Annotated in this window: 47 protein-coding genes (2 of these 47 cut by a window edge); 13 read left to right on the forward strand and 34 right to left on the reverse strand. The window is 74.1% G+C overall.

Annotated elements, in window-relative coordinates; all coding sequences use genetic code 11:
• Window positions 1-1,264: the 5' portion of a DUF4192 family protein gene (locus tag ACIRS1_RS26975; RefSeq protein WP_402844312.1), read on the reverse strand. The gene continues 332 nt to the left of window position 1, outside the view; 1,264 of the gene's 1,596 nt are visible here — the first part of the coding sequence; the start codon lies at window positions 1,262-1,264; its stop codon lies beyond the left edge, outside the window.
• Window positions 1,265-1,492: 228 nt separating this feature from the next.
• Here ACIRS1_RS26975 and ACIRS1_RS26980 point away from each other — a divergent pair, with 228 nt between their 5' ends.
• Both ACIRS1_RS26980 and ACIRS1_RS26985 read left to right on the forward strand, forming a co-directional pair.
• Complete coding sequence (locus ACIRS1_RS26980) at window positions 1,493-3,691, forward strand: RecQ family ATP-dependent DNA helicase (protein ID WP_402844315.1); 2,199 nt, start codon at window positions 1,493-1,495, stop codon at window positions 3,689-3,691.
• Window positions 3,692-4,049: 358 nt separating this feature from the next.
• Window positions 4,050-4,766 carry a hypothetical protein gene (locus tag ACIRS1_RS26985; protein ID WP_402844317.1) on the forward strand — a complete coding sequence of 239 codons (717 nt, stop codon included), beginning with the start codon at window positions 4,050-4,052 and terminating at the stop codon, window positions 4,764-4,766.
• A 261-nt stretch (window positions 4,767-5,027) separates the two neighbouring features.
• Here the strand turns inward: ACIRS1_RS26985 and ACIRS1_RS26990 are convergent, their stop codons facing one another.
• From ACIRS1_RS26990 to ACIRS1_RS27000, 3 genes are all read right to left on the reverse strand, one after another.
• A complete protein-coding gene (locus ACIRS1_RS26990; protein WP_402844319.1) occupies window positions 5,028-5,687 on the reverse strand; it encodes a hypothetical protein in 660 nt (219 codons plus the stop codon).
• A gap of 100 nt (window positions 5,688-5,787) precedes the next feature.
• Window positions 5,788-6,486: a ribonuclease HII gene (locus ACIRS1_RS26995; protein ID WP_402844322.1), complete on the reverse strand. Its 699-nt coding sequence runs from the start codon at window positions 6,484-6,486 to the stop codon at window positions 5,788-5,790.
• A gap of 265 nt (window positions 6,487-6,751) precedes the next feature.
• Window positions 6,752-7,303: a TetR/AcrR family transcriptional regulator gene (locus ACIRS1_RS27000; RefSeq protein ID WP_402844325.1), complete on the reverse strand. Its 552-nt coding sequence runs from the start codon at window positions 7,301-7,303 to the stop codon at window positions 6,752-6,754.
• Window positions 7,304-7,689: 386 nt separating this feature from the next.
• Here ACIRS1_RS27000 and ACIRS1_RS27005 point away from each other — a divergent pair, with 386 nt between their 5' ends.
• On the forward strand, window positions 7,690-9,237 hold the full coding sequence (locus ACIRS1_RS27005; protein WP_402844328.1) for an MFS transporter: 1,548 nt from the start codon (window positions 7,690-7,692) through the stop codon (window positions 9,235-9,237).
• A gap of 127 nt (window positions 9,238-9,364) precedes the next feature.
• Here ACIRS1_RS27005 and ACIRS1_RS27010 read toward each other — a convergent pair whose 3' ends face one another.
• The 14 genes from ACIRS1_RS27010 to nrdR all read right to left on the reverse strand — a co-directional run bounded on the left by ACIRS1_RS27010 (window position 9,365) and on the right by nrdR (window position 25,902).
• On the reverse strand, window positions 9,365-11,062 hold the full coding sequence (locus tag ACIRS1_RS27010) for a DUF4153 domain-containing protein (RefSeq protein WP_402844330.1): 1,698 nt from the start codon (window positions 11,060-11,062) through the stop codon (window positions 9,365-9,367).
• Window positions 11,063-11,226: 164 nt separating this feature from the next.
• The gene (locus ACIRS1_RS27015) at window positions 11,227-12,168 is read right to left on the reverse strand and encodes a carbohydrate ABC transporter permease (protein ID WP_360212300.1); all 942 of its coding nucleotides are present in this window, start codon (window positions 12,166-12,168) and stop codon (window positions 11,227-11,229) included.
• Window positions 12,165-13,187 carry a carbohydrate ABC transporter permease gene (locus tag ACIRS1_RS27020; protein ID WP_402844332.1) on the reverse strand — a complete coding sequence of 341 codons (1,023 nt, stop codon included), beginning with the start codon at window positions 13,185-13,187 and terminating at the stop codon, window positions 12,165-12,167. The genes ACIRS1_RS27015 and ACIRS1_RS27020 overlap by 4 nt, the downstream gene beginning before the upstream one ends.
• Window positions 13,188-13,442: 255 nt before the next feature.
• Window positions 13,443-14,831, reverse strand: coding sequence for an ABC transporter substrate-binding protein (locus ACIRS1_RS27025; protein WP_402844335.1), 1,389 nt, complete (start codon window positions 14,829-14,831; stop codon window positions 13,443-13,445).
• Window positions 14,832-15,100: 269 nt separating this feature from the next.
• Window positions 15,101-16,315, reverse strand: coding sequence for a cytochrome P450 (locus ACIRS1_RS27030; RefSeq protein ID WP_402844338.1), 1,215 nt, complete (start codon window positions 16,313-16,315; stop codon window positions 15,101-15,103).
• Window positions 16,316-16,357: 42 nt separating this feature from the next.
• Window positions 16,358-17,602, reverse strand: a complete 1,245-nt coding sequence (locus ACIRS1_RS27035) for a cytochrome P450 (protein WP_402844341.1) — start codon at window positions 17,600-17,602, stop codon at window positions 16,358-16,360.
• On the reverse strand, window positions 17,599-18,312 hold the full coding sequence (locus ACIRS1_RS27040) for a GTP-binding protein (RefSeq protein WP_402844438.1): 714 nt from the start codon (window positions 18,310-18,312) through the stop codon (window positions 17,599-17,601). Before ACIRS1_RS27040 ends, ACIRS1_RS27035 begins: the two co-directional genes overlap by 4 nt.
• Before the next feature lie 118 nt (window positions 18,313-18,430).
• On the reverse strand, window positions 18,431-18,799 hold the full coding sequence (locus ACIRS1_RS27045; protein WP_360212310.1) for a DUF742 domain-containing protein: 369 nt from the start codon (window positions 18,797-18,799) through the stop codon (window positions 18,431-18,433).
• Window positions 18,796-19,245: a roadblock/LC7 domain-containing protein gene (locus ACIRS1_RS27050; RefSeq protein ID WP_360212312.1), complete on the reverse strand. Its 450-nt coding sequence runs from the start codon at window positions 19,243-19,245 to the stop codon at window positions 18,796-18,798. Before ACIRS1_RS27050 ends, ACIRS1_RS27045 begins: the two co-directional genes overlap by 4 nt.
• On the reverse strand, window positions 19,245-21,089 hold the full coding sequence (locus ACIRS1_RS27055; protein ID WP_402844344.1) for an ATP-binding protein: 1,845 nt from the start codon (window positions 21,087-21,089) through the stop codon (window positions 19,245-19,247). Before ACIRS1_RS27055 ends, ACIRS1_RS27050 begins: the two co-directional genes overlap by 1 nt.
• A 259-nt stretch (window positions 21,090-21,348) precedes the next feature.
• Window positions 21,349-21,915, reverse strand: coding sequence for a Clp protease N-terminal domain-containing protein (locus ACIRS1_RS27060; RefSeq protein ID WP_402844347.1), 567 nt, complete (start codon window positions 21,913-21,915; stop codon window positions 21,349-21,351).
• Between the two features lie 3 nt (window positions 21,916-21,918).
• On the reverse strand, window positions 21,919-22,155 hold the full coding sequence (locus tag ACIRS1_RS27065; protein ID WP_402844349.1) for an RNA polymerase subunit sigma-70: 237 nt from the start codon (window positions 22,153-22,155) through the stop codon (window positions 21,919-21,921).
• 162 nt (window positions 22,156-22,317) lie between these two features.
• On the reverse strand, window positions 22,318-25,200 hold the full coding sequence (locus tag ACIRS1_RS27070) for a vitamin B12-dependent ribonucleotide reductase (protein WP_402844352.1): 2,883 nt from the start codon (window positions 25,198-25,200) through the stop codon (window positions 22,318-22,320).
• A 204-nt stretch (window positions 25,201-25,404) separates the two neighbouring features.
• Window positions 25,405-25,902, reverse strand: coding sequence for a transcriptional regulator NrdR (gene nrdR / locus ACIRS1_RS27075; RefSeq protein WP_360212319.1), 498 nt, complete (start codon window positions 25,900-25,902; stop codon window positions 25,405-25,407).
• Between the two features lie 562 nt (window positions 25,903-26,464).
• Here nrdR and lexA point away from each other — a divergent pair.
• Window positions 26,465-27,127: a transcriptional repressor LexA gene (gene lexA, locus ACIRS1_RS27080; protein ID WP_224281048.1), complete on the forward strand. Its 663-nt coding sequence runs from the start codon at window positions 26,465-26,467 to the stop codon at window positions 27,125-27,127.
• 188 nt (window positions 27,128-27,315) lie between these two features.
• Here lexA and ACIRS1_RS27085 read toward each other — a convergent pair whose 3' ends face one another.
• The 5 genes from ACIRS1_RS27085 to ACIRS1_RS27105 are packed head-to-tail and all read right to left on the reverse strand — an operon-like array spanning window position 27,316 to window position 35,274.
• Window positions 27,316-29,451, reverse strand: coding sequence for an ATP-dependent DNA helicase (locus ACIRS1_RS27085; protein WP_402844353.1), 2,136 nt, complete (start codon window positions 29,449-29,451; stop codon window positions 27,316-27,318).
• Window positions 29,452-29,463: 12 nt separating this feature from the next.
• Window positions 29,464-31,287, reverse strand: coding sequence for an IucA/IucC family protein (locus ACIRS1_RS27090; protein WP_402844355.1), 1,824 nt, complete (start codon window positions 31,285-31,287; stop codon window positions 29,464-29,466).
• A complete protein-coding gene (locus tag ACIRS1_RS27095) occupies window positions 31,265-32,671 on the reverse strand; it encodes a lysine N(6)-hydroxylase/L-ornithine N(5)-oxygenase family protein (protein WP_402844357.1) in 1,407 nt (468 codons plus the stop codon). Before ACIRS1_RS27095 ends, ACIRS1_RS27090 begins: the two co-directional genes overlap by 23 nt.
• 9 nt (window positions 32,672-32,680) lie before the next feature.
• Window positions 32,681-33,319, reverse strand: coding sequence for a GNAT family N-acetyltransferase (locus ACIRS1_RS27100; RefSeq protein ID WP_402844359.1), 639 nt, complete (start codon window positions 33,317-33,319; stop codon window positions 32,681-32,683).
• Window positions 33,316-35,274: an IucA/IucC family protein gene (locus tag ACIRS1_RS27105; RefSeq protein WP_402844362.1), complete on the reverse strand. Its 1,959-nt coding sequence runs from the start codon at window positions 35,272-35,274 to the stop codon at window positions 33,316-33,318. Before ACIRS1_RS27105 ends, ACIRS1_RS27100 begins: the two co-directional genes overlap by 4 nt.
• 360 nt (window positions 35,275-35,634) lie before the next feature.
• Between ACIRS1_RS27105 and ACIRS1_RS27110 the strand changes: the two genes are divergently transcribed.
• Complete coding sequence (locus ACIRS1_RS27110; protein ID WP_402844364.1) at window positions 35,635-36,807, forward strand: trypsin-like serine peptidase; 1,173 nt, start codon at window positions 35,635-35,637, stop codon at window positions 36,805-36,807.
• Window positions 36,808-36,848: 41 nt separating this feature from the next.
• Complete coding sequence (locus tag ACIRS1_RS27115; protein ID WP_402844367.1) at window positions 36,849-37,970, forward strand: trypsin-like serine peptidase; 1,122 nt, start codon at window positions 36,849-36,851, stop codon at window positions 37,968-37,970.
• Window positions 37,971-38,080: 110 nt separating this feature from the next.
• On the opposite strand, the gene hflX is transcribed toward ACIRS1_RS27115, so the two are convergent.
• The 5 genes from hflX to miaA all read right to left on the reverse strand — a co-directional run bounded on the left by hflX (window position 38,081) and on the right by miaA (window position 44,846).
• Window positions 38,081-39,583 (reverse strand): GTPase HflX, encoded by a 1,503-nt coding sequence (hflX, locus tag ACIRS1_RS27120; protein ID WP_402844369.1) that lies wholly within the window; start codon window positions 39,581-39,583, stop codon window positions 38,081-38,083.
• Between the two features lie 103 nt (window positions 39,584-39,686).
• Window positions 39,687-42,041 (reverse strand): RelA/SpoT family protein, encoded by a 2,355-nt coding sequence (locus ACIRS1_RS27125; RefSeq protein ID WP_402844372.1) that lies wholly within the window; start codon window positions 42,039-42,041, stop codon window positions 39,687-39,689.
• A gap of 174 nt (window positions 42,042-42,215) precedes the next feature.
• A complete protein-coding gene (dapF, locus tag ACIRS1_RS27130) occupies window positions 42,216-43,124 on the reverse strand; it encodes a diaminopimelate epimerase (RefSeq protein ID WP_402844375.1) in 909 nt (302 codons plus the stop codon).
• A gap of 43 nt (window positions 43,125-43,167) precedes the next feature.
• Window positions 43,168-43,677: a hypothetical protein gene (locus ACIRS1_RS27135; protein ID WP_360222217.1), complete on the reverse strand. Its 510-nt coding sequence runs from the start codon at window positions 43,675-43,677 to the stop codon at window positions 43,168-43,170.
• A gap of 227 nt (window positions 43,678-43,904) precedes the next feature.
• Window positions 43,905-44,846 carry a tRNA (adenosine(37)-N6)-dimethylallyltransferase MiaA gene (gene miaA, locus ACIRS1_RS27140; protein WP_387905697.1) on the reverse strand — a complete coding sequence of 314 codons (942 nt, stop codon included), beginning with the start codon at window positions 44,844-44,846 and terminating at the stop codon, window positions 43,905-43,907.
• Between the two features lie 167 nt (window positions 44,847-45,013).
• Between miaA and ACIRS1_RS27145 the strand changes: the two genes are divergently transcribed.
• The gene (locus ACIRS1_RS27145) at window positions 45,014-45,259 is read left to right on the forward strand and encodes an antitoxin (protein ID WP_387905695.1); all 246 of its coding nucleotides are present in this window, start codon (window positions 45,014-45,016) and stop codon (window positions 45,257-45,259) included.
• A 31-nt stretch (window positions 45,260-45,290) separates the two neighbouring features.
• On the opposite strand, the gene ACIRS1_RS27150 is transcribed toward ACIRS1_RS27145, so the two are convergent.
• A complete protein-coding gene (locus ACIRS1_RS27150) occupies window positions 45,291-45,989 on the reverse strand; it encodes a hypothetical protein (RefSeq protein WP_402844376.1) in 699 nt (232 codons plus the stop codon).
• Window positions 45,990-46,208: 219 nt separating this feature from the next.
• Window positions 46,209-47,708, reverse strand: coding sequence for a tRNA (N6-isopentenyl adenosine(37)-C2)-methylthiotransferase MiaB (miaB, locus tag ACIRS1_RS27155; protein WP_402844378.1), 1,500 nt, complete (start codon window positions 47,706-47,708; stop codon window positions 46,209-46,211).
• Between the two features lie 210 nt (window positions 47,709-47,918).
• On the opposite strand from miaB, the gene ACIRS1_RS27160 reads away from it, so the two are divergent.
• Window positions 47,919-48,938: a TAXI family TRAP transporter solute-binding subunit gene (locus ACIRS1_RS27160; protein WP_402844381.1), complete on the forward strand. Its 1,020-nt coding sequence runs from the start codon at window positions 47,919-47,921 to the stop codon at window positions 48,936-48,938.
• A 52-nt stretch (window positions 48,939-48,990) separates the two neighbouring features.
• On the opposite strand, the gene ACIRS1_RS27165 is transcribed toward ACIRS1_RS27160, so the two are convergent.
• On the reverse strand, window positions 48,991-50,424 hold the full coding sequence (locus ACIRS1_RS27165; RefSeq protein ID WP_360222199.1) for a HAMP domain-containing sensor histidine kinase: 1,434 nt from the start codon (window positions 50,422-50,424) through the stop codon (window positions 48,991-48,993).
• A gap of 6 nt (window positions 50,425-50,430) precedes the next feature.
• Window positions 50,431-51,189 (reverse strand): response regulator transcription factor, encoded by a 759-nt coding sequence (locus ACIRS1_RS27170; RefSeq protein ID WP_360222196.1) that lies wholly within the window; start codon window positions 51,187-51,189, stop codon window positions 50,431-50,433.
• Between the two features lie 371 nt (window positions 51,190-51,560).
• Here ACIRS1_RS27170 and ACIRS1_RS27175 point away from each other — a divergent pair, with 371 nt between their 5' ends.
• The 5 genes from ACIRS1_RS27175 to ACIRS1_RS27195 all read left to right on the forward strand — a co-directional run bounded on the left by ACIRS1_RS27175 (window position 51,561) and on the right by ACIRS1_RS27195 (window position 56,784).
• Window positions 51,561-52,334, forward strand: a complete 774-nt coding sequence (locus tag ACIRS1_RS27175) for an amino acid ABC transporter ATP-binding protein (RefSeq protein ID WP_402844385.1) — start codon at window positions 51,561-51,563, stop codon at window positions 52,332-52,334.
• A 119-nt stretch (window positions 52,335-52,453) separates the two neighbouring features.
• Window positions 52,454-53,353, forward strand: coding sequence for a glutamate ABC transporter substrate-binding protein (locus ACIRS1_RS27180; protein ID WP_402844387.1), 900 nt, complete (start codon window positions 52,454-52,456; stop codon window positions 53,351-53,353).
• A 67-nt stretch (window positions 53,354-53,420) separates the two neighbouring features.
• Window positions 53,421-54,071 carry an amino acid ABC transporter permease gene (locus tag ACIRS1_RS27185; protein ID WP_402844390.1) on the forward strand — a complete coding sequence of 217 codons (651 nt, stop codon included), beginning with the start codon at window positions 53,421-53,423 and terminating at the stop codon, window positions 54,069-54,071.
• Window positions 54,068-54,919, forward strand: a complete 852-nt coding sequence (locus ACIRS1_RS27190; RefSeq protein ID WP_402844393.1) for an amino acid ABC transporter permease — start codon at window positions 54,068-54,070, stop codon at window positions 54,917-54,919. The genes ACIRS1_RS27185 and ACIRS1_RS27190 overlap by 4 nt, the downstream gene beginning before the upstream one ends.
• A 122-nt stretch (window positions 54,920-55,041) precedes the next feature.
• Window positions 55,042-56,784 (forward strand): FAD-dependent monooxygenase, encoded by a 1,743-nt coding sequence (locus ACIRS1_RS27195; protein ID WP_402844396.1) that lies wholly within the window; start codon window positions 55,042-55,044, stop codon window positions 56,782-56,784.
• 19 nt (window positions 56,785-56,803) lie between these two features.
• Here ACIRS1_RS27195 and recX read toward each other — a convergent pair whose 3' ends face one another.
• Window positions 56,804-57,532: a recombination regulator RecX gene (gene recX, locus ACIRS1_RS27200; RefSeq protein ID WP_402844398.1), complete on the reverse strand. Its 729-nt coding sequence runs from the start codon at window positions 57,530-57,532 to the stop codon at window positions 56,804-56,806.
• 4 nt (window positions 57,533-57,536) lie between these two features.
• Window positions 57,537-57,671 carry the final stretch of a recombinase RecA gene (gene recA, locus ACIRS1_RS27205; RefSeq protein WP_402844401.1) on the reverse strand. 987 nt of this gene lie beyond the right edge of the window, so the window shows 135 of its 1,122 coding nt (coding positions 988-1,122); its start codon lies off the right edge, out of view; it ends in the stop codon at window positions 57,537-57,539.

Consider the following 57,671-nt stretch of genomic DNA (forward strand, 5'->3'; position numbering starts at 1 on the left):
CACCCGAGGGACCGGGCCGCCCGCCGGGCCCGCCGCCCGGTCCCGCGGCGGCCGGCGGCTCCCCGTCGAGGTCCGGATCCCGGGCGGGTGTCGGCACCGGCGCGGGGGTCCGCGCGGGCTCGCCGACCGGCGCCTGGGCGGGCCCGCCCGCCTCGCGCCGCCGCCGCTGCGCCTCGACGGCCGCGAGCAGGCCGTCGGGCACCATGCCGTCGTTCAGGGACTCGTACAGCAGCTCCGCCAGCAGGTAGGAGGGGTCGAGCCGGAGGACGTGGCCGAGCACCACGCGGGCCGTCGCGGTGTCCCCCGCGACCCAGGAGGCCCAGGCCAGCAGAGTCAGCGGGGCCACCGCGCAGCCCTCGTAGGGCGGCACCGCGCGCCGGGCCAGGAAGCGCCAGAGCCGCTCGGCGGGCGCCAGCTCGGCGGGGCGGCTGTACTCCACACCGCGGTCCCTGGTGCGCCGGTCGCGCAGGGCGACCAGCAGCCGGGCCGCCCGCTCCTCGTCGACCTCGCGGGCGCCGGCCGCGAACTCGGCGAAGACCTGGTCGAGCAGCTCGCCGCCCCGCTCCCGGGACGCGGCAGCGGCCGGACCCCGGCTCTCACCGGCCGCGGCGGCCCCCGCGCCGACCCGGGCGAGCGCCGCCCGCTGGGCCTCCGCGGCCGGCGGCCCGACCGGCGCCAGCCCGCCGATGATCGCCTTGCGGCTGCCGCGCGGGGCGAGTCCGGCGAAGGCCGCGGCGGCGGCCGCCGCGCCCGGGCCGGGCACCCGGTGGACCGGGTTGCCCGCCGGATCGCAGCAGCCCTCGCGGCGGCAGAGGAAGGACCACCAGCGGCCGTCGGAGACGCAGAGCGACTCCTTGACCGCCACTCCCCTGCGCGCGAAGGCCGCGCGCAGGGCGTCCGCCAAGGGACGCAGGCCCTCCACGGCCGGCGGGGCGTGCGCGGCGGTGGAGTCCCGGCAGAGGTAGAGGAGCACCTGGTGCGGGCGGTCCCCGTGGCGCTCGGAGAGGGCGAGCAGCAGCGCGGCCGTCTCGTCCGCGGCCGCCGGCCAGTGCTCGGGCGAATCCGGCACGTCCGCCCGGATCACGCCGCCCTGGCGCAGGCCGGGGCCCTGGAGACCGACCGCCACGATGCTGTCGTCGGGGTAGAACCCCAGGAGGTAGGGGAGCAGCTCGGCCATGTCGGCCGGGCCGCGCAGGGTGACCGGCCGGTGGCCGGAGGCCGGGCCGAGGGACAGGACGACGGGGTCGTTGTTCATGGCGTTCATGACCGGAAGGGTCGCGCAATCCGGAAGACCCGTCGGATCTTTCTCATTTCCTGTGGATAACTCCGCCCTCTTTTTTCGCTTCACTCATTCGGCGCACATCGGGGCCACTCCTGCGGGTGAAAGTCAGCGCCCGTTCAGCGGAAGAGCGGATGAAATACATCCCGGCTCCACCACCTCCGCCACCCCGGCATTCGCCCCTTGTCGGCGGCACGGGGTTACATGGACGCCATGCAGCAGCCCGAGAACCACACCACCGCCACCGCCGACGACCGCGCCGAGGTCCGGGCGCGGGCCGAGGCCGTCCTGCGCGAGCTCGCCGGGCCCGGGGCCGCCCTGCGCGAGGACCAGTGGACGGCCATCGAGGCCCTCGTGGTCGACCACCGGCGCGCCCTCGTCGTGCAGCGCACCGGCTGGGGGAAGTCCGCGGTCTACTTCATCGCCACCGCCCTGCTCCGGGCCCGCGGCGCGGGGCCCACCGTGATCGTCTCCCCGCTGCTCGCCCTGATGCGCAACCAGGTCGACTCGGCGGCCCGGGCCGGCATCCACGCCCGGACGATCAACTCCGCCAACACCGACGAGTGGGACGAGGTCCAGGCCGAGGTCTCCGCCGGGAAGGTCGACGTCCTGCTGGTCAGCCCCGAGCGGCTGAACAACCCCGACTTCCGCGACCAGGTGCTGCCCAAGCTCGCCGCCTCCACCGGGCTGCTGGTGGTCGACGAGGCCCACTGCATCTCGGACTGGGGCCACGACTTCCGCCCCGACTACCGCCGGCTGCGCACGATGCTCGCCGAGCTCCCGCCCGGCGTCCCCGTGCTGGCCACCACCGCCACCGCCAACGCCCGGGTCACCGCGGACGTCGCCGAGCAGCTCGGCACCGGCGGCACCGACGAGCGCGCCCTGGTGCTGCGCGGTCCGCTCGACCGGGAGAGCCTGACCCTCGGCGTCCTGGCCCTGCCCGACCCCGCGCACCGGCTGGCCTGGCTGGCCGACCACCTCGACCGGCTGCCCGGCTCGGGCATCGTCTACACCCTGACGGTGGCCGCGGCCGAGGAGGTCACGGCCTTCCTGCGCGAGCGGGGCTTCCCGGTGGCCTCGTACTCCGGCCGCACCGAGGACGCCGAGCGCCGCACCGCCGAGGCCGACCTGCTGGCCAACCGGGTCAAGGCGCTGGTCGCCACCTCCGCGCTGGGCATGGGCTTCGACAAGCCCGACCTCGGCTTCGTGGTGCACCTCGGCTCGCCCAGCTCCCCGATCGCCTACTACCAGCAGGTCGGCCGGGCCGGGCGCGGCGTCGACCGGGCCGAGGTGCTGCTGCTGCCCGGCCGCGAGGACGAGGCGATCTGGCGCTACTTCGCCTCGCTGGCCTTCCCTCCCGAGGAGCAGGTCCGCCGCACCATCGACGCGCTGGCCGGAGCCGGCCGGCCGCTCTCCACCGCCGCCCTGGAGCCCCGGGTGGACCTGCGCCGCACCCGGCTGGAGACCATGCTCAAGGTGCTCGACGTGGACGGCGCCGTCCGCCGGGTCAAGGGCGGCTGGACGGCCACCGGCCAGAGCTGGGCGTACGACACCGACCGGTACGCCAAGGTCGCCGCCTCCCGCGAGGCCGAGCAGCGGGCGATGCGCGAGTACGCGTCGACCACCGGCTGCCGGATGGAGTTCCTGCGCCGCCAGCTCGACGACGACCAGGCCCGGCCCTGCGGCCGGTGCGACAACTGCGCGGGGCCGCTGCTCACCCCGGAGGTCTCGGCCGCGGCGCTGGAGGCGGCCCGGGCCGCACTCGGCCGCCCGGGCGTCAGCTTCGAGCCGCGCCGGCTCTGGCCGACCGGGATGGACGCGGTGGGCGTGCCGCTGAAGGGCCGGATCCCGGCGGGCGAGCAGGCGGAGAACGGGCGGGCGCTCGGCCGGCTCTCCGACATCGGCTGGGGCACCCGGCTGCGCACCCTGCTCGCCGAGCAGGCCCCGGACGCGCCGGTGCCCGGCGAGGCGGTGGACGCCCTGGTGGCGGTGCTGGCGGACTGGGCCCGCGGCCCGGGCGGCTGGGCGGGGCCCGCGACGGCGGAGGGCACCCGGCTGGAACGGCCGGTGGGCGTGGTGACGATGGCCTCGTCCACCAGGCCCCGCCTGGTGGACAGCCTCGGCGCGCGCATCGCCGAGATCGGGCGGATGCCGTTGCTGGGCCGGATCGAGTACGCCGACGGCCGGCCGCCGCACGGCGCGCGCAGCAACAGCGCCCAGCGGCTGCACTCGCTGGCCGGCGCGCTGGTGCTGCCGCCGGAGGTCGCCCAGGCGGTGGCCGCGGCCGGCGGGCCGGTGCTGCTGGTGGACGACCTGGTCGACTCGGGGTGGACGGTCACGGTCGCCGCCCGGCTGCTGCGCCGGGCCGGGGCGAGCGCGGTGCTGCCCCTGGTGCTGGCCGTGCAGGGGTGACACCAGCAGTCGCCCACCGACACACCCTCACTCGAATGGCCTAACGAAGGGAGAAAGTCGGAGCCTCACGGACCCGCCGGACGGCGTGATCGGAAAAAGGAGTGGTCACCGCACGGACGGCGGTCCACCGGGCGCTCACGCGACGCCCGGATCATGGTCCGGCGCCGCCTGAGCGAGACTCAGGCCGCCCTGGAACATATCCGGCAGAACATGGGCTTTCGGGTGGCGTTCATCATTTCATCGTTGCCGCTCCGGCCCCACTACCGCGAGAATTGGCGCGTACCCGAAATCCGGTCCGCTGGACCCGGCCTTCGTCGTACCCAGGCGCCCGCATGCCCGTGGGTCAGGAAGGAGGATCGTGATCAACGGTATCGGCCGAGGTCAGCATCCCCTCGCCCGGAGTTCGTCGCCCAGACGGCTCCTGGACCTGGAGACCTGGAGCGCCTCGGGGATCCCGTTGCTGCGCGACCCGCGCGACTTCGTCCTGGAACTGCACCAGCGCCACCTGCCGCAACCGGGCACGGTCGTGGTCGCCGTCCTCGACGCGTTGCACCACCTGGCCGCCTCGGCCTCGTTCGCACCCTGGCCGCACGACACCGACGGCTGGCAGCACCGCAACGCCCTGCTCACCCAGCTGCGCCAGATCACCCCGCACGACCTGCGGCTGGCCCGGCCGGCCCGCACGGCCGTACTGCTGCGCTGCCGCGAGGGCGCACCCGGTTGGACGGAGCAGGACGGCGCCTGGATGTGGGCGCTCCGCGACGCGTCCGCGCTGCACGGGCTGCGCTGCGGCTCCTACGTCGGCCTCACCCCGGCGGGTTGGCAGGTCCTCGGGGACGGCCGCAGCGGGCGCGATCCGCACGCGGGTTCATGGGCCGACGGGCCGGTGCACACCGTGACGGAGCTGCCCCCGCGCTCGGCCCTGGAGACGCCGCGCGCCCAGCGCGCCCGGCACCAGGCGCCCGAGCGGGCCCAGCGGAGCGACCGGTCGCCGCACTCCCGCCAGTCCGAGCACCCGTGGACCCCGGCGCGGGTCACCGCCGTCGAACCGGCCCGCCGCACCGGCACCCGCTGACCTCCCGACACCGCTCGCGCCGCCCCGGGCCGGCCGCCCGCGACTCCGGCGCGGCCGACGGCGCCCCACCCGACAGGACGACCGCGGCACGGCAGGGCCGACGGTGCGACGGACGGGGCGGTCCGCCACGGGCTCGGCCGGTCCGGGCGACGACGCCCGGTACGACGGACCCGGAAGACGGGCCCGGAGGACGGGCCCCGGATACGACGGACCCCGGGTCCGTTGCCGTGCGGCACCGGACCCGGGGTGGATCGGTCGGGGTCAGGCCCTGCCCGGGCGTCCGGCCGCGGCGGCCGGACCGGCCTCCCCGCAGACCACGAGCAAGGCGGTCGCGCGGCCGAGGGCCGCGGTGTAGGCCTCGGCGGCCCGGGCGGCCGGGCCGCCGTTGGCGACCAGGACGACCACCTCGCGGCTCACCGGCCGGGCCAGCCCGGCGTCGGCGTAGAACACGTCACCGCCCTCGGCGAGTTGCGCCCAGTAGCGCTCCTCGCCGAAGGAGAGCTCGTGCTGCTGCCAGGGGTGCGCCTCGCCGAGCGTCAGCACCAGGATCTGCCCCGGGTCGCGGCCGGCGTCCAGCAGCCGGTCGACGGCCTCGTCCGCTCGGTCCAGCGCCTGGGCCGGGGCCGCGGCGACCCGCTGGACCTCGACCTGCGGCACGGCCTCGGCGGGACGGCGCGGCGCCGGCCCGGGCTTGGGGATGAGCCGCGGCGGACCGGGGCGGTCGGCGCGCGGGGGTGCCGCGCGCGGCGGTGCCGGACGGGGGCCGGGCACCGGCACGGCGGCGACGGTGGTGGGTGCGGTGGCGGTGGCGCCGCTGCTGGCGGGCGTGTGGAGGGCTTGTGCGTCCGACTCGCGGGGGAAGGGAACGCCGGGGCCCGGGAGGCTCTCGTGAATCTCCGGCTCCTCGGGGAAGACAGGCATACCCGGATATCTATCAAATGCCGGTCGAACGCGCACGGGCGCCCCACCCATTGGGCACCGCGGAGTCGACACCCCCACCGGGGGCAATTCCGACGGACCGTCAGAAACCGAGCGCCAACTGTTCGTCGGCGGAGTCTTCGCGCGCACCCGGAACCTCCCGGACGCGCTTCAGGTGACGCCACTTCGGCAGCCCGTCCAGGTACGCCCAGGAGAGCCGGTGCTGCTCGGTGGGGCCGTGCTCCTCCAGGGCCGCCCGGTGCACCGGGGACGGGTAGCCGGCGTTGTCCGCGAAGCCGTACTCCGGGTGCGCCTCGCCGAGTTCGGCCATCAGGCCGTCGCGGTGGACCTTGGCGAGCACCGAGGCGGCGGAGACGCAGATGCAGGACTGGTCGCCCTTGATCACGGTGCGCACCCGCCAGGGGCCGCCCAGGTAGTCGTGCTTGCCGTCCAGGATCACCGCGTCGGGCTCGACCGGCAGGGCCTCCAGGGCCCGGACGGCGGCCAGCCGCAGCGCCGCCGTCATGCCGAGCTCGTCGCACTCCTGCGGCGAGGCGTGGCCGAGCGCGTACGCGGTGACCCAGTCGGCGAGGACCGGGGCCAGCGCGCGGCGGCGCAGCTCGGTGAGCAGCTTGGAGTCGGTCAGCCCCTCCGGGGCCCTGCGCAGGCCGGTGACGGCGGCCCCCACGGTGACCGGGCCGGCCCAGGCGCCGCGCCCGACCTCGTCCAGGCCGACGACGATCCTGGCGCCGGCGCGGCGGAGCGAGCGCTCGACGGAGTGCGTCGGCGGGACGATGGGCATCGGGGGCTTCCGTTCGGCGGGAGGAGAGATGGACGGGCTCGCCGGGCCGGACCCACGGGCGGACCCGACGGGAGGTCGGGCCCGCCGGGAGAGCGGGCCGCCGCGAACGACCCGTCCGCCCTGGCGACATCCAGCCTAAGCCCGCCGCAGGACCCACCGGCCCGCTGCTCCCGCCGCCTGCCGGTCCCGCCCGGCCCGCCGCTCCCGCCCGCCCTGCCCGTCCCGCCGCTACTCCCGCTACTCCCGCCGTCCCCGCCGTCCCCGCTCAGACCCGGATGATCGGCAGCAGCACCTCGTCCACCAGCCGGGCCACGTACTCCGGCCCGAGGTTGCGCCGACCGCAGATCTTCACCTGGTAGAGCAGCATCGCCGGAACGACGTCCGCGACGACCGGGGTGGCCGCGCCGGGCCGGACGTCACCGCGCTCGGCGCCCCGGCGCAGGATCGCCAGGATGGTCTCCGTGGTCGGCTCGATCACCCGCCGGGTGATGAACTCCTTGAACACCTCGGCCCGTTCATGGTCGATCTCGCCCATCAGCACCTGGATGGCGGCGCCCGGCCGCGAGCCCATCGCCCCGGCGAACCCCTCGATGAGCTGGAGCAATTCACGATGGGCGGACCCGAGGTCCGGGGTGTCGTAGGGGCGTGGCAGAGTGGCGTCCAGGGCGTCGATGACCAGCTCGTCCTTGGACGCCCAGCGCCGGTAGAGCGCGGCCTTCCCGGTCCGCGCCGCGCCGGCGACCCCTTCCATCGTCAGCCGCGCGTACCCGCCGGAGGTGAGCTGGTCGAGCGCGGCCTCGAAGATCGCGTTCTCCAACTCCTTCCCCCGCCGCCGGCCCGGCCGCGCGAGGGCCTCGCGGGCGACCTGAACCGGGCAGTGGGGCACGGGTACAGGGGCCGGCTGCGCCGCGGGCCGCGGGGGCGACGCCCCCGCCTCCGGCGCGCGGGAGCCCGCCCTCCCGGTCGCCCGGTCCGCCGTCAGGCGCCGCACCAGCCGCTCCATCGCCACCACCCTTAGAGAACGCTTGCGTTCACAATTGGAACCAGGATATCGTCCAGATTAGTGAACGATCCCGTTCCTTCCTAGCCCGCGCCAGCCCGCACCCAGAACGCGGGACACGCGGGACACGCCGGACCAATCGGTCCGCAGCGGACGCAGCACCCAGCACACAGCCAGGCACATAGCCAGCAGGGGGCACACACGTGGCTATCTCCGACACACTCAGCAAGACCTCACCACCGCAGAGCGGGAACGGCCGGGGCAAGGGCATCACCCTGACCGTCATCGCGGCCACCCAGCTGATGGTGGTGCTCGACGCCACCATCGTGAACATCGCACTGCCGCAGATCCGGGACGCGCTGAACTTCTCCACCACCAACCTGTCGTGGGTCATCAACGCCTACACGCTGACCTTCGGCGGGCTGCTGCTGCTCGGCGGGCGCGCCGGCGACATCCTCGGCCGCCGCCGGGTGTTCATCTTCGGCACCCTGCTGTTCGGCTTCGCCTCCCTGCTCGGCGGCTTCGCCCAGGACGGCGGCATGCTGCTCGCGGCCCGCGCGCTCCAGGGCATCGGCGGCGCGATCTGTTCACCGACGGCCTTCGCACTGATCGCCACCAACTTCGAGGAGGGGCCGGAACGCAACAAGGCGTTCGGCGTGTTCTCGGCGGTGGCCGGCTCGGGCGCCGCGATCGGCCTGCTGGCCGGCGGTCTGCTCACCGAGTACCTGGACTGGCGCTGGGTCTTCTTCGTCAACGTGCCGATCGCGGCCCTGATCGCGCTCGCCGCACCCCGCTACATCGCCGAGTCCGAGCGCACCGCGGGCCGCTTCGACCTGCCGGGCGCGCTGACCTCGACGCTGGGCCTGGTCGGCCTGGTCTACGGGTTCATCCGGGCCGCCTCGGACGGCTGGTCGGACAGCGTCACGCTCGGCTCGTTCGCCGCCGGCGCCCTGCTGCTGGCCGCGTTCCTGGTGATCGAGCGCCGCACCGACCAGCCGATCACCCCGCTGCACCTGTTCGCCGACCGCAACCGCACCGGCGGCCTGGTGATGATGCTCTGCCTGGCCGCGGCCATGTTCGGCATCTTCTTCTACATCACGCTCTTCGTGCAGGGCCCGCTCGGCTACAGCCCGCTGAAGGCCGGCGTCTCCTTCCTCCCGATCAGTGTGGCGATCATCATCGCGGCGCAGCTCGCCTCCTCCCTCCAGGCCAAGTACGGCCCGAAGCCGTTCATGGCGGGCGGCGCGCTGCTGGTCACCGTCGGCCTCACCTGGCTCACCCAGATGAGCAAGGACAGCGGCTACGTCGACGGGGTGCTCGGCCCCACGGTGATCTTCGGCTTCGGCATGGGCCTGATCTTCGTCCCGGTGATGCTCCTCTCGGTCGCGGGTGTGGCCGGGGAGGAGACCGGCGCCGCGTCCGGTCTGCTCAACTCGATGCAGCAGATCGGTGGTTCGCTCGGCCTGTCGATCCTGACCACGGTCTTCGCGCACTACGCCACCGCCGAGGGCAAGGCCCAGGCGCCCGGCTTCATGTCGTCGGCCACTCCGGACCAGCTGGCCTACTTCCAGCAGCACCACGAGTTCCCGAAGGGCACCGAGGCCGCCAACTCCGTCCTCGCCCAGGGCATCTCGCACGGGTTCATCGTGGGCGCCGTGCTCGCCGGGCTGGCGCTGATCGTCGCGGTCTTCGTGATCAAGGCCAAGGCCAGCGACCTGCCCAGCCAGACCGCCGGCGTCGCGATGCACTGAGCCCCGCCGCAGCGCACCGCGGGCCACCACCCGCCGCGGCACACCGCCACCGGGCCGGCCAGGAGCACCACGCTCCCGGCCGGCCCGGCCGTTTCCCCCACCCTCACCGGCGGTGCGGGCCCCGGCGTCAGTACCAGATGTCCTCGAACGGCATCCCGGCCTGCTCGCAGGCACTGCGCCCGCCCGCCGGCCGCTCCACCGCGGGCCGCTGCGCCAGGATCTCCCGGGCCCGGGCGGCCGAGGCGCCGGCGGCGTACCAGGGCTTCGGGTGGTCCGCGAGGTCCGCCGCGATCACCTGCAGCGCGCAGGTCCGCTGGGCGCCGGGCAGCCGGTCCAGCGCGGGCACCGCGTCGGCCGAGAGGTCGCGGACGTTGCGCAGGTCGATCCGCGCGGTCCGCGGGTCGGCGGCGAGCGCCCGCTCGTACCGGGAGACGTTCTGCTCCGCGATGATCGCGTCCGGACCGGCCAGCCCGTAGGCCGCGACCGACAGCATGCCGCTGAGGAGCACGGCGCGCGGCAGCCAGCCGGCCCCGCGGGTCAGGCCCGCGGTGATCAGCAGCAGGAAGACGACGCCGAGCCAGCCCTCCACCACCAGGACCCAGAGCCGCAGCCTGGTCAGCCCGGAGGCGTCGACGTAGAACCACATCCGGCCGAGCGCCGAGGCGACCACGACCAGGGCGAGCAGACAGAGCGCGCCGAGCAGGATCCGCGCCACCCGCCGGTCGGCCGGGGTGGCGCGCGGCGCCCAGCGCTTGGCGACCGCCACCACGGCCAGGGTCAGCACGGTGATCGCGCTGAGCTGCCAGAAGCCCTGCCGGGCGTACTCGGAGCGGCTCATCCCGGTGTTGCGCAGGACGGCGTCCGCACCGCCGAGCACGACCAGGGCCTGGATCACCGCGAAGACGCCGAACATCAGGTTGAGCGCGACCAGCGGCAGGGCCCACTCCAGCCGGCCCCGGGCCCGGCCGGGCCGGACGACCGTGCGGTCCCAGCGTCGCGGTCCGGCCGCGATGTGGGCGAACCCGAGCGCGGTGAGCGCCCCGAGCACGAACAGCACGAAGCGCAGCGGCACCCGGTCGAGGTCGAGGCTGGGGCTGAGCCCGGAGAGCAGGTCCGCCATGGCGGCGTCGGCGCCCGCGAACAGCACGCCGAAGACGGTGAGCAGGACGGCGGCGACCGCGAGCGCCTTGAACACCGGCACGATCCGGCCGCGGCCGGGCAGACTCCGGCCGCGCAGGCCGTCGACGAGCCAGAGCACCCCCGGCGGCAGCTGCCAGAGGATCGCGGGCAGCGGGAGCAGGACGCCCGGCCAGCGGCGGCCGCCGTGCAGCGCGAGCGAGGCCAGTCCGAGCGCGCACACGACGGCCAGCATCACGGGCCAGCCCGCCTCCCAGAGCGCCGGGACGACGAGCAGGGCGGCGGCGAGCAGGCTCCACACGACCGTCCAGGGCCGGATGCGGCGGCCCGCCGCACGGGCGGCCAGACCCGCCGCGGCGGCGGTGCCGGCCGCGCAGACCAGCAGGTTGGCGCCGAGGCCGTCGTTCAGCAGCCAGGACGTCAGCAGCCCGGTGAGCAGCGCGAGGAGGAGGACGCGGGGCGTGGCGGCCGCCTTGCGCCCGGGGTCACTCGGGCGCAGCCAGAGGGAGGAGGACGGGACGGGTGCGCCGGCCCCCCAGTGCGGGCCGGGCACGGAGGCGCCGAGCGGGCCGGACGCCGGACCGAACGGCTGGTCGGGCTCGGACGCCGGACCGAACGGCTGGTCGGGCTCGGACGCCGGACCGAACGGCTGGTCGGGCTCGGACGCGGGCGTGGACGGACCGGACATGAGTCCCCCTCAGTGGTCGGTGGGCATGCGGGAGCCGCCCCGGGGACAACCCGCCGGCGGCGCTCCCGGCACCGCGGATGCAGCCGACTGTAGACCATTCTGAACAAGTTCAAAAATCACTTCTGAACGCGTTCAGAACCCCCTGACCACCCGTCCGCCCCCGGCTACCCCTTGACCGATCCGGCCAGCAGCCCCCGGACGAAGTAGCGCTGCAGGCTGAAGAAGACGATCAGCGGCACGATGATCGACAGGAACGCCCCGGCCGTCAGCAGCTCCCAGCGCCCGCCGAAGGACCCGGACAGCTGCGCCAGCCGGACCGTCATCGGCGCCACCTCCGGCGTGCCGCCGGCGAAGGTGAGCGCGACCAGCAGGTCGTTCCAGACCCAGAGGAACTGGAAGATCGCGAACGAGGCCAGCGCCGGGGTGCAGAGCGGCAGCACGATCGACCGGAAGATCTTGAAGTGCGAGGCGCCGTCCACCACCGCCGCCTCCATCAGGTCGCGCGGCAGCTGGGCGATGAAGTTGTGCAGCAGGAACACCGCGAGCGGCAGCGCGAACATGGTGTGCGCCAGCCAGACCGGCGCGTAGCTACCCTTCAGGTCCACCGCCGGGACCAGCGTCAGCGAGCCGAGGTGCGCGCCCCCGGAGAACAGCCGCAGCAGCGGGATCAGCGCCATCTGGATCGGCACCACCTGGAGCGCGAACACGGCGAAGAACACCGTGTCGCTCCCCCGGAACCTCACCCAGGCCAGCCCGTAGGCCGCCATCGCGGCCAGCACCAGCGGGAAGAGCGTGGCCGGGACGCTGATCGCCAGCGAGTTGACCAGGAAGGGCATCAGTCCGGTCGAGACGCCGAAGCCGCCCTCGAACAGCACCGTGTGGTAGTTGTCGAGCCCGAGGTCCGGGTGGAGCAGGGCGTTCCACCAGCCGTTCGCGGTGACGTCCTGCTTGGGGCGCAGCGAGGTCACCAGCAGGCCCAGGGTCGGGATCGTCCACAGGACGGTCACCGCGATCACGAAGACCGAGGCCAACGGGCTGCTGAAGGCCTTCCGGACCGGGCTGCCGTGCGGGGCGCGCACGCGCTTGTCGGTGATGCGTCCGCTCATCGGACCCGACGCTCCTTCCGCAGCTGGACGATGTTGTAGGCCACCAGGGGCAGCACCGCGAGGAAGAGGATCACCGCCAGGGCGCCGCCCCGGCCGGTGTTGAACTGCACGAAGGACTGCGAGTACATCTCGTTGGCCAGCACCTGGGTGCCGAAGTTGCCGCCGGTCATGGTGCGGACGATGTCGAAGGCCTTCAGGGTGATGATCATGATGGTGGTCAGCACCACCACCAGCGTGGTGCGGATCATCGGCACGGTGACGTACCAGAACAGCCGCACCCCGCCCGCACCGTCCAGCCGGGCCGCCTCGGTCACCTCGTGCGGGATCGCCTTGATCGCCGCCGACAGCACCACCATCGCGAAGCCGGTCTGCACCCAGACCATCACCGCCATCAGCAGGAAGGTGTTCAGCGGCTGCGAGAGCATCCAGTTCGGCGGATCGTCCCAGCCCGCGGCGATCGCCAGCTGGCTGAGCAGGCCGATCTGCGGCTGCCCCGCGCCGCGCGACTCGTAGACGAACTTGAAGATGATCGAGGCGCCGACCAGCGAGATCGCCATCGGCATGAAGATCAGCGACTTGTACACCGCCTGGCCGCGCATCCGGTCCACCAGCAGCGCCAGCACCAGCCCCAGCCCGGTGGCCACCAGCGGGGCGACCACCAGCCACAGCAGCGTGGTGACCAGCACCTTCTGCACCGAGTCGGTGCTGAGCGCCCACCCGAAGTTCTCCCCGCCGACGAACCGGGTGCCGTCGTCGTTCTGCAGGCTCAGGTAGACGGTCCGGATCAGCGGCACCACCAGGCCCACCGACAGCAGCACCACGGCCGGGCCGAGGAAGACCGCCACCGCCAGCGGGCGGGAGGACCGGCCCCGGGCCCGGCCGGCCGCGAGGAACACCAGCAGCAGGATGCCGAGGAAGCCCGCCACGGCGCCGAGGCTGTTGCCGAACTTGACCGCCGCGTCGCCCCACGCGCCGGAGGCCAGCGCGGCGGACGGTGACGGGGTTGCGGGTACGGACATGGCTGTGCGTCCCTCCTGGTGCTCGGGGAAGGGGGCGGGCGGTGCGGGTGGGTGGCCCCGCACCGCCCTCGACAGGTGGTCCTGGTGGCGCCCCGTCGGGCCGACGCCGGTGCGGCCACCGCCCGCCGGTGCGCCGGCGGTGCCGTGGCGGGACGCCGGTGCGGGGGCCGGTGCGGACGCCGGTGCGGACGCCGGTGCGGACGCCGGTGCGGGACGCCGTGGCGGCGGCCACCACCGGCCTCCGCACCCCGGCGGCTACTGCGGCCAGGCGGCGTCGATGTCGGCCGCGGTCTTCTGGATCGACTGCCCCTCCGCGAACCAGGCCGTCAGCGACTTCCACTCCTGCCCCGCGCCGACGGCGGCCGGCATCAGGTCGGAGCCGTCGAAGCGGAAGGTCGCCGCCGGGTCGGTGAGCGCGTCCGCCGACAGCCGGTCGACCGGATCGGTGTAGAGGCTCTTGTCCACGCCCTGGTTGGCCGAGACCCAGCCGGTCGCGGTCCGCACCCGGCTGCTCGCCCACTCCGAGCTGGACAGGTAGTTCTGCACCGCCTGCACCTCGGGCCGGTTCGCGAACGCGGCCAGGAACTCGCCGCCGCCCTCGACCGGGTTGGGGACGGCCGGGTTCACCGCCGGCAGCTGGAAGGCGAAGACGTCGCCGTCCGGGCCGACCTTGGTGTCCTTGGGCCACTGCGCCTTGTAGAACGAGGCCTGCTGGAGCATCGCGCACTTGCCGCTGAGGATCGGCGCGCCCGCGTCCTGGAAGGTCGTGGTGGCGATCGACTTAACGTCGCCGTAGCCGCCGTTGACCCAGGCCGGGTTCTGCATCCAGTCGGCCACGGTCCGCATCGCCGTGGTGATCTTCTCGTCGGAGAACTTCACCTTGTGGCCCACCCACTGGTCGTAGACGTCACCGCCGTACGTGCCCAGCACCACCTCCTCCAGCCAGTCGGTGGCCGGCCAGCCGGTCGCGGTGCCGGAGGCGATGCCGCCGCACCACGGCTTGGTGGCACCGGCCTTGGCGATCCGGTCGCTGAGCGCCATCAGGTCCGCCCAGGTCTTCGGCACCTCGTACCCGGCCGCCCGGAAGGTCTTCGGCGAGTACCAGACCAGCGACTTCATGTTGGCGCTCATCGGCGCCGCGTAGAACGTGCCGTTGACCGAGCCGTAGGTCTTCCACACCGGGCTCCAGCGGTCCTCGTTGCTGACCGTCTGCGCGGGCGGCTTCACCACCTTGCCGCTCTTCACCATCTGCGCCAGCAGGCCGGGCTGCGGGACGATCGCGAAGTCCGGGGTGTTGCCGCCGGCCACCCGGACCGGCAGCTGGGACTCGAAGTCGTTCGAGCCCTCGTAGCTGATCTTGATGCCGGTGCATCTGCTGAACTCGGCCCAGGACTTCTCCAGGTTGTCCGACTCCGGGCTCAGGATCGAGGCGAACATCGTCACCGTGGTGCCCGAATGCCCCGCGTAAGGCTGGTACTTGGCGCAGTCGCCGGTCAGCGACGGGGCGGCTCCGTCACCGCCGCCACCCGAACCGCCGGAGCTGTTGGAGCAGGCCGCGGTCAGGGCCAGGGCCGCCAGCAGGGCGGGCAGGGCGACCAGGCGGCGGCGTGAACTCGTGGACGGCGCGGTCGGGTTGAGGGTCAATGCGGTCCTCCTCGCCAGGGCGTGCTGCCGGGCTGTGGGCTGAACGACATTGCGCTGTACCGGAGATGGTTCCGCCGAGATCTCGGACGAGCGTCCGAGCAATCGATTCGACGACGTTAACGCAGCCACCGGCCCCCGCCAAGGTCCACGCCCGACCTTCACCCGGTCGTGACCACGACACGCCCGGCGGCACCCCCGGCGCACCAGCACCCCCGGGAACACCCGCGGCCCCGCCCGGGAACCCGGATGGGGCCGCTCGCTGCGCGCCGTCAGTACAGCCGGACCGGCAGCTCCAGCAGGCTGTTCACCACCAGCGACGGACTCGGCCGCAGCTGCTCGTCCGGGACCGCCAGCGACAGCCCGGGGAACCGCTCGAACAGCGCCGGCAGCGCCACCCCGGCCTCCAGCCGGGCCAGCGGCGAACCCGGGCAGACGTGCGGGCCGTGGCCGAAGGACAGGTGGCGGATCGGGTCCCGGGTGACGTCGAACAGCTCCGCCGTCACCCCGTGCTGCGACGGGTCCCGGCCGATCGCGTTGTACGACACCAGCACCGGCTCGCCGGCCGGGATCACCACGTCGCCGACCGCGATGTCCTCCGCCGCGAAGCGGAACAGGAAGTTGCTGGTCGGCGGCGTCCAGCGGAGCGACTCCTCCACCACCGCGTCCCAGGACACCCGGCCCGAACGCACCAGCTCCAACTGGTCCGGGTGCGTCAGCAGGGCCCGCACCGCGTTGCCGATCAGGTTCACCGTGGTCTCGTGGCCCGCCGCGATGATCACCCGCAGGGTGGCCGCCGCCTCCGCGTCGGTCAGCGCCCCGCCCTCGGTGTCCGCCGCCAGCAGCACGCTCGCCAGGTCGTCCCCGGGCGCCGAACGGCGCTGCGCCACCAGGTCGTTCACGAAGGCGTTCAGCCCCGCGATGGTCGCCTGGATGCCCCCCGGGTCCGGCTTGATGCCGAAGAACCGCTCGTACAGGTCGCGCAGGACGGCGTGGTCCGACTCCGGAACGCCCAGCAGCGAGCAGATCACCGTCATCGGCAACGGGAAGGCGAACGCCGACTTGAGGTCCACCAGCGGCTCCCCCGCCGCCAGGGCGTCCAGCAGCGCGCCGGTGATCCGCTCGACCCGCGGGCGCATCAGCTCCACCCGGCGCGGGGTGAAGGCCTGCGCCACCAGCGCCCGCAGCCGCCGGTGCGCGGCGCCGTCCGTGGTCACCATGCTCGGACCCGGCACCGCCAGGCCGATCAGCGGCCAGGTCTTCGGGACCTCCCCGCGCTGGAAGGCCGCCCAGTGCGTGGCGTCCTTCACCAGCCGGGCGTCGGTCAGCAGGTCGCGGGCCTCCGCGTGCCGGGTCACCGCCCAGGCGGAGACCCCGCCGGGCAGCACCACCGGCGCCACCGGGCCGGCGGACCGCAACAGGGCGCCCTCGGCGGCGGAGTCGCGGGCCAGCGGATCGAGGGCTATCGGGGCCGGGGCAGCGGTCATCGACGGGGGTCTCCTTGACTGGGGCGGGACGTGGGGATGCGATCAGGCCGGATGGCCGGGGGTGAACGAGACCGGCAGCGCCACCAGCCCGCGCACCCAGGCCGACGGCCGCCACACCAGGGCGTGCTCGGCCACCGCCAGCCGGAGGTCCGGCAGCCGGTCCAGCAGCACCTCGATCGCCGTGGTGGCGATCACCTCGGCCGCCTCCTGCGCCGGGAACGGGCAGCCGTGCTCACCGTACGAGTAGCTCATGTGCGCGCGGTTGCCCTCGGCCGGGCGGCCGTCCGCCTGGCGCACCGACGGGTCCGCGTTCGCCCCGGCGAAGCCCAGCAGGACCATGTCCCCCGCGGCGATCCGCTGACCGCCCAACTGGGTGTCCCGGACCGCCCAGCGGCCCGCGAAGATCTGCGTCGGGGTGTCCTCCCAGAGCGCCTCGTTCAGCGCCTGGCTGATGCTGCGCCGGCCGCCCGCCAGCGAGGCGGCGAACCGCTCGTCGGTGAGCATCAGCCGCAACGCGTTGGAGATCCAGTACGACGAGGGCTGGTGACCGGCGATCAGCAGCACCCGCAGGTCGCGCATCACCTCCTCTTGCGTCAGCCCGGCCGGGTGCGCCAGCATCCGCGAGGCCACGTCCCCGCCCGGGTGCTCGGACTTCTCCCGCACCAGGTCCAGCATCAGCTCCAGCAGCCGCTGCGCACCCGCCGGGGCGTCCGGGCCGCCGTCCAGCATGGCCAGCAGCGCCGCGATCAGCTGCGGCGCCTGCTCCTCGTCCAGACCGAACACCCGGCACAGCACCAGCAGCGGCATCCGGTGCGCGTACTCGGCGACCAGGTCGGCCTCGCCGCGACCGGCGAACCCGTCGATCAGCCGGTCCGCGATCTCCTCGGAGTGCTTGCGCAGCTCGTACGGGTCGACCTCGGCCAGCGCGTCGGTCACCGCCCGGGAGCGGCGCACGTGCTCCTCGCCCTCGGCGTACAGGATCGACGGCACCGGCGCCATCATCGGCTTCAGCGGCCAGTCCTCGGGCAGGGTCTCCCAGGCGTTCCAGCGGCTGGAGTCGCGGCCGAACAGCTGCGGCTGGCCGGTCACCAGCTGCAGCTCGCGGTAGCCGATGACCAGCCAGGCGGGTACGCCGCCGGCCAGCTCGACCGGGGCGACCGGGCCGTGCGCGGTGCGCAGCTCGCGGTACAACTGGGCCGGGTCGGTCTGGAAGCGCGGCCCGTACAGCGGGGCGGCCCCGGCGTGCGCCGGGCAGCCCGGGGGCGGGGTGGCGGCGGGCTCGGTCACGGGGTGCTCTCCTCGTACTCCGGGGTGACGGGGGCTTCGGGGGCCTCGACGGCTTCGGCACCGGGGGCTTCCGCGGCGGGGGCTTCGGCGGCTTCCGCGGCGGGGGCCCCGAAGGCTTCGAGGCCGGCCGGGGCGCCGACCGGCACCGGGGGCTCGCCGGCGGCCTCCGCCAGGGCGGTCAGATGGCGGACCAGCGCGATCAGCACCTGCTTGCCGGACTCGCGGTCCCGGGCGTCGCAGTCCACCAGCGGCACCTCGGCGGGCAGGTCGAGCGCCTCGCGGACCTGTTCCAGGGAGTGGGTCTGCTCGCCGAAGTTGTTGCGGGCCACGATGAACGGCGTGCCGTGGTGCTCAAGCCGGTCGATCGCGTACCAGGACTCCTCCAGCCGGCGGGTGTCCACCAGGACGACCGCGCCCAGCGCGCCGCTGAAGAGACGGTCCCAGAGGAACCAGAAACGTTCCTGCCCGGGGGCACCGAACAGGTACAGCACCTGGCTCGCCGACAGGGTGATCCGGCCGAAGTCGAACGCGACCGTGGTGGAGCGCTTGCCCCAGGCCCCGGCCGGGTCGACGCCCTCACCCGCCCTGGTCATGACCTCCTCGGTGTTCAGCGGACGGATCTCGCTGACCGAACCCACCAGGGTCGTCTTGCCCACCCCGAACCCGCCGACCACGACGATCTTCAGCGCGTTGTCGGCCGTCGCCCGCAGCGGGGTGCGACCGGCGCCGGGGGCCGGGTCCGTGCCCGCGGGGGCCGGGTCGGTGCCGGGGGCCGAGTCGGGGGCCGTGGGGGCCGTGGGGGCCGGGTCGGTGCCGGGGAGCACCGGGTCAGAGCCGTTGGAGGCCATGCAGCACCTGCTTCAACGTGTCGAGATCGGGCAGCCGGGCCTTGGTCGGCGCGAACCGGGGGTGGCGGGCGGTGACCGCCCCGGACTCCAGCAGGTCGCCGAGCAGGATCTTCACCACCGAGATCGGCAGCGCCAGCTCCGCGGCCACCTCCACCAGGGCCGTCGGGGCCTCGCACATCCGCAGGATCCGGGCGTGCTCCGACTGCATCCCCGGCGCCGGCACCCGCTCGGCGACGATCAGGGTGACCAGGTCGAAGGCGTTCTCCGGAGCACGGCTGCGCCCCCGGGTGATCGTGTAGAGGCGGTCCGGATCGTCGTCACGACCCGGCAGGACCGGCCCGGCGTTCATGCCCCGGCGCTCTCTTGCGGCACGGCGCCCACTTCCTCCGGCTCCGCCCCGTCACGGGCCGGGGCACTCAGGTGGACGCCGATCTGCTCGATCAGGCCGTGCATGTTGTGGCCGACCACGCCGACGTCCGCGTCGTCGTCCGTGACCACCGCGAGGTGCGCGCCCTCGCCCGCCGCCACGATGCACAGGATTCCGCCGTGGAACTCGGTCATCGACTGCCGGACGCCGCCGCTGCCGTCACCGAACTCGATCGAGGCGCCGTGCGCCAGGCTCTGCAGACCGGAGGAGATCGCGGCCAGCTGGTCGGCCTGGTCGGTGCTCAGCCCGTCGGTGTGGCAGAGCTTGAGGCCGTCGGCGGAGAGCACCAGGGCGTGCCGGGTGCCGGGGGTCGCCGCCAGCAGGTTTTCCAACAGCCAGTCGAGGTCACGGTCAGTGGCGCTGCTCATCAGGAGTCCTTCTCGGTGACGGGGGAAGCGTCGGGCGTGGTGTCGGTGTCGGTGTCGGTGTCGGGGGCCGTGGGTGCCGGGGCCGCGGAGAGCTGGTCGGCGGCCTGCCGGGCGGCCTTGCGGAAGGCGCCGAACCTGGCCGCGGCGGTCGCCGCGTCGGCCGGCACGGGCTTCACCGCGGGCGCCGGGGCCACGGCGCTCCGGGCGGAGGCCCGGGTGGGGGTCGTCGCGGCGGCGGGGGTGGTCGTGGTGAGGGTCTGGCCGCGGCGGCGCTGCGGCAGACCGCTCTCGGTCAGGCGGGCCGAGGCGGCCGGCGCCGGGGCGCCCTGGGCGGGCACGGCGGGCACGGCCCCGACCGGCACCGCGACGGCAGGCACGGGGACGGCCGGTACGGGCACGCCCACCGGGGCCGACGGCCCGGACGGCACCGACGGCAGCGGTGCGGGCGCCGGGCGCGCGGGGGTCAGTGCGGGGCGCACCTGCTCCCCGGCGGGCGGGCGGACCGCCACGGGCGCCGGCGCGGACGCCGGAGCCGGGTGCGAGACCAGCTGCTGCGGGATCAGCATCACCACCCCCGTACCGCCGCGCGCCGACGGCCGGAAGGAGATCTGCAGGCCGTGCTTGCGCGCCAGCGAGCCGACCACCGCGAGCCCAAGCCGGGTCCCGGCGGACAGCGTGGCCAGATCCAGGGGCTCGGCGGAGACGGCCCGTTCGGCCCGGCGCAGCCAGCTGTCACTCAGCCCCAACCCGCTGTCCTCGACGGTCACCGCCAGACCGGCCGACACCTCCTCGACGTACACGTGCACCTCCGCCGGCGGGGCGGAGAAGTTGGTGGCGTTGTCCAGCAGCTCGGCCAGCGCGTGCATCACGCCCTCGGCCGCGAACCCGGCCACCGCGGCCGAGCTGGCGTTGTGCAGCCGCACCCGCTGGTACGCACCGATCCGGCCGAGCGCACCGCGCAGCACCGACTCCACCGCGATCGGCTTGGCCCAGCGCCGGCCCGAGCGGGCGCCGGTGAGCACCGCGATGCTGTCGGCCATCCGACCCGCCTGGGCGGTCGAGTGGTCCAACCGCAGCAGGTCCCCGAGGACCTCCTCGTCGTGCCGGTGCTGCATCTCGCGCAGCTCGGCGTGCATGCTCGTGGCCAGCGCCTGGACCCGGCCGGCAGCCGTCGCGCAGACCGCGAGCGCGGCGGCGCGCAGCCGCTCGCCCCGGCCGACCTCCTCGGCGACGGCGCGCAGCAGCGCGTGCTGGGGGTGGCCCCGGTGGGCGGCCAGCGCGCTGTCCACGGACGCGCCGCCGCGCAGCCGCTCCACCACGTCCGGCAGCACGCCCCCGGTCAACCGCTCCAGCTCGACGCGCTCCGCCTCGACCTTGTCCCGCTCGGCCTCGAAGCCGGCCCGCTCGGCCGCGATCTCCTCCCGCAGCCGGGCCAGTTCCCCGTGGACGGCGGTGACCTCGTCCTCGGCCCTGACCCGCTCGGCCCGGGCTGCGTCCCGTTCGGCACCGGCCGCTCCGGCCCGGTCCAGGGCCGCCACCTCGGCCTGTCGGGCGGCACCGGCGGCGACCAGCGCCGCCATCGTCTCCTCGTGCTGCGCGGCGAGCTCCTCGGCCAGTCGGCGGGAGCGTTCGGCACCGGCCGAGGCCAGTCCGACCGCGATCAGCCAGAGCACCGTGACCGCGGCCACCGCGAGGGCGGTGAGCGGCTGGTGCGCGCCCAGCGCCCGGGTGACCCCGACCGGTGCGGCGGCGACCGCCAGCAGGACGGCCGCCGCGGTCAGGGCGGCGGTGCGCGGCGCGGGCCGTCGGCTCGGCCGGCCGTCGGGGCTGGTGGCTTCTCTCATCGGTGCGATCCTCGGCAACGTCGGCGGCGGCGCGGGCGGCGGGTCGGCAACGGATACGGCCGCCGACTGCTGGTCGGGCGCATACGAGACCGCCCGGAGACGTCGCGAAACGTCTCCGGGCGGATGATCGGTTCACGCTTTGGTCCGATCATATCGATTCAGACATTGGCCTCAACCGGCCAGTTGACGGCCAATCTCCTTCATTCACGTCGTACACACCGATTGGCGACGCAACCGACGCACCGTCGAACCCCACGCTTCACCCCAGCTCCGCCTCGACCGCCCGGCGCACCGCCCGCGGATCCAGCCCGTGGTCGACGATCACCCTGGCCCCGAAGCCCTCCCCCTCCCGGAGCACCCCGAGCAGCAGGTGCCCCACCGCGATCTGACCGGACTTCAGCCGCAACGACTCGCGCAGCGAGAGCTCCAGCACCTTCCTCGCCCGGGCGCTGAACCGGGCGCGGGCCGGCCTCGACTCCGCCGCCCTGAACCAGCCGCGGCGCCGCGGCCCGTCCCCGGCCGGCGCGTCCAGCGCCCCCTCCCCGAACTCCGACTCCACCGCCGCCCGGACGGCGTCCAGATCCACTCCGATCGAGGCCAGCGCCTCGGCGTCGTCGCCCGGCCCGACCAGCCGCACCACCGCCCGCCGCGCCGTCTCGCGATCCAGGCCCATCCCGATCAGGACGCCCGCCGCGGGGTCGTCCGGCTGCGCCAGGATCGCGAGCAACAGGTGCTCCGTCCCGACGACGGCGTGCCGCAGCTCCCTCGTCTCCCCCTGGGCCAGCAGCACCACCTGCCGCGCCGATTCGGTGAACCGCTCGAACATCTCTCAGCCTCCGTCCTCGCCCTTGCCGGGCCCGCGCCGGGCGTACTTCTTGTGCACCGCCTGCCTGGTCACTCCCAGGCACACCGCGATGTCCTGCCAGGACCAGCCCAGCGACCGGGCATTGCCCACCTGCAACCCCTCCAGCCGGTCCGCCAGATCACGCAGCGCACGGACCGCCCGGAGCCCCACTGCGGGGTCACGACTGCTCGCCGCCGCCGCGAGTTCTCCGTTCTCGCTCATACGTCAACTCTGGTTGACACGGCCGCCCATGTCAACCCCGGTTGACACCATCGCCCCGCACACCTCCCCGCCACCCGGGAACGACGAAAAGAGGCGGGGCGAGGACGTGAAGTCCTCGCCCCGCCTCAGCGGGTGCTCACCCCCGCGGGGCGGCGACCGGTGTCAGCTGCAGCCGCTGGTGGAGCCGCAGCCCTCGCAGAGGTAGCAGCTGCCGGCGCGGCGCATCTTGGTGCCGCAGGAGAAGCAGAGCGGCGCGTCGGCGTTGAGGCCGAGCTGGATCTCCATCAGCTCCGTGGAGTTGTGGGCCTGCTTCGCGGCCGGCTTGGGCGCCTCGACGGCCGGAGCCGGCTTGGCGACCACCGGGGCGGACTGGGCGAGCGACTCGGTGTCGAGCTCCTCCGCGTCCAGCGGCTCGTAGGACCCGGTCTCCAGGTGGCGCTGGCGCTCCTCGACGGAGTGGATGCCGAGCGCCGAACGGGTCTCGAACGGCAGGAAGTCCAGCGCCAGGCGGCGGAAGATGTAGTCGACGATCGACTGCGCCATCCGGACGTCCGGGTCGTCGGTCAGGCCGGCCGGCTCGAAGCGCATGTTGGTGAACTTCGAGACGTACGTCTCCAGCGGCACGCCGTACTGCAGGCCGACCGAGACGGCGATGGAGAAGGCGTCCATCATGCCCGCGAGGGTCGAACCCTGCTTGGACATCTTGAGGAAGACCTCGCCGAGGCCGTCGTCCGGGTAGGAGTTGGCGGTCATGTAGCCCTCGGCCCCACCGACCGTGAAGGAGGTGGTGATGCCCGGGCGGCCCTTGGGCAGGCGCTTGCGGACGGGGCGGTACTCGACGACCCTCTCGACCGCGGCGACCGGGGTCGCGGACGCCTCCTCGGACGTGGCCCCGGAGTCCTTCTTCTTCGCCGAGAGCGGCTGGCCGACCTTACAGTTGTCGCGGTAGATGGCGAGTGCCTTGACGCCCATCTTCCACGCCTCGAAGTAGATCTCCTCGATCTCCTCGACGGTGGCGACCTCCGGCATGTTCACGGTCTTGGAGATGGCACCGGAGATCCACGGCTGGATCGCGGCCATCATCCGCACGTGGCCCATCGCCGAGATGACCCGCTCGCCCATCGCGCAGTCGAACACCTCGTAGTGCTCGGCCCGGAGGCCGGGGGCGTCGACGACGTTGCCGTGCTCGGCGATGTGCGCGACGACCGCCTCGATCTGCTCGTCCTGGTAGCCGAGGCGCTTGAGGGCGCGCGGGACGGTGCCGTTGACGATCTGCATCGAGCCGCCGCCGACGAGCTTCTTGAACTTGACCAGGGCGAGGTCGGGCTCGACGCCGGTGGTGTCGCAGTCCATCATCAGGCCGATGGTGCCGGTGGGGGCGAGCACCGAGGCCTGGGCGTTGCGGAAACCGTTCTGCGCGCCGATGCGCAGGACGTCCTGCCAGGTGTCGTTGGCCGCGGCCCAGACCGGGGCGTCCAGCTCGTCCAGCGAGACGGCGGCGAGCGAGGCGTCCGCGTGCTGCTTCATGACCCGCTGGTGCGGGGCCGCGTTGCGGGCGTAGCCGTCGTACGGGCCGACGACGCCGGCGAGTTCGGCGCCGCGGCGGTAGGCGGTGCCGGTCATCAGGGAGGTGATGGCGCCGGCCAGGGCGCGGCCGCCCTCGCTGTCGTAGGCGTGGCCGGTGGCCATCAGCAGGGCGCCGAGGTTGGCGTAGCCGATGCCGAGCTGGCGGTAGGCGCGGGTGGTCTCGCCGATCTTCTCGGTGGGGAAGTCGGCGAAGCAGATGGAGATGTCCATCGCGGTGATGACCAGCTCGACGACCTTGGCGAACCGCTCGGCGTCGAACGAGTCGTCGTCGCGCAGGAACTTCATCAGGTTCAGCGAGGCGAGGTTGCAGCTGGAGTTGTCCAGGTGCATGTACTCGGAGCAGGGGTTGGACGCGTTGATGCGGCCGGACTCCGGGCAGGTGTGCCAGTGGTTGATGGTGGAGTCGTACTGGATGCCGGGGTCGGCGCAGGCCCAGGCGGCCTCGGCCATCTTGCGGAACAGCTTCTTGGCGTCGACGGTCTCGATGACCTCGCCGGTCATCCGGGCGCGCAGGCCGAATTCGGTGCCGTTCTCGACGGCCGTCATGAATTCGTCGGAGACGCGGACGGAGTTGTTGGCGTTCTGGTACTGGACGGAGGTGATGTCGTCCCCGCCGAGGTCCATGTCGAAGCCGGCGTCGCGCAGGGCGCGGATCTTCTCCTCCTCCTTCACCTTGGTCTCGATGAAGGCCTCGACGTCCGGGTGGTCGACGTCGAGCACGACCATCTTGGCCGCGCGGCGGGTGGCGCCGCCGGACTTGATGGTGCCGGCGGAGGCGTCGGCGCCGCGCATGAAGGAGACCGGGCCGGAGGCGTTGCCGCCGGAGGAGAGCAGCTCCTTGGAGGAGCGGATCCGGGAGAGGTTGAGGCCGGCGCCGGAGCCGCCCTTGAAGATCATGCCCTCTTCCTTGTACCAGTCGAGGATCGACTCCATGGAGTCGTCGACGGCCAGGATGAAGCAGGCGCTGACCTGCTGGGGCTGCTTGGTGCCGACGTTGAACCAGACCGGCGAGTTGAAGCTGAACACCTGGTGGAGGAGGGCGTGGGTCAGCTCGTGCTCGAAGATCTCGGCGTCGTCCGGGTTCGCGAAGTAGCCGTGCTTCTCGCCGGCGGCGCGGTAGGTGAGCACCACGCGGTCGATGATCTGCTTGAGGCTCCACTCGCGCTGCGGGGTGCCGACGGCGCCGCGGAAGTACTTGGACGTGACGATGTTGACGGCGTTCACCGACCAGAAGTCGGGGAACTCGACGCCGCGCTGCTCGAAGTTGACCGACCCGTCGCGCCAGTTGGTCATGACGACGTCGCGGCGCTCCCAGCGGACCTCGTCGTACGGGTGCACGCCAGGAGTGGTGTAGATGCGCCCGATCCGAAGACCGCCCTTGGGGGCCTTGCCGGCACCCTTGGCCGCGGACTTGTCGGACTTCGACCCGCGTGCGGAACCGCTCGTGGTGTCTGTCACTTCTTCCTCCTCCTGGGCAAACGCCCGAAGTGCCCTGAAAAGTCCGGGCACCGCTGGTTCGTTCTTCCGGTGTGCGGGCAGCGGGGAGTCCTCGCCTGCTTGCGCACGGTTTGTTGTGTTCTGCGCCCTTTTTCAGGGCGTGCGTGGGCCCCGGGGGGCCGGTGTGGTGCGGTAGGCCCGCTGGGGGCCGGGGTGCGGCGCCTCCTAGGGCGCGGCGGCGGCGACGGGCACACAGGTGCCGTCCGCCTCGGGGACGGGCCGCTCGGCGCGGAGCTCCGCGATGGCGGCCTCGAAGTCTTCCAGTCCGTCGTAGGCCTGGTACACGCTGGCGAAGCGCAGGTAGGCGACCACGTCGAGGTCCTTGAGCGGGCCGAGTATGGCCAGCCCGACGTCGTGGGTGGTCAGCTCGGCGTTGCCGGTGGCGCGCACGCACTCCTCGACCCGCTGGCCGAGCTGGGCGAGGGCGTCCTCGGTGACCGGGCGGCCCTGGCAGGCCTTGCGGACGCCGCTGATGACCTTTTCCCGGGAGAAGGGCTCGGTGACCCCGCTGCGCTTGATGACCATCAGCGCGGCCGTCTCCACGGTGGTGAAGCGGCGGCCGCAGTCCGGACACTGCCGGCGCCTGCGGATGGAGCTGCCGTCTTCGGTGGTCCGGCTGTCGACAACGCGGCTGTCGGAGTGCCGGCAGAAGGGGCAGTGCACCTGAGGATCCCTCCGTGGCAGAACGTGCGGACCTGTTGAGTCTATGCGATGCGACCCCGGCCTCGGCAAGCTGATCATGCACCGTAACCACTAGTACTGGGCCCAGAGAGGACTGTAGCCACTACATGTAGGTCTCCGGGGGGATGCGGCACCCCTGGCGTGTCGGCGCCGATTAGACTGCCGAAGTCGACGTCCGGTCGAACATTTAATCGATGTACAACAAAGCCTTGATCGAGTCAGCCAACTCCCGAATAATTCACTCGAACGTGTGTTTGGCGCAACCTTTCGATAGGAGGTGCGTTGGGCTGGAAAAGGGAGAGGACAGCCGTCGAGAGGGGCCGCCGTGAACACCATTGAAAGCAACACCATCCCGGTGCAGGAACACTCCCAGTTCAAGGTGGGGCAGCGCACCACGAATCAGCAGGGTGTGGACATCAGCATGGACCGTAGCGAAGACCACCGCCTCTCCGGCCCGGCAGTCTCCGGCGCGAGCCGCGTCCCCGACCAGCCGATCGAACACTCGCCCGCGCTGGACGACGCCCATCCGTCGCCCACCCGCGCGATGCCCGGCCGCCCCCCCGGAATCCGGACGGACGAGGCCGGCCTCACCGAGCGCCAGCGCCGCGTGATCGAGGTCATCCGGGACTCCGTCCAGCGCCGGGGGTACCCGCCGTCCATGCGCGAGATCGGCCAGGCCGTCGGCCTGTCCAGCACCTCCTCGGTCGCCCACCAGCTGATGGCCCTGGAGCGCAAGGGCTTCCTGCGCCGCGACCCGCACCGCCCGCGCGCCTACGAGGTCCGCGGCGTCGAGGTGGCCCGTCCGAACACCGCCGAGACGGCCGGCCGACCGTCCACCTCCTACGTGCCGCTGGTCGGCCGGATCGCCGCCGGCGGGCCGATCCTGGCCGAGCAGACGGTCGAGGACGTCTTCCCGCTGCCCCGCCAACTGGTCGGCGAGGGCGAGCTGTTCGCGCTGACGGTGCGCGGCGACTCGATGATCGAGGCGGCCATCTGCGACGGCGACTGGGTCACCGTGCGCCGCCAGCCGGTCGCCGAGAACGGCGACATCGTGGCCGCGATGATCGACGGCGAGGCGACCGTCAAGCGGCTCAAGCGCGAGGACGGCCGGATCTGGCTGATGCCGCACAACCCGGCGTACGAGCCGATCAACGGCGACAACGCGACCATCCTGGGCAAGGTCGTCGCGGTCCTGCGCCGCCTCTGAGCGCCCGCCGCGGCCGCACCGGGAAGGGGCTCCACCGCACGACTGCGGGGAGCCCCTCCGGCGCGTCCGGGGCCGGGGTCGGCGTCGAGGCCGGGGCTGGGGACGGGCTCCGCGGCCCGGGCCGGCCGTCAGAACCCGCCCGGCCGACCGCACCGGCCGACCGGACCGCCCGAACCCAACCCGGCGGCTCAGCCCCGCTTCACCACCGGCCGGACCGGCACCGCCGAGGCGTCGATGGCCGCCAGCGAGCGGCGCACCTGGTTGCGGTCCGTGGTGTACCAGAACTCCGGCATCGAGGACCGGAAGAAGCTCCCGTACCGCTTCGTCTCCACCCGCGGATCCAGCACGGCCACCACGCCGCGGTCGTCCGCCGCGCGCACCAGCCGGCCCGCGCCCTGCGCCATCAGCAGCGCCGCGTGCGTCGCCGCGACGGCCATGAAGCCGTTCCCGCCGCGCTGTTCGACGTCCTTCTGGCGGGCGCTCATCAGCGGGTCGTCCGGCCGGGGGAACGGGATGCGGTCCATCACGACCAGCTGGCAGGCGGAGCCGGGCACGTCCACGCCCTGCCAGAGCGACAGGGTGCCGAACAGGCAGGTGGTCGCGTCCGAGGCGAACTCCCGGATAAGCTCGCCGAGGGTGTCCTCGCCCTGGAGCAGGATCCGGTTGTCCAGCCGCTCCCGCATCGCCTCGGCCGCCGTCTGGGCGCCGCGCATCGAGGAGAACAGGCCGAGCGTGCGGCCGCCGGCCGCGCCGATCAGCTCGGCCAACTCGTCCAGCATGTCGGGCCGTTCGGGATCGCGGCCCGGGTCGGCGAGGTGCCGTGCGACGTACAGGATGCCCTGCTTGGGGTACTTGAACGGCGATCCGACGTCGATGCCCCGCCAGTGCGGGGCGGCGTCCTCGCCGAAGCCCGGCTCGGGGTTGTCCCCCTCGGTGCGCTCGTCCGGCAGCCGGGCCTCGGAGGGCAGGCCGACGGAGGCGGCGACGCCGTTGAAGTCCCCGCCGAGCTTGAGGGTGGCCGAGGTGAGCACCACCGAGCGCTCCTTGTACAGGCCCTCGCGGAGCAGCCCGGAGACGCTGAGCGGCGCGACCCGCAGCGAGGCGGTGCCCATCCCGAAGCGGTCGCTGCGCTCGATCCAGACCACGTCGTACTCGGAGTCCTCCAGCAGCCGCTCGGCCGTCTCGTGCAGGGACTCCGCGGAGGCCATCGCCTGCTTGCGGACGGCGTCCTCGTCGCTGAGCGCCTTGTCGCGGGTCTCGCCGAGCGAGGTGATCACCTGGCGGGAGGCGTCCCGGATGGCGGTGACGGCGTAGGCCAGGTACTCGGGCAGTTCCTCGACCCGGCCGGGCTGGGCGGTCTCCATCAGGCCGTGGAAGTTCTCGGCCGCGGCCTGCAGGGCGTCCACGGCCTTCTCGTTGGCGAGCCGGGCGGCCCGCTTGACCGCCCGGTTGACGGCGCCGACCGTCAGCTCGGCGGTGGCCGCGCCGGTGACCCGGTTGACCAGCTCGTGCGCCTCGTCGACGATCAGCAGCCCGTGTTCGGGCAGCACCGGCGCGCCCTCGATCGCGTCGATGGCGAGCATCGCGTGGTTGGTGACCACCACGTCCGCCAGCTTGGCCCGCTCGCGGGCCTTCTCGGCGAAGCACTCCTGCCCGTAGGCGCAGCGGGTGGCGCCGAGGCACTCCTTGGAGGTCACCGCCAGCTGGGCCCAGGCCTTGTCGGAGACGCCGGGGCTGAGGTCGTCGCGGTCCCCGGTCTCGGTCTCGTCGGCCCACTCGCGCAGCCGCAGGACGTCCTGGCCGAGCTTGCTGGCGGGCCCGCCGAGCACCTCGGCCGCGTCGAACAGGCCTTCGCCCTCGTCGCTCGGGGTGCCCTCGTTGGCCCGGTGCAGGCACAGGTAGTTGGAGCGGCCCTTGAGCATCGCGAACAGCGGCCGGCGGCGCAGCACCGGGTGCAGCGCCTCGACGGTGCGCGGCAGGTCGCGTTCCACCAGCTGGCGCTGGAGCGCCAGGGTGGCGGTGGCGACCACCACGCGGTCGCCGTGGGCGAGCGCGGGGACGAGGTAGGCGAGGGACTTTCCGGTGCCGGTGCCGGCCTGGACGAGCAGGTGCTCGGCGTTGTCGACCGCGTCGGCGACGGCCTCGGCCATCCGGGCCTGCCCGGGGCGCTCCACACCGCCGACGGCCGCGACCGCGGCGTGCAGCAGTTCGGGGATGCGGGCGCGCGGGACGGCGACGGCCTCCTCGGCCCCGGGGGCCTCGGAGGCGTCGGCGTCGTCCTCGTCGGGGAGGTCGGGGAGCTGGGATTCGGAGTCGTTCGTCATGACCCTCCCACCCTACGGGGCGGGGGTGACAATCCGGCTTCGTTGCCCGGGTAGATCCGCTTCCAGGGTCACCAGGGCGTTCGGGACGGTGCCGTACCGGGCGGCGTGCGGGCGGTGCGGGCGGTCCTGGTAGCCGTCGAGGAGCAGCCGGTTGCGGTTGAGGCAGAGCCGGTCGATCCGGGGCCGGAAGAGGTCGAACAGCTCGAAGCGCTCGTGCAGCCCGGGGAAGCGCTCCTGGTAGCGGCGGACCTCGGCGCGCAGCAGGGCCCAGAACTCGGTCTCGGGGAGTCCGGTCTGCGCCTCCAGCAGCGGGGCGAGGTAGCGCAGGACGCCGATGAAGAGCCCGGAGTGGAGGAACTGGCAGAGCCCCTGGGGGCCCTCCCGGAGCAGCACGTCGTCGACCTCGGGGGGCAGGTCGCGCAGTTCGGGCAGGTCCTGGTCGCTGAGGTTGACGTCGTCGACGAAGTCCTTCACCGCGAGCCTGGTAGGCCTCTCGCGGCCGTCGAAGACGACGATGGCGTTCTCCCCGTGCGGGGAGAAGACCAGCCCGTAGCGGTAGAGGAAGTGCAGCAGCGGCGGCAGCAGGGCGCCGAACAGCCGGGCGGTCCAGGCGGCGGGGGTGAGGCCGGAGCGGGCGATCAGTTCGGCGGCGAGCGCCCGGCCGTCGGAGCCGGTCTGCAGCAGGGCGGCGAGGGTGCGGGCCCGTTCGTCCGCGGCCAGGGCGGGGCCGAGGGGTTCGCGCCAGATCGCGCCGAGGAGCTCCTTGTACTGGTAGGGCGCCTCGGGCAGTTCGCGGTAGAGGGGGTGGTCGACGGTGACGGAGGCGATCTCGCCGAGCAGGATCACCCGGCACTCGTCGCGCAGGTAGGGGTCGGCGTCGCGCAAGCCGTGGATCCAGGCGGTGACGGCGGGCGCGGCGAGGGTGCGTTCGGTGGGCAGGCCGCGCCAGACCAGGGTGTTGAGGATGGCCAGGGGCAGTTTGACGGTGCAGCGTTCGGGGTGGGCGGTGTTGAAGAAGGAGCGGATGGACTGCTGGGGCAGTCGTGGGTCGCCGTCGGAGGGCAGCGGGACGATCTCGCCGGAGGCGATCCAGGGCGCGAACAGCGGGAGGACGGTCTCGTCCCACTGCCAGGGGTGGACGGGCAGCAGCAGATAGTCGTCGGCGGCCGGTCCGAGGGCGGCGCGCAGTGCGTCCGGGTCGTCGAGTTCGCGGGCGTACAGCTGCTCGGGCCGTTCCAGGCCTGGTACGCCGCGGTACTGGGCGAGCCTGCGGTGGACGGCGATCCAGGGCAGCGGACGCGGGGTGCGGGCCTCGGGGGCCCAGCGGGCGGTGTCGCCGGCGGAGAAGCCGATCCGGCCCTTGTTGGGGACGATCCAGGGGTGGCCGTCCTGGCGGCCCTCCAGGCCGGGGTGGTCGAGGTCGGCGAGTTCGGCGGCGGTGAGCGCGGTGGCGAGCTGGCGCGCGTCGGCGGTGAGGGTGGCGGTGAGTTCGCGGATCAGGTGGCCGGTGGTCTCGCCGCGCAGGCCGAGGGCGTGCCGGGCGTGCGGGAGGAAGCGCAGCGGGTCGAGGCCCTCGGGGTCGGTGCAGCGGACGGAGTCCGGGTCGACCCGCCAGCTGCCGTAGGCGCCCCGGCGGGCGGTGAAGCGGTACTCGGCCGCGGGCAGCGCCAGCAGGTACTCGTCGGCCGCGGTGCCGGGGGTGGGGGTGAGCAGTTCCTCGTAGGAGAACTCGCCGATCATCTTGGCCAGCAGGGCGCGGCCGGCCCGCCGCCAGTGCCCGGCGGTCAGGTGCGGGGGCAGGTAGAGCGGCGGTTCAGCGGCCGGCGGTTGCGGCACGGGTCAGCTCCTGGGGGCGGGGGACGGTGGTGGTCCCGGGGGCGGGGGTGCCGGCGGCGGGTCCGGGGGCGGGCGGTGCGAAGCCGGTCCAGGCGGTGCGGGTGGGCAGCCGGTGGACGGTGCGGCCGGTGACGGCGTTGAGGATGACGGCGGCGCGGTGGGCGCCGAGGCCGAGGTCGGGGGTGCCGACGCCGTGGGTGTGCAGTTCGGCGTTCTGGACGTAGAGGCCGCCGGTGAGTTCGGGCCGGGTGGCGACCCGGTGGTCGAGGTCGACCCGGTAGCGCCCGGCGCCGTCCCAGTCGATCAGGTGGGCGAGCGGTTCGAGGGCGGCCGGTCGGGCGGCCCGGTAACCGGTGGCGAGCACCACGGCGTCGGTGCGCAGCACGTGTTCGGCGCCGGAGTCGGTGTGCCGGCAGCGCAGTTCGAGGCCTCCGCAGGGGCCGGGGCGGGCGTCGGTGACGGCGGTGCCGGGGGTGATCTCGACCGGGGCGGTGTCGATGGGGTGGCCGATGGTGCGCTCGTAGAGGTGGTCGTGGATCTCGGCGAGGGTCTCGGCGCTGGCGGCCTTGTGCAGCTGCCACTGGGCGGTGACCAGGGTGTCCCGGACGGCTTCGGGCAGGCCGTGGAAGTAGCGGGTGTAGTCGGGGGTGAAGTGTTCCAGGCCGAGCTTGGAGTACTCCATGGGGGCGAGCGCCCTGGTCCTGGTGAGCCAGCGCAGCCGGACGGCGTCGCCGTCGTGGCGGCGGAGCAGGTCGAGGAGGACCTCGGCGCCGGACTGTCCGCTGCCGATGACGGTGATGTCGCGGGCGTCGGCGAGGTCGGCGCGGCGGTCCAGGTAGTCGGCGGAGTGGAAGGCCCGGGGGTGGCCGGCGAGGTCGGCGAAGGCCTCGGGCAGGACGGGCCGGGTGCCGACGCCGAGGGCGAGGTTGCGGGCCCGGACGGTGCTGCGCCGCCCGGTCGCGGTGTCGGTGAGTTCGGCGCGGTAGCAGTCGCCGTCCCAGTGCAGGGCGGTGACCTCGGTGCCGAAGCGGCAGTTGGCGAGGCGTTCGGCGGCCCAGCGGCAGTAGTGGTCGTACTCGCGGCGCGGCAGTTGGAAGCGTTCGGCGAAGTAGAAGGGGAAGAGGCGGTCCTGGTCGCGCAGGTAGTTGAGGAAGGACCACGGGTTGGTCGGGTCGACGAGCGAGACCAGGTCGGCGAGGAAGGGCACCTGCATCCGGGCGCCGTCGACGAGCATGCCGGGGTGCCAGCGGAACTCGGACCGCTGGTCGCAGAAGAGGGTGCGCAGGCCGGGGACGGGGTCGGCGAGCGCCGCGAGCGAGAGGTTGAACGGGCCGATGCCGACGCCGAGCAGGTCGTACGGCAGCGGGGGTGCTGGGGTGTCCACGGGACTGTCCTAGGCGGGGAGTAAGCGGGAGCGGACCATCAGGGCGGCGCGCTTGTCGGGCAGGTCGAGTTCGGCGGCCGTCCGGAACCCGGCCCGTTCGAAGGCCCGGACGGAGCGGCGGTTGCGGACGTCCGGTTCGGCGAGGACCCGTTCGCAGCGGGGCCGCCGGTGCAGGACGAGGTCGGCGACGGCGGCCAGCAGGACGGCGCCGAGGCCCCGGCCGCGGCTCTCGGCGGGGCCGAGCAGCAGGTGGAGGCCGGTGTCGTGGGGTCGGGCCGGGTAGTGCCGGGCGAGCGGGTCGAGGTCGGCGCGGTAGACCTCCCAGTAGCTCATCGGGGTGCCGTCGAGCAGACCGAGGCAGGGCACGCTGCGGCCGTCGCCGTGGAGTTGGGCCCGGACGTGCCGTTCGGTGGTGGCGGGCGGTCCGGCGAGGTCCCAGAACGCGTCGACCTCGGGGTCGTTCATCCACCCGGTGAGCAGGTCGAGGTCGGCGGGCAGCCGGAGGGGGCTGAGCCGGAACGGGCCGGCCGGGGTGGGGACGGCGCCCCATCCGGGCAGGTGGTCGAGCAGGGCGCCCGGTGCGGGCCGCGCCGGGACGGAGTGCGCCGGGCGGGGCCGCGCGCCGGTGCCGGTGTCCTCGGGGTTCACGCGTGCCCCGTCCGCGGCCGTCGTCCGCCCGCCCGGTCGGCCACCGGGTTGGGGATGTCCACGTAGACGGACTGGGTGGCGACCGGTCCGACGAGTTCGTCCAGGCCGTTGATCCGGGTGAGCAGGTTGGCCTTGCAGGGCAGGGTGGGTGCGTCGAGCAGCAGGGCGGGCAGGGCCGAGCCGGTGGCGGCGGCCCGCGGGCCGGCCAGGAACCGCCGCAGTCCGGCGAGCAGGACGGTCTCGTCGGCGAGTCCCTGGCTGCCGAGGGCGCCGACCAGGCCGAGGACGTGGTTGATGCCCAGGTAGTAGGCGAAGTGGTGGTCGATCACGTCGTCGGGCAGGAAGGTGTCGCTCCGGTCGCCGAGTCCGGGCAGGCGGGCGGTGAGCCGGTCGGCGGCGCTCTCCCGGTAGTAGTAGCCCTGGTTGTCGCGGTAGCGGCCGCCGTCGGGCCAGCCCTCGGCGTCGAGCAGGACGAGGCTGTTCTGCTGGTGCGCCTCCAGCGCGATGCCGGCCCGGCCGTCGAGCCACAGGACGGGCAGGACGACGGCGTCCAGGTAGCGCAGGAACCATTCGGCGGCGACGGTCCGCAGCGGGCGGGCGTGTCGGGCGGCGAGGGCGCGCAGGGTGTCGCCGAGCCGGGAGGGCACGGTGTCACCGGTCCCGAGGGGCTGTTCGGCGACGAGTCCGGCGAGGCAGTACGCGCGGTCGGCGGGGGCGAAGGGCTGGGCGCGCAGCACGGTGTCCAGGCCGCCCGGGTCCCCGAGCGCGGGGTGGTCGACGCCGATCCAGGCCGGGTCGCGGACGACGTCGAAGCCGGGGTGGGCGGCCCGCCACTCGGTGGCGAGTCCGCTCTCCAGCAGCCGGTGCACCTCGAGTCCGCGGTGGAGTTCCTTGCGCAGGTTCTCCCGGCGGGAGTTGGTGATCCGCAGGCCGAGCGAGAGCTTGAGCATCCACGGGGTGCCGGGCCGGTAGACGGTGCGCACGGAGGAGGTGGGGTACCAGGGTTCGCCGGCCGGGCCGAGGTCGTGCAGCAGTCCGTCGGCGAGGAGTTCGGCGACGGCGGGGCGGTGGACGAGTTCGCGGGCCTGCCAGGGGTGCAGCGGCAGGGCGGCGGTGCCGGGCGGCAGGGCGGCGTGGTCGCCGAGCAGGCCGGCGGTGATCCGGTCGGCGCTCTCGTCGAGGGCGGAGCCGGCGGCGAGCAGCCGGCGGTCGACGGCGTACCAGTGGAGCCGGAAGGAGCCGTGCAGTTCGGGCGAGTAGGCGGCGCTCTGGGCCGGGCCGAGGCCGTCGCGGCTCTTCGGGGTGGGGTGCAGCGGGTGGCCGAGCAGCAGGGACTGTTCGGCGGCGAGGAAGTGCGAGTGCTCCGGTCCGCCGGCGGGCGCGGCGGTGCGGCGGTGGGCGAGGATCTCGGCGGTGCGCACGACCGAGTCGGCGACCCGGGCGGCGAGGTCGGCGACCTGTCCGGGGTCGGGCCGTTCGGCGGCCGCGGCGGCGAGCAGCGCGGCGGCGGTGACGGCGTCGACGGGCGCGGCGCCGGGTCCGGGGCCCTCCGCCGCGGCGGTGTCGTGGGCGGCGAGGACGGCGGGGCCGAACCGGTGCCAGCCGCCGGGGGACCAGTGGCGGACGGGGGCGGAGAGCAGGGCGGCGCCGCCGAGGACGGCGATCCGCAGTCGGCCGTCGGGGCCGGGCCGGGCTCCGGTCTCGCGCGTCCAGCAGCGCAACAGGGCTTCCAGTCCGGCCTGTTCGGCGGCGACGGCCGGGTCGGGGTGGAGCAGCGGGTCGGGGTGGAGCAGCGGCGCCGGCGGGCCCGGCTGGAGCAGCGGGCCGGGCTGCGGCGGCGGGCCCGGATCGGCCGGCCGGGGCGCACCGCCCGACGCCTGCGCGTCCTCCGGGTCCCCGGGGGGCTCCGCCTGCAGCGGGGGGTCGGGCGGGGCTCCGGTGAGGGCGGTGCTCAAGGCTGCTCCTTGGGACGCGTGGGGGTGCCGACGCGCACGGGTGGTGGACGGTTCGGCGGGCACTCGCACCGCGGCGTCAGGTAAGGGTTACCTATCCCTGAGGGGTGATCACAAGAACGGCTCACTCGTCCGGGTGAAGATCCGGGATTGTTCACCGCCCGGGAGGACGGCCCGGTTGTGCCGCCGGGCGGGACGCCCCGGTGCGCCGCCGGGCCGGCGTGGGCCGCATCACGGATCGGTGACCTGTGGTCAGGAACGCAACCCGGGGGGCGGCCGCCGCCGTCCTGGTGTCCGGTGGAAGACTCCACAGCGGCGAGCCGCCGCACGACAGCCCGACCGAGCACAGGGGGAAGCGCACAGATGCCATCGATCCACCGGTCAGCCTTGGCCGCCGCCCTGGCCACCGGAACCCTGCTCGCGGCGAGCGCCTGCGGGCCGGACGGCCCGGCCGGCGGCGGGGGCGGCGCGGCGCCGCCGCCGGCCTCCGCGAGCAGCGCCTCCGCGGGCGGCGGACTGATCGGCGGGATCACCCTCCCGTCGGGCCTGCCGACCAGTCTGCTGGAGGGCCTGCCCAAGACCTGGGACGACCTGAAGAAGTGGCGCTTCGAGGACTGGGACACGTGGGCGTCCCAGCACGTCTTCAACAACCCGGTGGTGAAGGACTTCTGGAACCCGGACAAGATGGGCGACTCCAAGCCCGCCGAGCCGGCCCCGCCCACCGCCAAGCCCGCCACCGACAACGGCGTGACCGATCCGGAGCCCGCCGTGGTCAAGGCCACCCCGGTGGCCCGCCCGTACACGAAGCAGCCCTCCGGGAAGGTGTTCTTCAGCGCCCAGGGCGGCCGGGGCAACTGCTCGGCGACGGTGATCGCCGACCCGCAGCACCCGGGCCGGAGCAACCTGGTCTGGACGGCCGGCCACTGCGTGCACGCGGGCAAGGGCGGCGACTTCTTCAAGGACCTGGTCTTCGTCCCCGCCTACAACAACTCGGGCGCCTCCAGCGGCGGCAAGAAGGCCCCGCTCTCCGAACTGGCCCCGCTGGGCACCTGGTGGGCCGACCTGGTCACCACCTCGCCGCAGTGGATGGTGGAGGGCGGCGAGAGCGGTGACGCCGCGAACCAGTACGACTTCGCGATCATGCGGGTGCACAACCAGAACGACACCGGGAAGTCGCTGGAGGAGACGGTCGGTTCGGCCGTCCCGGTCTGGTTCGACGCCCCGCGGGACAAGGTGTCCGTCGCGGCGGTCGGATACCCGCTCTACAAGCCGTTCGACGGCCAGGAGCTGTACCGGTGCGACGGCGGGAAGCCGACCCGGCTGTCGTTCGACGCGAAGCGCCCGTCGATGCTCACCATCGGCTGCAACATGACCCAGGGCGCCAGCGGCGGCGGCTGGTTCGCCACCATGCCGGACGGGCGGACCGCGCTGGTCAGCAACACCTCGATCGGCACCCAGGACCACACCTCGCTGAGCGGCCCCTACCTGGAGGCGGTCGCCCGGCAGGCGCTGGACTGGATCTCCAGGAAGCCGTAGCCGCACCGCCGGCGGAGACCGCACCCGGGGGACGATGCACCATGCCCAAGCACACCGGCCGCGCACCGCGGCGCCGGCCCGCGGCGGCCGGCGCCGCGGTGCTCGCCGCACTCGTGCTCGCCGCGACCGCCTGCGGCCCGGACGGCCCCGGCGCCCCCGCGCCGCCGCCCGCCGCGCTCCCCCGGGCGGTCCCCACCGGCCCGGACGACCTGGCGGGCTGGAAGCTGGAGGACTGGACGCGCTACGTCGCCGACAGCGGCTCCGCCGAGGAGGCGCCGCCGGGTGCCTGGACGGCCGGGCGGATGGCCGCCGCCAAGGGCCGGCCGACGCCGGAGTACCCGCTCGCCTCGGCGCCGGCGGGCGTCCAGCACGACGCCCCGCCGGCCGCCGGCCGGGCCGTCCCGCAGCCGCGCCCATACGGCCCGGCCTCCGCTGTGGTCGGCCGGCTCTTCGCCGGCACGGCCCACGGCGACACCGTCTGCTCGGGCACGGTGGTCTCCGACCCGGCCAACCCGGGCCGCAGCAACCTCGTCTACACCGCCGCGCACTGCCTGCACGAGGGCGGGGGCGGCGGCTGGCTGAAGGGCGTCACCTTCGTCCCCGGCTACAACCGGGACGGCGGGGCGGTCCGCGGCCGGCCGGCCACCGAGCAGCAGCTCGCGCCGTACGGCCGGTGGACGGCGGTGCGCGCGCTGGTGTCGCCGACCTGGCTGCGGGAGGGCGGCGTCGGCGCCCGCCACCAGTACGACTACGGGATCGTCCGGGTGCGCGGCGAGGAGGCCTCCGGGCCCTCGCTGGAGGAGGTCGTCGGCGCCGCCGTCCCGGTCTGGTTCAACGCCCCGCGCGAGCAGGTCACCTCGGCCGCCGCGTACGGCTACCCGGCCGAGCGGCCGTCCGACGGGCTGGAGCTCGACCGCTGCGACGCCGCCACCGCACCCGGCCGGCTGTCCTTCGACCGGGCCCGCCCGCCGATGTACGTGATCGGCTGCCCCATGACGGGCGGCGCCGACGGCGGCGGCTGGTTCATCACCAAGGACGGCAAGCCGAACCTGGTCAGCGTGACCGCGCTCGGCGGCCGCACCCCGGACGGGTACCTGGCCGGCCCCGCCCTGCAGGACCAGGCGAAGCGGGCCTTCGACTTCTTCAGCAAGAGCACCAGGTGACGCACGGGCCGCGTTCCCGGGCCGTCCGGACGGCCCGGGGACGCGGAGGGCCCCGGACGCATCCGTCCGGGGCCCTCCGTCACCGTTCGTGCCGCACCGCGGCAGCGGCCTCAGCCCTGCAGCGCCACCGTGAAGCGCTCCAGCTCGGCGGCCAGCTCGGCCGGCACCTTGGCGTGCAGCAGGGTGCCCTCGCCGGTGTGCTCGGTGGCGAGCAGCTCGCCCTCGGCGTGCACCCGCGAGACCAGCCCGCCGTGGGTGTAGGGCACCAGGGCCCGCACCTCGACGGCCGGACGCGGCAGCTCGTCGTCGATGAGCTTCAGCAGCTCCTCGATGCCCGCGCCGCTGCGGGCCGACACCACGATGGCGTGCGGCTCGCGGCGCAGCAGGCGCTGCAGCACGTGCGGGTCGGCGGCGTCCGCCTTGTTGATCACCACGATCTCCGGCACGTTCTGCGCGTCGACCGAGACGATGACCTCGCGGACGGCGGCCAGCTGCGTCTCCGGCTCGGGGTGCGAGCCGTCGACCACGTGCAGGATGAGGTCGGCGTCGGCGACCTCCTCCATGGTGGAGCGGAAGGCCTCGACCAGGTGGTGCGGCAGGTGCCGGACGAAGCCGACGGTGTCGGCCAGGGTGTAGACCCGCCCGCTCGGCGTCTGGGCCCGGCGGACGGTCGGGTCCAGGGTGGCGAACAGCGCGTTCTCCACCAGGACGCCGGCGCCGGTGAGCCGGTTGAGCAGGGAGGACTTGCCGGCGTTGGTGTACCCGGCGATGGCCACCGACGGCACCTGGTGGCGCTTGCGCTCCTGGCGCTTGGTGTCGCGGCCCTTCTTCATCTCGGCGATCTCCTTGCGGAGCTTCGCCATCTTCTCGCGGATCCGGCGCCGGTCGGTCTCGATCTTGGTCTCACCGGGACCACGGGTGGCCATGCCGCCGCCGGACGAGCCGGAGCCGCCACCACCCATCTGCCGGGAGAGCGACTGGCCCCAGCCGCGCAGGCGCGGCAGCATGTACTGCATCTGCGCGAGCGAGACCTGCGCCTTGCCCTCCCGGGACTTGGCGTGCTGGGCGAAGATGTCCAGGATCAGGGCCGTCCGGTCGACGACCTTGACCTTGACCACGTCCTCCAGGTGGATCAGCTGCCCGGGGGTGAGCTCACCGTCGCAGACCACGGTGTCGGCACCGGTCGCGGCGACGATGTCGCGCAGTTCCTGGGCCTTGCCGGAGCCGATGTAGGTGGCCGCGTCGGGCTTGTCGCGGCGCTGGATGACGCCGTCCAGCACCTCGGAGCCGGCCGTCTCGGCGAGCGCGGCGAGCTCGGCCATCGAGTTCTCCGCCTCCTCCAGGGTGCCGTCCGTCCAGACGCCGACGAGGACCACGCGCTCCAGGCGGAGCTGGCGGTACTCGACCTCGGTGACGTCCTCGAGTTCGGTGGAGAGGCCGGCGACCCTGCGGAGCGCGGCGCGCTCGCTGCGGTCGTACTGGTCGCCGTCGTAGTGGTGGCCGAGGTCCTCGTCGATGGCCGCGAGGTCCTCGTCCATGAGGGCTTCCGCCCGCATACCGTCCAGGCGGCGCGGGGCGTCGGCGTGGTCGCGGGTGTCGAACGTGGAGGTCATTCTGTCCTTTGGTCGCTGGTGCGGATGGCCTGTGCGGACGGCTCGCGCCGCCCACCGGGAGTCTGCCCAGCTTCCGCCCCGCTTACCGTCCGGGCGAGGTGAGCTACCCCTCGGGTCCTCGGGTGCCACCGGGGCTCCTGTGCCCTGTGAACGCCGCGGACCGGCCGTGAATTCCCCATGATGGTCGCACGCCCGGCGCGGGCCGGTCATCCCCATTTCCCCCGGGGTCGCGGGCGCCGCCGCCCTCGGGGGCGTGCGGGCGGCTCACGTCGTACACCCCGGACACCCGGAGCATCGCCCGCATCAGCGCGGGCAGCACGGCCGGCTCGGGCAGTTCCACCGTGTAGGTGTGCCGGACCCGCAGTTCCTGCGGCGGTTCGACCTCGGCGGAGACGATGCCCACGCCCTCGGCGGAGATCGCCGCGGTGAGGTCGGCGAGCAGCCGGGGGCGGTTCAGCGCCTCGGCCCGCAGGGTGGCCCGGTGGCCGGCCGCCGGGGCGCCCTGCGGCTGCCAGCGGACCTCCAGCTCCGCGCGGCCCGCCTCGCGCATCCGCTCCCCGGCCGGGCAGCCAGTGCGGTGCACGGCGACGGCGCCGCCGCGGATCGGGTAGCCGGCCACCTCGTCCGGCGGGACGGGCGTGCAGCAGCGGGCCAGCCGGACCGGCGCCCCGGGGTGCCCGGCCACCGCGACCGGCGCCGGGCGGCGTTCCGGGCGGCGCTGCGCGGCCGGGGCGGGCTGGCCGCTGGAGGGCCCGGTGCGCACCACGGGGAGCCGGGCCGGGTGGTCGGCGAGCCAGCGTTCGATGGCCAGCCGGGCCGCCGGGGTCCGGGCATGGGCCAGCCACTCGGGGGCCGGTCCGGAGGGTTCGGCGGCGGGTGCGCCGGCCCCGGCGGCCGCGCTCCCGGCGGGCCCGGCCGGGGCGGGCGCGGTCTCGGTGAGCACGGCGAGCAGGTCGCCGTCCTGGAGCACGGTGGAGAGCGCGGTGAGCCGGCCGTTGACCCGGGCGCCGATACACCGGTGGCCGGTCTCCTCGCCGAGCAGGTAGGCGGCGTCCACGCAGGTGGCGCCGGCCCGCAGCTGAAGCGTTTCGCCGTCCTCGGTGACCACGGTGATCTCGCGGTCGCCGGCCAGGTCGGCGGTGAGCGCGGACCAGAAGGCGTCCGGGTCGGGCGTCTCCTGTTGCCACTCCAGCAGCCGGCTGAGCCAGCCGGGCCGGGCCGGGTCGGTGCGGTCGAGCTCGTCGGCGTCCTGGACGGCGCCGGCCGGCTCCGGGTCCCCGAGCGCGACCACTCCCGTCTCGGCGACCGCGTGCATCCGCCGGGTGCGCACCAGCACCTCGACCACCTCGCCTCCGCCCAGCGCCACGGCGGTGTGCAGCGACTGGTAGAGGTTGAACTTGGGGGCGGCGACGAAGTCCTTGAACTCGCCGGGCAGCGGCGTCCAGCAGGTGTGCAGTTCGCCGAGCACGGCGTAGCAGTCGGCGTTCTCCTCGACGACCACCAGCAGCCGCCCGAAGTCGGCCGGCTGCGGCCCCTGCGGCCGCCCGTCCGGGCCGGGCGCGGCGGCCCGCTTGAGCAGCACCCGGTGCAGCGAGACGCAGTGCCGGGGGCGGACGGTGACCTCGGCGGTGACCCCGGTCTCGGCGAGCTGGCGGGCCAGCTGCCGGGCGAAGGGCTCCAGCAGCGCGTCGGGCTCGCCCTCGTGACCGGCCATCAGGGCCCTGGTGCGGGCGTGTTCCTCCGGGTGCAGGGTGGCGAAGACGATGTCCTCCAGCTCCGCCTTGAGCACCTGGATGCCGAGCCGCTCGGCCAGCGGGATCAGCACGTCCCGGGTGACCTTGGCGATCCGCACCTGGCTGGCCGGCTTCATGTGCCGGATGGTGCGCATGTTGTGCAGCCGGTCGGCGAGCTTGACGACCATCACCCGGACGTCGTCGCCGGTGGCGACCAGCATCTTGCGGAAGGTCTCGGCCTCGGCGGCGGCGCCGAAGTCGACCTTCTCCAGCTTCGTCACCCCGTCCACCAGGTAGGCGACTTCGGGCCCGAAGCCCTCGCCGACCTGCTGCAGCGTCAACTCGGTGTCCTCGACGGTGTCGTGGAGCAGCGAGGCGACCAGGGTGGTGGTCCCGGCGCCGAGTTGGGCCAGGATCATGGTGACGGCGAGCGGGTGGGTGATGTACGGCTCGCCGCTCTTGCGCTTCTGGCCGCGGTGGCTGGCTTCGGCGAGCCGGTACGCGCGGGCGAGCAGGCCGAGGTCGGCCTGCGGATGGTGCTCGCGGTGGACCCGGACGAGCGGTTCGAGGGCGTCCGGGACGGGCGGCCGGCCGGTGGCCAGCAGGGCGGCTCGGCCGGCCCGGCCGAGCGCGGCCCGGCCGAGTTCCCCCAGGGGCCGCCTGGCCCCGGCTTGCCGTGCGGACGTCGGCTGCCCCGTCAGGGACTGCCCGGCTTCGATGGTCATCGGCGCACCTCCGGCAGCGATCACCGGTTGCCCGCCTGCCCCTCTCGGGGGCGCTCGGCCCGGTGGTCCATGCTACCGAGCAGAGCACGTTCCGCGATGCGTTGCTTCCCGTCCGCGACCGGCATCACCCGAACGGGCGGATTCGCCGGCTCACGAAGTGGGCAAGCCGGGCCGTCAGCCGACGAGGGTCGCCCACCAGCGCGGGTCGATCTCGCCGCCCGCCACGATCACCGCGGGCCCGGTCATGTCGATCCGGCCGTCCGGGTGCTCGGTGACGACCACCCGGCCGCCCGGCACGTCCACGGTGTAGGTGGCGGACTCCCCGGTGACCGCCGGGTCGACGCCGTCCCGACGGATGGCGGCCACCGCGACGGCGCAGGTGCCGGTGCCGCAGGAGCGGGTCTCCCCGGAGCCGCGCTCGTGCACCCGCATGGCGACGTGCCGCGGACCGCGGTCCACCACGAACTCGACGTTGACGCCCTCCGGGTACACGCCGTCGGGGCTGGTGAGCGGGGCGGTGTACAGGTTCCCCGCGTGCTCCAGGCTCTCGACGAAGGCCACCGCGTGCGGGTTGCCCATGTTCACGTTCAGCGCGGGCCAGCGCCGGGCGCCGACCGCGACCTCGACGCCGTCCGGCCCGGGCAGCCGCGCCCGGCCCATGTCGACGGTGACCTCGCCGAGCGTGCCGTCCGCGGCGTCCTCGGCGACCCTCGCCCGCCGCACCCCGGCGCGGGTGGCGATCGCCAGCTCGCCCGGCTTCGCCAGCCCCGACTCGACCAGGAAGCGGGCGAAGACCCGCACGCCGTTGCCGCACATCTCGGCGATGCTGCCGTCGGCGTTGCGGTAGTCCATGAACCACTCGGCCCGGTCGGCCTGGTCCACCGAGGCCGGGTCGGCGGCGGAGCGCACCACGCGCAGCAGCCCGTCCCCGCCGATGCCGGCCCGCCGGTCGCACAGGGCGGCGACGGCCTGCGGGCCGAGCGCCAGTGCGCCGTCCGGGTCCGGGATGATGACGAAGTCGTTCTCGGTGCCGTGCCCCTTGAAGAAGCGGGGGCCGGCCTGCTGCGGGGAGGATGCGCTCACCCTCCCGATGGTACTGAGTCGCCGGGCCGGAGCCCGGGCCCGGTCACCGCAGGTAGGCGACCCGCCAGACGGCCAGCGCGCACGCCGCCAGCGCGATCAGGGTGTAGACCACGATCGCCTTCCAGCCGGCCCGCTGCCCGGAGCCGCGGCGCGGCAGGCCGGGCCACTTGTAGCCGGCGTGCCGGGCGGCCATGGCGCCCCAGCCGACGGAGGCGGCGGTGAGCAGCAGCCCGAGCATGCCGACCATGGTCGCGCGGGCCCCGGCGGAGCCGAAGGCGAGCGGGAAGGCGAACATCAGCGAGCCGAGGGTGCCCAGCAGGGCGATCGGCAGGGTCTGCCACCAGCGGAGCCGGCGCAGCGGCCGGATCTCCCGCTCGTGCACCGCGCCCGCCGGGGTGCGGGTGTCCAGGGCGGGCAGCGCGGTGGCGTAGGAGGTGGGTGCGCCCAGGCCGGTCAGCACGGGCAGGTCGCCCATCGTCGACTCGTCGAACGCCTCGGCCGGTGCGGTGACGCTCCCGCTCTGGCCGGATTCGGGGCCGGTACCCGTTGACACACGGCCTCCCCTGACTGTTCGACACGAGCGGACTCGCGGCCGGGCACGGTCGGCCCGCGCGGGCCGATCCCTATGGCATCGATGATGGCATGTCCAGAGGTGCGTTCCGGGCCTGACCGGGGTCGACAAGTGATCCGTGGCCATCACGTGATCGGCCCGTGACCGCCGGTTCGTCCTGCACGGCCACCTGCGCGCGCACCTGCACCCGCCGGGTGGCCGGAACCCGCCTACGCGGCCGGAACCCCCTGACGGCCGATCAGTTCGAGGGATCGTTCCAGCAGCTCGACCGGGTCGGTCCCGGCCGGGCGGGAGAGCCAGTGGATCCGGTCGTCGCGGCGGAACCAGGACTCCTGGCGGCGGGCGAAGCGCTTGGTGGCCCGGACGGTCTCGGCCCGCGCCTCGTCCTCCGTGCACTCCCCGGCGAAGTGGTCCAGCACCTGCTGGTAGCCGAGCGCGCGGGAGGCGGTGCGGCCCTCCCGCAGTCCGGCGCCCTCCAGCTCCCGCACCTCGTCCAGCAGCCCGGCCCGCCACATCCGGTCGACCCGCAGCGTGATCCGCTCGTCGAGTTCGGGGCGCGGCACGGCGACGCCGATCTGCACCGCGTCGTAGACGGCGGTGTTGCTCGGGAGGTTGGCGGTGAACGGCCGGCCGGTGATCTCGATGACCTCCAGGGCACGGACGATCCGCCGCCCGTTGCCGGTCAGGATCGCCTCGGCGGCGGCCGGGTCCAGTTCGGCCAGCCGCCGGTGCAGGGCGTACGGGCCGTCCCGGTCGAGCTCGGCCTCCAGCCGGGCGCGGACCTCCGGGTCGGTGCCGGGGAACTCCATCTCGTCGATCGCCGCCCGGACGTACAGCCCGGAGCCGCCGACCAGGACGGGCGTGCGCCCGGCGGCGAGCAGCCGGTCGATCTCGGCCCTGGCCAGCCGCTGGTACTCGGCGACGCTGGCGGCCTCGGTGACGTCCCAGACGTCCATCAGGTGGTGCGGCACTCCCCCGCGCTCGGGCAGGGTGAGCTTGGCGGTGCCGATGTCCATGCCCCGGTACAGCTGCATCGAGTCGGTGTTGATCACCTCGCCGTCGAGGGTGCGGGCGATGGCGACGGCCAGGTCGGATTTGCCGGCGGCGGTCGCGCCGACGACGGAGACCACGCGGGGCTGGGAGCTGCTCACCGCTCCAGTCTCGCAAAACCGGCGGGGTTGCCGTGACCGCGCTGCCCGACCGCCACCGGTGCGCGACGATATGACTGTTTCCGGCCGTTTCGGCGGTCGCGAACGCTTCGACCCGCCGGGACGTTGGTCAGGACACGGAGAGGAAGGGTGACGACACCATGGGTCTGATGGACAACCTCAAGGGCAAGGCCGGGGAGCTCAAGGAGCGGGCCAGCGAGCTCGCGGGAAAGCACGGCGACCAGATCGACCACGCGGTGGACCGGGCCGGCGGGGCGATCGACCGGGCCACCAAGGGCAAGTACAGCGAGAAGATCGAGCACGGCGCCAGCCGGGCCAAGGGTGCGGTGGACGACTTCGCCACCAGGCCCGGGCCCGCCTCGGGCGACGGCCCCGGGCCGGCCCCGCGGGGCTGAGGCTCCCGGCCGCCGCCCCGCACCGGGGCGCTCAGCTCCAGGACGCCACCAGGTACCCGACGCCGTACGGGGCGTCCTGGTAGCCGAGCCGTGCGGTGAGGCCGGCGCCCTCGGCGGCGCCGGCCAGCACCTGCCAGGGCGCCCGGCCCTCGGCCTGGAGCTCGGCGGCCAGCTCGGCGTCCAGCGCGGCGAGGGCGGCCAGGTCGGCGGAGCCCAGGGCGGCGGCCAGCGCGGCGTCGAAGCCCTCGGCCCGCTCGTCCAGGTAGCCGGGGGCCTTCAGCGAGCGGCACGCGCTGCCGTCCCCCAGCACCAGCAGGGCGACCCGGTCGGCGAGCCCGGCCAGGCCCTGGCCGAGGCCGAGCATCCGGTCGGCGGGGGCGTCGGCGGGCACGGCGCAGGCGTGCGTCGGGACGTCCACGCCGGCGCGCTGCAGCAGCCAGGCGCCGATGGTCAGCGAGGGCGCCAGCTCCGGCCCCTCGACCCGGTCGCCAGGCAGCTTGGCCACCAGCGGCACCCCGTAGCGGTGCAGGGAGCCGGCCCCGCCCTCGGTCCACACCTCGGCCTGCGGGCCGGTGCCGACCACCACGACCAGCTGCGGCGCGGCCGCGACCAGCGCAGCCAGCGCCTCGTCGCAGGCGGCCCGCAGCCCGTCCAGCTCGGCGGCCGCCCCGGCGGCGACCTCCGGGACGAGCAGCGGCGGACAGGGGCACACGGCGGCGGCTACCAGCATGTGGATCACTCTAGGCCCTCTCCTGCCGGGAGGAGGGGGCCGAAGCGGCCCGTCCGCACACGGGCCCCGACGGGGAACGGACCCCGACGGGGAACGGGACCCCGACGGGGAACGGACCCCGACGGGGAACGGGACCCCGGCCGGAGAACGCGCCGGGCGGGAAGCGCGACGGCCCGGCGGGACGCGGGGTCCCACCGGGCCGTCGTGCGCGGCGCGGCGTCAGTCGCCGCAGCAGCCGCCCGCCGGGGCGGCCGACGGCAGCGCGGCCGGGGCGCCGATGGTCGGCAGGCCGAGCATCACCCCGGCCGGCTTGGCCGCGGGCTTGGCCTGGCGCTTCTCCCAGGCGTCACCGGCCCGGGTGCGGCGCACCGCGAGGGTCGGCCCCTCGGCGAGCAGGTGGTGCGGGGCGGCGTAGGTGATCTCGACGGTCACCATGTCGCCCGGGCGCACCGGCTCGGCGGGCCGGGTGAAGTGCACCAGCCGGTTGTCGGGGGCGCGGCCGGAGAGCCGGTCGGTCTTGTCGTCCTTCTTGCCCTCGCCCTCGGCGACCAGGATCTCCAGGGTGCGGCCGACCTGCTTCTTGTTCTCGTCCCAGGAGATCTCCTCCTGGAGCGCGATCAGCCGGTCGTAGCGGGCCTGGACGACGGCCTTCGGGACCTGGTCCGCCATGTCCGCGGCCGGGGTGCCGGGGCGCTTGGAGTACTGGAAGGTGAAGGCGCTGGTGAAGCGGGCCTCGCGGACGACGTGCATCGTCTCCTCGAAGTCCTCCTCGGTCTCGCCGGGGAAGCCCACGATGATGTCGGTGGAGATCGCCGCGTCGGGCATCGCCTCGCGGACCTTCCGGATGATCCCCAGGAAGCGGTCCTGCCGGTAGGAGCGGCGCATCGCCTTGAGCACCCGGTCCGACCCGGACTGCAGCGGCATGTGCAGCTGGTGCATCACGTTCGGGGTCTCGGCCATCACGGCGATCACGTCGTCGGTGAAGTCGCGCGGGTGCGGCGAGGTGAAGCGGATCCGCTCCAGGCCCTCGACCTGGCCGGCCGCCCGGAGCAGCTTGGAGAAGGCCTCGCGGTCGCCCAGGTCGGAGCCGTAGGCGTTGACGTTCTGGCCGAGCAGGGTCACCTCGATGACGCCCTCGTCCACCAGCGCCTCGATCTCGGCGAGGACGTCGCCGGGGCGGCGGTCCTCCTCCTTGCCGCGCAGCGCGGGGACGATGCAGAAGGTACAGGTGTTGTTGCAGCCGACCGAGATGGCGACCCAGGCCGCGTACGCCGACTCGCGGCGGGTCGGCAGGGTGGAGGGGAAGGTCTCCAGCGACTCCAGGATCTCCACCTGGGCCTTGCGCTCGACCGCGGCCCGCTCCAGCAGCGCCGGCAGGTGGCCGATGTTGTGGGTGCCGAACACCACGTCGACCCAGGGGGCCTTCCGCACGATGGTGTCGCGGTCCTTCTGCGCCAGGCAGCCGCCGACGGCGATCTGCATGCCCTTGTGGCGGGTCTTGACCGGCGCCAGCTGCCCGAGGTTGCCGTACAGCTTGTTGTCGGCGTTCTCGCGCACCGCGCACGTGTTGAACACGACCAGGTCCGGGTCGCCGTCCTGGCCGGCCTTGACGTAGCCGGCGTCCTCCAGCAGGCCGGACAGCCGCTCGGAGTCGTGGACGTTCATCTGGCAGCCGTACGTGACGACCTTGTAGCTCTTCAATCCGCTCTCACCGCTCACCAGACCAGGGTACGGGCAGCCGCGAAGCGCTTTCCCCGGTCCCGCCCCGCCCGTGCTCCCGCCGTCCCGCCACCGTGCTCCCGCCGTCCGCCCGACCGCGCTCCCGTCGGCTCCGCCGCACGGCCGGGAGCACGGGTGCCGGGCCGGGCCCGCGGTTCCCGTACCCCGTTCCCCCTCCCGTTCGGCCGGGGCGCCTGGCAGTATCCCTGCATGGCCCCCACCACTCCTCCACGCCTCGGCGCCGCCGCCCGCACCGCGGCCCGCAGCCCGCTGTGGCGGACGCTGCTGGCCCTGGTGCTGGTGCTCGCGGCGCTGGGCGGCTGGTGGCTGTCGGCGGGCCGCTCGCCCGGGTACCCGCTCGGCGAGACCCGCTTCGCCACCGGGGTCGAGCGCGGCGTGTACGACCGGTACGGGCAGCTGCTGGAGACCCACGTCGCCAAGGCGATGCCCGGTGTGCGGCTGGCCCTGGACAACTCCCAGGGCTCGATAGAGAACCTCGCCCGGGTGACCGGCGGCCAGGACTCCTTCGCGATCGCCACGGCCGACGCGGTCGCCGACTACAGCGGACCGGGGAAGGACCGGCTGCGGGCGATCGCCCGGCTCTACGACGACTACCTGCAGCTGATCGTCCCCGCGTCCTCGCCGGTGCACCGCACCGCCGACCTCAAGGGCCTGAGGGTCGGCGTGGGGCTGCCGCAGTCCGGGGTGAACCTGGTGACCAGGCGGCTGCTGACCGCGGCCGGACTGGACCTCGACCGCGACATCGTCCCGGTGCCGGACGGTGTCGGCGCCGCCGCGGACGACCTGCGCGCGGGGAAGCTGGACGCCTTCTTCTGGTCCGGCGGCCTGCCGACCAGCGCCCTCACCGACCTCTCCGACCACGTGCGGATCCGGGTCGTGCCGCTGGGGGACCTCGCCGAGGCGATCCACAAGATGGAGGGCGGCGGCACCGACGCCTACCGGGCGGCCACCATGCCGAAGGGCACCTACCCGAACGCCGAGCCCACGGAGGCCGTCGCCACGGTGGCGGTGCCCAACCTGCTGATCACCCGGGACGACGTGGACCCGGGCCTGGTCGAGGGGATGACCCGGGCGGTGATCGACAGCCGCGACCAGATCGGCGCCCAGGTGCACGCCGCCCAGCTGGTCGACCTGCGCACAGCCGTCTACACCGACCCGCTCCCGCTGCACGAGGGCGCCATGCGCTACTACCGCTCCGTGAAGCCCTGAGGAGCCCGCGCTCCGCCCGTCGGCCGGCCCGCGGGGTCGCGCGGGCCGGCCCTCAGGCCTTCGCCGGCCTGGGCACGGCCAGCGTCACCGCGAGCCCGGTCGGCTTGACCGGCGCGAAGCCGAGCGAGCCGCCGCCGGCCGCCAGCAGGGTGCGGGCGATCGACAGGCCCAGCCCGGAGCCGTCCACGTTCTGGTGGCGCGGGCTGCGCCAGAACCGGTCCCCGGCGCGGGACAGCTCGTCCTCGGTGAGGCCGGGCCCGGCGTCCGTGACGGTCACCGCGACCTCGTCCTTGCGCACCGCGACCCGCAGCCGCACCCGGCTGTCGGCCGGGCTGAACTTGAGCGCGTTGTCGAGCACGGCGTCGAGGGCGGAGCCGAAGCCGATCGGGTCGGCCATGCCGAGCGCGAGCGCCGGGCCGTCCCAGCGCAGCTCGATGCCGCGCTGTTCGGCGACCGGCCGCCAGGCGTCCACCCGGGCCAGGGTGAGCGCGGCGAGGTCGGTCTGCTCGGGTTCGGGGCGGGCGTGCTCGGCGGTGGCCAGGCCGAGCAGGTCGTCGAGCACCCGGGCCAGCCGGACGCCCTCCTCCCGGACGCCGCCGAGCTCCTCCTCGTGCCCCTCGGGCAGTTCCAGGCCGAGCACCTCGACCCGCAGCAGCAGCGCCGCCAGCGGGTTGCGCAGCTGGTGCGAGGCGTCGGCGACGAAGGCCTTCTGCTGGTCCATGGCGAGCACCACGTGGTCGGCCATCTCGTTGAAGGAGCGGGCCAGCCGCTGCAGCTCGGGCGGCCCGCCGCCGGGCGCGACCCGGGCGGCCATCCGGCCGGTGGCGATGTCGTGGGTGGCCCGGTCGAGGGTGCGGACCGGGCGCAGCACCCACTCGGTGAGCCGGACGGCCAGCAGCACGGCGACGATCATGGCGGCGGCCTCGCCCGCGCCGATCACCAGCCAGCTGTGCAGCATCCGGGTGCGCAGCGCCCCGGTCGGCGACTCGCTGAGCACCACCGCGACCACGTCGCCGTCGCGCACCACGGGGGTGGCGACGGTGAGGGTGCGGTCGCCGGTCCACGGCCACACCTGCGGCGGGTTGTGGCTGCGCCGGCCGTCCAGCGCCTCCTGGAAGGCCTGTGCGCCCCAGCCGCCGGCCGGCACCCGCCAGTCGGCGGGCGCGGCGGCTATCGGCTGGCCGTCGCGCTGGAAGATGCCCAGCCGGACGCCGTAGAGGTCGTGGTAGCGGCTGACCTCGGCGTCGATGGCGTGCCGGCGGCTGACGTCACCGGGGGCGGGTTCGAGGTCCCCCTTGAGCGCGGACTCCACCCCGGAGGCCCCGGAGGTGGGCAGGTCCTGGGCGAAGCGGGCGGCGTCGTCGAGCCGGTCCACGACCACCTTGCTCTGCTGGGCCGCCGCGACCGCCGCCGCGAGCGGCAGCCCCAGGGCGGCCAGGACGCAGAGCATGAGGGCGATCAGGATGCCGAGCAGGCGGGTGCGCACGTGCGGTCAGTGCTCCGCGGGTGCGGACGACGGGGCCTGGTCCGCGGCGGGCGCCGGGGACTCCGGGATCAGCCGGTAGCCGACGCCGCGGACGGCCTCGACCAGGCCGGGCAGGGCGAGCTTGTTGCGCAGCGAGCCGATGTGCACCTCCAGGGTGCGCCCGTTGCCCTCCCAGCCGCTGCGCCAGACCTCGCTGAAGATCTGCTCGCGCCGGTAGACCACACCGGGGCTCTGTGCAAGCAGGGCGAGCAGGTCGAACTCCTTGCGGGTGAGCGGCACGTCCCGGCCGTCCACGCTGACCCGGCGGCGTTCCCGGTCGATCCGGATGCCGCGGGACTCCAGCGGGCCGCGCTGCTGCGGGACGGCGTCGGGCGCGGGCGCGGCGACCGCGGCGGGGGCGGCGCCGCGGCGGGCCACCGCGTGGATGCGGGCGAGCAGCTCGCCCATGTCGTAGGGCTTGGTGACGTAGTCGTCGGCGCCCAGGTTGAGGCCGTGGATCCGGGAGCGGATGTCGGCGCGGGCGGTGACCATGATCACCGGCACGCCGCTGCCGGCCCGGATCCGGCTGCACACCTCGAAGCCGTCGCGGTCGGGCAGGCCGAGGTCGAGCAGCACCACCCGGTACGGGTCGTTGCCGTCCGGCACCAGGGCGTCCAGCGCCTCGTGCCCGCTGCGGGCGTGCCGGACCTGGAAACCGTGCCGGCCCAGTACCGCGACCAGCGCGGCGGCCACCCGTTCGTCGTCCTCGACGAGCAGCAGTCGCATCCTGTTCTCCTCCTTCCCCCACGTGATCACCGGACCGATCGGTCGGGTCCCGGTCCTGCGCAGTATGAGCCAGCGGACGGCCCGGCGCCAGGCTCGGCCGTCCACCGGGCTCCGGGGGGACGGGGAGCACCGGCGCGAACGCCCGATGTGACATGCCCCGTTGACGCAGTCGCGAACAGTCCGCGAGCACCGTGTGGCCGTTTCGTGATCCTCAAGTTCCGCTCAGATCGGCTGACGGCGGCTCGTCATCGCTCCTATGGTCGGCCCACCGGGGGCTGCGGCTCCGCCGGTCGCGGCTCCCGGATTCGTACCACCATTGCCGCCCAAGGGAGTTCGGACTCCCGAGGGCCGACACAGAGGGAGCAGGCGCGATGACCGAGAACCCGGTCGCGGACTCCACCCCCGCAGCCGCCCCCCTGGTCGTGCTGAACGGTGTGAACAAGCACTACGGCGCCCTGCACGTGCTGCAGGACGTCGACCTGGAGATCGTCCAGGGCGAGGTGGTGGTCCTGATCGGGCCGTCCGGCTCGGGCAAGTCCACGCTGTGCCGGACGATCAACCGACTGGAGACCATCGACTCCGGCTCGATCACCATCGACGGCCGCCCGCTGCCCGCCGAGGGCCGGGAGCTGGCCCGGCTGCGCGCCGAGGTCGGCATGGTGTTCCAGTCCTTCAACCTCTTCGCGCACAAGACCGTGCTGGAGAACGTGGTGATGGGCCAGGTCAAGGTGCGCCGGGTCCCCCGGGCCGAGGCCGAGCGGACCGCCCGCGAGCTGCTGGACCGGGTCGGCGTGGGCGCCCAGGCGGACAAGTTCCCCGCCCAGCTCTCCGGCGGCCAGCAGCAGCGCGTGGCGATCGCCAGGGCACTGGCCATGAAGCCCAAGGTGATGCTCTTCGACGAGCCCACCTCGGCCCTCGACCCCGAGATGGTCAACGAGGTGCTGGAGGTCATGCGCCGGCTGGCCGCCGAGGGCATGACGATGGTCGTGGTCACCCACGAGATGGGCTTCGCCCGCTCCGCCGCCAACCGCGTGCTCTTCATGGCCGACGGCCGGATCGTCGAGCAGAACACGCCGGACGCCTTCTTCACCGCGCCGCGCTCCGACCGCGCCAAGGACTTCCTCTCGAAGATCCTGCACCACTGACGCTTCGGGCCCACTCGGGCCGCCGCCGGCAAGGGCGCCGGACGGCCCTGCCCGTGTACACAACTTCCAGACGCCAGAGCCCGGTTGAACCGTGGCCAAGCTCCCAGGAGAACACCCTCATGAGGACTCGTCGCACCCTCGCCGTCGCGCTCTGTGCCGTCGCGCTCACCGCCACCGCCGCCTGCGGCAAGGACGGCTCGCCCGGCTCCGCCGCGAGCTCCGGCAACGCGCCGGCGCTGCCGACCTACACGGTCAAGACCGACGTCAAGATCGACTCCGCGATCCTCGCCGAGGCCAGGAAGCGCGGCCAGCTGATCATCGGCGCCAAGGCCGACCAGCCGTTCCTGGGCTTCGAGGACGTCGCCAGCGGCGACCGCAGCGGCTTCGACATCGAGATCGCCAAGATGATCGCCGCCGACCTCGGCTTCACCCCGCAGCAGATCAAGTGGCAGACCCTGGTCTCCTCGCAGCGCGAGCCGGCCATCGCCAAGGGCCAGATCGACTTCTACGTCGGCACCTACAGCATCAACGACGAGCGCAAGAAGACGGTCTCCTTCGCCGGCCCGTACTACATCGCCGGCCAGGACCTGCTGGTGAAGAACGACAACACCTCGATCACCGGCCCGGAGAGCGTCGGCGGCAAGAACGTCTGCACCGCCACCGGCTCGACCTCGATCAAGAACATCCAGCAGTACAACCCGAAGATCACCCAGTTCGACACCTACTCGGCCTGCGTCGAGAAGCTGCTCGCCGGCGAGGTCGACGCGGTCACCACCGACGACGCGATCCTCAAGGGCTACGCCTCCAAGTTCGCCGGCAAGCTCAAGGTGGTCGGCAAGCCGTTCACCAAGGAGAACTACGGCGTCGGCCTCAACAAGGACGACGCGGCCCTGCGCGGCGCCATCACCGACGCCCTCAAGGCCCACGAGGACAACGGCGACTGGAAGAAGGCCTACGACGCGACGCTCGGCCTGTCCGGCTCCGCCGCGCCCGCCGTGCCCACCCTCGACCGCTACTGATCCGCCCGCGGCGAACCGCCGCGTGCCACACGTTCCCGACCCGACATCCTGAGAGGAGGGCCGCCGGATGGGGTTCCTGTTCGAGGACGACAACTTCGCGTTGTTCCGCGACGGCTTCCTGCAGACGATCGAGCTGAGCGCGCTCAGCGCCCTGCTCGCCCTGCTGCTGGGCACCCTGCTGGCGGCCTTCCGGGTCTCCCCGGTTCCGGTGCTGCGCGCCTTCGGCACCACCTGGGTGACGCTGTTCCGCAACACCCCGCTGACGCTGCTGTTCTTCGCGGTCACCTTCGGCCTGCCCGCGCTGGGTGTGCACTTCAGCCACCTCGCCTTCGCGGTGCTGGCGCTCGGCGGCTACACCGCCTCGTTCGTCTGCGAGGTGATCCGCTCCGGTGTCAACACCGTGCCGCTCGGCCAGGCGGAGGCCGCCCGCAGCCTCGGCATGAGCTTCGGCCAGACGCTCACCCTGGTCGTCCTGCCGCAGGCCGCCCGGACCGTCCTGGCGCCGCTGAGCAGCGTGTTCATCGCGCTGCCGAGGAACTCGGCGATCGCGGGCGCGTTCAGCGTCAGCGAGCTGTACAGCGCCCAGCAGACCTTCTCCGAGAAGGGCTACTCCATCTTCTCGATCTTCTTCTGGATCGCCTGCGCCTACCTGGTGATCAGCGCCACGGTCGCCGCGCTGTTCCGCTTCCTGGAGTCCCGACTGGCGGTGGCCCGATGAGCAAGACCTCCACCCGCGTCCCGGCGGCCAGCGTCCTCTACGACGCCCCCGGCCCGCGCGCCCGCAACCGGTACCGCCTCTTCGGGGTGCTGTCGCTGCTCGGCGTCGCCGGACTGCTCTGGTACGCCTTCACCGCGCTCGACGACAACGGGCAGTTCGACCCCCAGCTGTGGGACGCCTTCCAGTACAACACCGTCCAGCAGTGGATCCTGGAGGGCCTGCTCGCCACCCTCAAGGCCTTCGGGCTGGCGGCGCTGTTCTCGCTCACGCTGGGCTCGCTGCTGGCCACCGGCCAGCTCTCCGACCACCGGCCGGTCCGCTGGCTCTGCGTCAGCTTCGTCCAGTTCTTCCGGGCGATGCCGCTGCTGATCCTGATCGTCGCGCTCTACTACGCGTTCTTCGCGAAGGAGCCGATGTGGGCGCTGGTGCTCGGGCTCACCCTCTACAACGGCTCGGTCCAGGCCGAGATCATCCGCAGCGGCGTCAACGCCGTCCCGCGCGGCCAGGCCGAGGCCGCCTACGCGCTGGGCATGCGCAAGACCCAGGTGATGGCCGGCATCCTGGTGCCGCAGGCCGTCCGCTCGATGCTGCCCTCGATGATCGGCCAGCTGGTCGTCACTCTCAAGGACACCTCGCTCGGCTTCATCATCACCTACCAGGAGCTGCTGTTCATCGGCAAGAAGATCGCCAGCCAGCCGCTGAACGCCGCGGGCTTCCCCTACATCCCCGTGGTGCTGGTGATCGGCCCGATCTACATCCTGCTCTGCCTGCTGCTGACCGCGCTCGCCCGGTGGATCGAAGCACGCGGCCGTCGCGGCGCGAACCGGCGCACTTCGGCTGCTGCTTGACGGACACGCAGGTGAACTGTTGCATTGCTCTTCGTGACACCTCCCGGGAGCATCCACGCGGCATATGCGGCAGCGGTAACTGACGCCGGCCCATCGGCCGGTTCGTGCCCGGAGGTCACCGCATGGACCCGGTGATCGTGGTCGGGGCCGGACCGGTCGGTCTGGCCCTGGCCCTCGCCCTGGCCCGGCACGAGGTGCCGACCGTCGTCCTGGACGAGGGCTCCGGCCTCTGCCCCGAAGGCCCGCGCAGCGTCGTCCTCGGGGCCGACACCGCCGCCTTCCTCACCCGGATCGGCTACTCCCGGGCCGTCTCGGACTCCGCGCTCTGGGACTCCTTCGCCGTCTGGCGGCGCCGCCAGGAAGTGCTGCGGATCGACCTCACCGACTCCCCCACCTTCCACCTGCCCCAGCACCGGCTCCAGCGCGGCCTGCGGGACGCCCTGACCGGCACCCCGCTGGTGAGACTCGTCCCGCTGAGCCGGGTCGTCGAACTCGAACAGGACCGCGACGGCGTCAGCGTCCGCACCCACGGCACCCAGGACGGCTCCAGCACCTGGTGGCGCGGCAGCCACCTGGTCGGCTGCGACGGAGCCCGCTCCGCCGTCCGCAAGCTCCTGAAGATCCGCTTCCCCGGCCGCCCGGCCGTCGACCGCAACGCCATCGCCACCGTCCGCGTCGACCTGCCGTTCCACGAGGCCAGACTCCACCGCGAGCCCCCGTGGCGCGGCGACCGCGAAGCCTCCGCCCGCCCCCTGCCGGACGGCGTCTGGCGGCTCGACTGGCGGCTGCCCCCGGGACGGCCCGCCCCCACCGAGCCCGTCGACCCGCACGCCACCTGGCCCGGCATCGTCACCGGCGACACCCTGCTCACCCGGGTCACCGCCACCCTGACCGGCTGGTGCGGCGAACTGCCGCGCTTCGACCTGCTGGCCGCCGCCGACCACACCGCCCAGCAGCGCCTCGCCGCCCGCTTCCGCAGCGGCCGCTGCTTCCTCGCCGGCGACGCCGCCCACCTGCACGGCGCACTCGGCATGCAGAACCTCGCCGACGGGCTGCGCGACGCCGACAACCTCGCCTGGCGGCTCGCCCTCGCCTGGCACCTCCACTCCGGCGGCCCGCAGCCCGGCGGCTCCCTGCTGGACGGCTACGAGGCGGAGCGGCGCGGCGCGGTCGGCGCCCGGCTGCGCGCCGTCGACCAGGCCATGCCGCTGCTGCGCCCGTTGCGCGGCTGGCAGCAGACCAGGCGTTCGCTGCTGGTCGGGGGGTTCCGCAAGCACGCCCCGCTGCTCGCCGACGGACAGCTCGGCACCGGCCGCTTCGGCGGCGCGCCCGCCTACCCGGCGGCGCCCTCCGGCGTCCCCGGCCGGGTGCCGGTCCAGCGCGGTGCCCGCAGCACCACCTCGCTCAGCGAGCTGCTGCCCGCCACCGCGCCCGGCGTGCTCGTCCCGGACCTGCCGGTGCTGGCCGCCGACGGCACCCCGGACCACCTGCACGCCCGGCTCGGCGTCGCCTTCCTGCTGCTGCTGGTCGCCCCCGGCACCGCCGTCTGGTCCTCCGAGCACTGGCTGGGCGCCGGTCTGATGCCCCGGCTGGCCGAGGTCGCCGCCGCGCTGCCGGTGCCGGCCGAGGTGCTGGTCACCGAGGAGTACCCGGAGGCCGGGCCACACACCGTGCTGCTGATCCGGCCGGACGGGCACCTGGTCGGCGTCACCCAGGGCGCCGCCGCCGAGGACCTGCTGGCACTGGCCGACCGGGCCCGCGGGGGGCCGGCCCCGCTGGCCGGGGCCGCGGACGCCGAGCCGGCCCGGGACAGCCCCGCCCAGGACCACCCCGCCCCCGAGCAGGTGGACTCGCCGAGCGCCTGAGCCCTCCCGGGGTGCGCGGCTACGTTCCGTCCTGCTCCTCCGACTCCAGCGCGCCGCGCACCACCCGGAACGCCAGCCCCTCGGAGTAGCCGCGGCGGGCCAGCATGCCGACCAGCCGGCGGGTGCGCACCTGGGCGTCCAGCCCCCGGGTGGCCCGCAGCTTGCGGTCGACGAGGGCCCTGGCGGCCTCGGTCTCGTCGTCGTGGTCGACCTGGGCGACGGCCTGCTCGACCAGGTCGGCGGCCACCCCCTTGGTGCGCAGCTCCTGGGTGAGCGCCCGCCGGGACAGGCCTCGGACGGCGTGCCGGGACTCCACCCAGGCCGCGGCGAAGGCCGCGTCGTCGATCAGCCCGACCTCTTCGAGCCGGGTGAGCACCTCGTCGGCGACGTCCTCCGGGATCTCCCGCTTGCGCAGGGCGTCGGCGAGCTGCTTGCGACTCTTGGCGGCGCCGGTGAGCAGCCGCAGGCAGATGTCGCGGGCGCGGGTCTGCGGGTCGGCCGACTCCTCGGCCCCCGCCCGTCTACGGGCGCCGGGCGCACGCCCCTCCTCCGGCTCCGAACCGGATGCCCACCGTGCGGCGGAGGACCGCTCCCGCCGCTGCCCCTTCCGGGGCCGTGACCGGGGCAGCGCCGCGGACGGCGGCTCCGGTTGCTCCGCGGGCGGCGGCTCCTCCGCGACCGCGGCGAACCAGTCCGGTGGTCCGTGGTCGTCGTCCGGGCCGCTGCCCGCCGCGTCGTGCTGTGTCAACGGCTCAGGCCTTGGCGGCCGCCGCCGTCTTCTTCGCCGCGGCCGTCTTGGCGGCGGTCGCGGTGATCGGCTTGGCCGCGCCGTCGGCGGCGGCGGGGGCCGCCGCGTCACCCTCGGCCGGCTCCTCGACCTTGGGGCC

Origin of the sequence: Kitasatospora sp. NPDC101176, from assembly GCF_044768035.1 — a bacterium.
Classification (GTDB): Bacteria; Actinomycetota; Actinomycetes; order Streptomycetales; family Streptomycetaceae; genus Kitasatospora.

Bases quoted from the DNA above. Each gene is read 5' to 3' on its own strand.
- ACIRS1_RS27185 (WP_402844390.1), top strand. From the start codon at position 53,421: ATGGGGTTCCTGTTCGAGGACGACAACTTCGCGTTGTTCCGCGACGGC.
- ACIRS1_RS27115 (WP_402844367.1), top strand. From the start codon at position 36,849: ATGCCCAAGCACACCGGCCGCGCACCGCGGCGCCGGCCCGCGGCGGCC.
- ACIRS1_RS27020 (WP_402844332.1), bottom strand. From the start codon at position 13,187: ATGTCCGTACCCGCAACCCCGTCACCGTCCGCCGCGCTGGCCTCCGGC.
- ACIRS1_RS27030 (WP_402844338.1), bottom strand. From the start codon at position 16,315: ATGACCGCTGCCCCGGCCCCGATAGCCCTCGATCCGCTGGCCCGCGAC.
- ACIRS1_RS27050 (WP_360212312.1), bottom strand. From the start codon at position 19,245: ATGAGCAGCGCCACTGACCGTGACCTCGACTGGCTGTTGGAAAACCTG.
- ACIRS1_RS26990 (WP_402844319.1), bottom strand. From the start codon at position 5,687: ATGCCTGTCTTCCCCGAGGAGCCGGAGATTCACGAGAGCCTCCCGGGC.
- ACIRS1_RS27145 (WP_387905695.1), top strand. From the start codon at position 45,014: ATGGACAACCTCAAGGGCAAGGCCGGGGAGCTCAAGGAGCGGGCCAGC.
- ACIRS1_RS27060 (WP_402844347.1), bottom strand. From the start codon at position 21,915: ATGTTCGAGCGGTTCACCGAATCGGCGCGGCAGGTGGTGCTGCTGGCC.
- hflX (WP_402844369.1), bottom strand. From the start codon at position 39,583: ATGACCTCCACGTTCGACACCCGCGACCACGCCGACGCCCCGCGCCGC.
- ACIRS1_RS26980 (WP_402844315.1), top strand. From the start codon at position 1,493: ATGCAGCAGCCCGAGAACCACACCACCGCCACCGCCGACGACCGCGCC.
- ACIRS1_RS27110 (WP_402844364.1), top strand. From the start codon at position 35,635: ATGCCATCGATCCACCGGTCAGCCTTGGCCGCCGCCCTGGCCACCGGA.
- ACIRS1_RS27175 (WP_402844385.1), top strand. From the start codon at position 51,561: ATGACCGAGAACCCGGTCGCGGACTCCACCCCCGCAGCCGCCCCCCTG.
- lexA (WP_224281048.1), top strand. From the start codon at position 26,465: ATGCCCGGCCGCCCCCCCGGAATCCGGACGGACGAGGCCGGCCTCACC.
- ACIRS1_RS27125 (WP_402844372.1), bottom strand. From the start codon at position 42,041: ATGACCATCGAAGCCGGGCAGTCCCTGACGGGGCAGCCGACGTCCGCA.
- ACIRS1_RS27150 (WP_402844376.1), bottom strand. From the start codon at position 45,989: ATGCTGGTAGCCGCCGCCGTGTGCCCCTGTCCGCCGCTGCTCGTCCCG.
- ACIRS1_RS27010 (WP_402844330.1), bottom strand. From the start codon at position 11,062: ATGTCCGGTCCGTCCACGCCCGCGTCCGAGCCCGACCAGCCGTTCGGT.
- ACIRS1_RS27170 (WP_360222196.1), bottom strand. From the start codon at position 51,189: ATGCGACTGCTGCTCGTCGAGGACGACGAACGGGTGGCCGCCGCGCTG.
- ACIRS1_RS26995 (WP_402844322.1), bottom strand. From the start codon at position 6,486: ATGCCCATCGTCCCGCCGACGCACTCCGTCGAGCGCTCGCTCCGCCGC.
- ACIRS1_RS27160 (WP_402844381.1), top strand. From the start codon at position 47,919: ATGGCCCCCACCACTCCTCCACGCCTCGGCGCCGCCGCCCGCACCGCG.
- ACIRS1_RS27045 (WP_360212310.1), bottom strand. From the start codon at position 18,799: ATGAACGCCGGGCCGGTCCTGCCGGGTCGTGACGACGATCCGGACCGC.
- ACIRS1_RS27190 (WP_402844393.1), top strand. From the start codon at position 54,068: ATGAGCAAGACCTCCACCCGCGTCCCGGCGGCCAGCGTCCTCTACGAC.
- ACIRS1_RS27195 (WP_402844396.1), top strand. From the start codon at position 55,042: ATGGACCCGGTGATCGTGGTCGGGGCCGGACCGGTCGGTCTGGCCCTG.
- ACIRS1_RS27015 (WP_360212300.1), bottom strand. From the start codon at position 12,168: ATGAGCGGACGCATCACCGACAAGCGCGTGCGCGCCCCGCACGGCAGC.
- ACIRS1_RS27065 (WP_402844349.1), bottom strand. From the start codon at position 22,155: ATGAGCGAGAACGGAGAACTCGCGGCGGCGGCGAGCAGTCGTGACCCC.
- ACIRS1_RS27085 (WP_402844353.1), bottom strand. From the start codon at position 29,451: ATGACGAACGACTCCGAATCCCAGCTCCCCGACCTCCCCGACGAGGAC.
- ACIRS1_RS27055 (WP_402844344.1), bottom strand. From the start codon at position 21,089: ATGAGAGAAGCCACCAGCCCCGACGGCCGGCCGAGCCGACGGCCCGCG.
- ACIRS1_RS27180 (WP_402844387.1), top strand. From the start codon at position 52,454: ATGAGGACTCGTCGCACCCTCGCCGTCGCGCTCTGTGCCGTCGCGCTC.